Source organism: Sutcliffiella sp. NPDC057660 (assembly GCF_042800035.1).
Taxonomy (GTDB): domain Bacteria; phylum Bacillota; class Bacilli; order Bacillales; family Bacillaceae_I; genus Sutcliffiella_A.
The window spans coordinates 274,037-331,707 of record NZ_JBHVHV010000001.1; the positions used below are offsets into that span (position 1 = coordinate 274,037).

Consider the following 57,671-nt stretch of genomic DNA (forward strand, 5'->3'; position numbering starts at 1 on the left):
AATCTGTCAGCGATGAAAGATAGGGCGTTATTCCTAAGCTTATCGACATCAAAGAGCACAGTTGTTTCCTCATCGTCTTGGAAAATGTAAACCTCGATTTCTTCGAGTCTACGATAACAAAAAGCATTACGAGAAGCCCACTCGGAATGCCATTTGTCATATATTTCCTTGTTGTCTAAATAAACAAAGAGTTCAAACTGCTTTCATAGTCTTTGAACAGTTCCAATCCAGAATATTGGTGCAACAGTCTGTTCGGTATTATTTAATCTAATAAAATTGGATTGCACTTCTACAATCTGTACCGGTGCAGCAATAAGTCTGCCTCCCAGGTTAATGATGACATTTGAATTGCTTACAGACAATTCAACTAATACAGCCCTGAAATCTGTGCTAGTAATGTTTGGATTATTAACTGTTGCTGTATTCGAGTCAAATCCTGCTAATAACTGAAGTGGTAAATAGACATTAGTTAAAGCTACACCACCTGCAGTACCGTTTACAAGTATATAATCCGAGCCGACTTCTGTAACGGTTGCGTTAGTTATTGCAGGGTTCGGTGTACCCGTTACATAAATATCAATCGTAAATTGCCTTACAAATTGGATAAGTCTGCTCCGTAATGACTGCGTATTTACCACAGGCGTTGCCCCAGGACCTGCAGCATCATCAACGCTTGAAATAGGAAGCATTGGTACAATTGCGTTGATGGTGCCTGCCTGATTTGTTACTCTGATAAAATTACTCCCTATTTCTACAATTGCTACATTATCAAAAGTTGACCCCTGGGCAGCATTTACTCCAGCTATCCAAATGTCCACGGAGGTTTGATTGGCTAATTGTATAAACCTCGCTCTAAGTTGCTCACTGCCAATTGGCATTTGATTTCCCCCCTTCTTGTCTTATTTTCTTACACTTATAATTTATTAATTTGACAATGATATTGTATGGGTATTTTTAAAATTGAAGAAGGAGTTTAATAGGCATATACACATTTTTTGAAAAAAAAGGCGAATTACCTTTCACTAATGATTCTTTTTAATATCTTAGTATTACCTGGTTTTTCAGGTAATCACTTAAGAAAGGAGGAGAATCATATGGGTTATTATGAACAGTTTCGTGGGGCTTGTGTAACAGGTGGGGACTCCACCTGCAAAAAGCCGAAAAGAGATAAATGCGAAGGCTGCGTATGTGAATTCTTTCATGAATTAAATGATACAACCACATTTTGTAACACCAATAGTCTGTCACAATTTGCTATAGTTCTAAAAGGCAATGGGCCTTTAGCTTTGGGGGGGGGATACAAATCCAACATTATTCCGATTTGTAAATTTCAAACCTAAAAGCTGCTGTGTTGTATTATCTTATGAAGTTACACCAGCGACAGGCGGTACCGCTACTAGAAACCTGATTATTGACTGTAATGATATTTCAGGGATTACTTGCGTAAACGATGGTGATTTAGGAACTGGTAATGCAATTTGATTCCGAAATTCACTCTATTACCACATAAAGTGATCTACTCAATAAATAGCTCTAATGCTGTAGAGAAAATCTCGGCAGCAAATTTTGTTCTCCATCAATACTTGCTACAACTGCATTATTTTTCAACCGAAAGATTAAATGGAGAGGATTTGGGAGTATAAGAACCTTTTCCTTTTGATGCGCCTAATTATAAGGAGATTTAATGGAATAAGAAATTAATGAAATTTCGCTGTAATAAAACAAAAGACTCGCCAAATTTGACGAGTCTTTTGGAAGCAGCGGGACGGCTCTCTGCTTCCCCCGTACTATTACAGCACCCTATCAATGATCTCTTCGAACTTATCGCTAACCGACCTTCTGTCCTGTAATATCTGTTCGTTTTTGAACGTCACGCTTCCTCTATTCTTGTCCAAATTAAATCTGTCAGCGATGGAGGACAAGGCGTTTTTCCTAAGCTTATCGACATCAAAGAGCACCGTTGTTTCCTCATCGTCTTGGAAAATGTAAACCTCGATTTCTTCGAGTCTTTTGAAATATTTGCCGAATGTCGGGACAAATTCGTACTGTTGGCCAAATACCTTATCCGACTTCAGGTTTAATGGCAGCCTCTGACTTTCCATCTGGCGAAATTTCAAGCCAAGCACCCGAAGTGCGTCAAGGACTTTTTCGTGGACCTCCGTAGGCTCAATGTTGATGAAATCCTTGTCTTTTGGATCGATCGCATTCTTCACATCTGCCTCTGTAGCAATCCACACAGGCGGAATGTTTTTACCGGTCTTTGGGTCCTGCATCGTAATCGGGGTATCCAAAGGAATGCGGAAGGAAAACGGGATTTCCTTTCTTCCGCCTGATTGAATGGTAAAAGGATCATTAAGCCTATGCGTATGTATGACCGTGTTCGTCAGGCGGCCGCTTCCTTCATGCCCATATAAAGTCATCAGCTTTAAGTTGATGGCATCAATCTTCTGATCGGTACTCCCACCATAAATATCCACAATCCCGTCCAGCACTTCACCCTGCATAAAAGAATTCTTCTTCAGCTTTGTATCCACCTTGGCAGACCCGATTCCTACACTTGCAACTAGTTTTGTAAATAGTGACATAATATCCTCCTTAAAGGCTTTTAATGGTTATACGGGTAGAAGGCCAGGAAAGTTCCCTTTAACAGATTGGTAATAAATGGGGTTACCATCGAATTAATTGGCACTCCGTTGTGTTTCAAGAAAACTACTAATCGTTACAACTCACTACAATTAAATGGGGCTCCAAGCAAGCATCACCAATGGGACAAGGAACCTGTCCCCTCTATCCCTCAAACCGGTGAATAACCGCCGTAGCCGCACCAACCGATTGAGAGAAAGCTTCCTCATTAAAATAGATCTGCGTCTGGAAGTAGGGTATCTTCAAGGCATTATGATTCAGGTAATCCCTGATAGAGGATTGAAATACTTCATATTTGTTGAAATGGCTGTCTATCACAATCTTCCCAGGGTTAATCAGGTTAAGGATGCTTATAAGGGAGATGCCCAATAGCGTTCCGTAATGCTGAAGCTGCAGTTCTGTCACTCTCTCCCTTTCATCCTCGGACATGACACTAAGTGTGGACTGCCATTCGCTGAATACCTTCCTGCTTATCATTTTTTCGAGGCACCCCTTTTGCCCACAGCCGCATAAAGGCCCATTGGGGTCAACGCTAATATGGCCAATCTCGCCGGATGTAAAGCTTTCGCCATTCCAGATGCTCCCGTCGATGATGAACGCCCCGCCTATCCCGTCACCAATCCTTATGTAGAAAAAGCTGCTGGCAGCGATGTCCTCGTCATAAACACTTGAACAAAGCGAGGCCATTTTTACATTATTTTGAATCACCAGCGGTATTTGAATAAAGGCAGTCAACTTATCTAATATGTTTACGTTTTTCCATTGAAGATTGGTAGATTCATAGACGATTCCTGCTTGTGAATTCACAATGCCCGGTACCCCGATGCCGATACCCAGTACATCGGAAAACTCCTCGAGCAGGCTGCCTACAATGCTGATTATCTCCTCACAGACAGCTGTTATATCCTTGCCTTCCACTTCGATAAAACCGCTTTTCAGCACATCCAGATAATAATTGGTCACCACATATTCGATTCCATCATGGTGGATGACAAGTCCGATTGCCTGATATGCATTTGCATTCAATTCAATTAAAATCTTTGGGCGGCCGGCTGTTTGCAGGTCCTTCACTCCGACTTCGCGGATGATGCCCTCATTTATGTACTGATCCACGATAATGGACACGGTATTTTTACTTACCCCCATCCATTTCGCGAGATCTTTTCGGGAGGTTTGCTTATATTTGCGTAAAAGCGATAGAATTTTCTTTTGATTTTGTTCTCGTAATATACCGGGTCCTTTGATCAACATTGGTTGAATCCTCATTTCTACTTTCTGCCGTTTCCTACCATTATATCAAGCAAAGGTTTATAATTTCTTGATTTTGTGTTTAAAACGAGAAATAAACTGCTGGTTCCATTCATCTCCCCCAGTTGAGTTGCCGCTCTTCCAGATTGGGGGCTGAATGTCTTGCTTGACCAATAATGCAATAGCCTCCATCGAGATGGAATTCAGGATATAGGCATTTACAAAGGTCGACATTGCGCCTACCTTTTGTTCGAGATTCTCCATTTCTATTACCGCATCTCCCACTTCGACTTTGGAATCGATTGCGATATCCACTATGTCGTGCAAATTCATTTTGGAAGGATGCCTTGCAGGATGTTCCGCAGGAGTCGAATTGGCATGCTTCACCGACGATACCCCGATGGTCTGCACACCCAAACTTTTCCCTTCCAAGGCGGCATCAATGGTTGCAGCGTTAATCCCATATGCATTAACAATGATCAACAGGTCGCCAGCCTCCAGACCGTAATCCTGGATGACTACCTTCCCATAGCCCGGAGTACGCTCAATCGCCATCGAACGAAGGGCTCCGCCACTAAGCAAGGTCCCTTCATCAAGGATGGCACTGACATGCATCAAGCCCCCCGCCCGAAAGAACAATTCCTGTGAACCAAGATTGGAATGTCCTCCCGGTCCATACACATACACAATCTTGTCTTCCTTTATATGATCCGCCACAGCCTTTGCAGCCTGATTGATCCCTTCACTCTCCGTCGCGATGATTTGTTCCAGATAGCTCTTTATCTGTTCAAAATATTCAAGTGCATACTTCATCATACAACACTCCATTCATTGGTTTGTGGGGACAGGTCCCTCGTCCCACTAAAGTGGGACACGGGACCTGTCCCCAAACTTCATTGTCCCGACCAGCTCCAAGCGCCCGTTTTCTTTGTGGTAGAAGATGAGGTCTGCCTGCGCTCCTACCTGCAGGCCGTCCTTTTGCGGGAGGTTCATAAGCTTTGCTGGCAGGATGGAGGCTTTGTCGATTGCTTTTTCCAAGGTTGTGATGCCCATGGATGTCAGGGTGTTGACTCCCCAGAGGATGCTTTGGGCGGAGCCCGCCAGCAGCTTCGGTTCATCCTTCAGGTGAAGCTTTCCTTTTTCCGTTAAGGTCACGCCCCCTCCAACCGCTGTTGTGTAATCGCCTGGGGGTAGCCCGGCCAATGCCACGCTGTCACTGACGATCAGCATCCCGTCCCCCTTCACCTTCTCTATCACCTTCAATACCGAAGACGGCAAATGGAATCCATCACAGATGACGGTTGCGGCGAGGGACTCCTCCGCGAGCTGATCCCATAGATAGTTTGGATGTCTCGGCAGCATCACATGGGCTCCGTTGCCGAGGTGTGTCGATAGCCTTGCACCAGCCTTTACTGCTTCCCCGATCTGTTTTGACGTGGCTGCTGTGTGGCCAATGGAAACCAAAACATTGTGAGCTACTGCTTTCTCGATAAAATCCGAAGCATTGGCCCATTCAGGGGATAAGGTAATGATTTTGATCAATCCATGGACCGAGTCATTCAATGTTTGGAAAAACCCCCAGTCAGGAGGCTGAATATTCCATAGGTCATGGGCACCCCTTGGACCATCCTCCGCCGATAGGAAAGGACCCTCCAAGTGGATCCCCGGAATCATGCTCTGCACCAGCTCATCCTGCTCCCGTGCTTGTGAAATGGTCGTAATGAGCGTCGTGATATTATTAAACGAGTTCGTGATAATCGTAGGAAAGAAAGAGGTCACGCCTTCCTCAGCCAAAAACAGACACGCTTTTTTCACCTCATCCAAGGTAAGCTCCACGCTATTAAAATCGATGCCCATATACCCATTCACCTGAAGATCCACTAATCCGGGGGCAATATAAACCTGAGGCTCCTCCCCCGTGGACGGTTCGATAGATTGAATGACGCCATCTTCAATGGCGATCCTTACTGCCTTATTTTCCTTATAGTGAATCCCTTCTACCGTAAAACGATCATCTCTCATCCTTTTCATCTCCATAGGAATCCCCGTCCAGGTACAGGAATGCATGATCATGCGTCCTTAAAATGGTAGCAGGACAGGCCGTACCGATCGGACCATGGAGGGTTTCCCGGACAGCCTCTGTTTTTGTCTTGCCGGGAACAACACAATACATGGATTTGGCAGACATCAAGGCCGGGATCGTTAACGTCAACGCATATAGCGGCACCTCTTCCAAACCTTTGAAACAGCCATCATTCACTTGCTGCTGCCTGCATGCTTCCTCCAGCTCCACCTTTTTGATGATCGCTTCATCCTGAAAATCAGCAACCGGAGGATCATTGAAGGCAATATGGCCATTTTCCCCGATTCCAAGACACACAATATCAATCGGCCTCTCCTGGAATAATCGGGTGTACCGCTCCACTTCCTCCCCATTTGTACTGTTGATGAGGTGAATCTGCTTGAATGGGACTTTTTCAAACAACTTTTCTTTTAAAAAGTTCTGGAAAAGCTGTGGCGCCTCCTCATGAAGTCCGATATATTCGTCCATATGAAAGGCAGTGATCCTCTCCCACTCTATCCTGTTGTCCTGTGTCAGATAATGCAGGACCTCATTCTGCGAAGGCGCTGCGGCAAATACCATCCGGATCTCGCTCTGTTCCCTTTGAAGCTTTACAATCTGCTCTGCGACATCCGCGGCTGCAGCCCTGCCCATGCTATCCCGATCTTCAAAAACATAATATGTCAGCTTCTCTTTCTGTCCTTCACTGATCGCTTTAACCGTCATTTCCATCACCTACTAAACTATTTTTTATTGCCTGTCGTATCCTTACTTCTATACCCTCCTGAAAAGGGGCGGGCAACCCGAAATAATAGATGAAGCCTTCCGACTCATAGCCGCCCTTCTGGATCTGCTCGGCAGTTGGGATATACCCAATCATTCCATTGCTATACCCAAGTGCAAGCGACCCGGGACACAGTTCCTTCACATACTCCCCATAAGACTGGACCATCTCGCCATTGAAGCAGACGAGGCTCAACTCTTTTCCAAGCTGCAAAACCTGCAGCTCCAGCTTGATAAGCCTATGCGGCGGCCAATTCTTCTTCACATGCTCCTTCCATATTTCCAGCACTCCCTCTTCCATCTCTCTTGCTGCAGGATAACCCTCCTGGAAGAAAAGGGGTACACTCATCACCTTTGCTTCCAGAAAAGTCATCTCAAGACTCTCTCCCTCCTGTTCCTTCATAGCGTCAAGAACAGACGTTGCAAGCTTTGCACCCAGCTCTTCCATATCAGACGTAGTTCCTCTATAAAACTCTTTTTTCTTTATCAAAGCGGGCCGTACCTCACCAGAGCAGCCCTGCAGAAAGCCGATTACTGCATTCCCGTATTGATTTTGGATAAGGGAGCAGCACCTGCCCGGGAACTCGGATGAGACGACATTGGCATCCGTTGCAGTCGGATGGCACGCGTAATGTATCAGGATTCCCTTTACTTCACTGTTTTCTTTTTGAAAAGAAATGATGGAAACTGCATGATCCACAAATGCCTCGGGATTGGGCTCCATGACTATTTTCTCGCCCTTTGGAGTACGCCGGTTCACCCCTATTTCACAGCTTGTATTTCTGCGGGTGGCAGTGACCAGCTCCTTATCATTCTTAGCAGCTCCTACACTTTCGATGATCACCGCTTCCAATGAGTCAAGGTAGTGCGGATCCGCATCACCAAGAAGGCTAGTAAAAGCAAAGCTTGTTTGCGGACCGGAATGATTGTGTGTGGCGTGAAAGCAGATTCTCTCAGGATTTATGTGGAATTTTTCGGATAAGGCCCTTCTCCACTTTTGCACGAGTTCGGTATCCCACCAGATCACATCCCCTATGAGGATAACGGAAGCCTGTGCCTCGATTTCGAAGTAGAATGTTTTCAAATATAGAGGAGAATGGACTTCCCTTGCCTTCCCTTTTCGATGGGCGAACCCTGCCAGCTGCACCGGCAGGGTTGGGGTAATATCCATTTGATGGGTTCCTAGCAATAATGGCATGTCGCATTCTCCTTTTATTTGTGGTAATGTTGGCCGTCCGTGGATTTCCGCTGTTGTCGCAAGGTTCGCCGGGGAGGGACGGGAGTATCCCCCGGCTTTTAGCTTCAATCCGTTTATGATGAGCTTTTTAGCACCGTCTGATGATCGAAACGCTCTTCGTCACTCCTATGACGGGCTTTTTACTCATAATCCTCGATCAAAATGCTCTTCATCACACTTATGACGGGCTTTTTACTCCTAATCCTCGATCAAAATGCTCTTCATCACTCCTATGACGGGCTTTTTACTCCAAATCCTCGGTCAAAATACTCTTCATCACTACTATGACGGGCTTTTTACTCCAAATCCTTGGTCAAAATGCTCTTCATCACTCCTATGACGGGCTTTTTACTCCAAATCCTTGGTCAAAATGCTCTTCATCACTCCAACGACGAGCGTTTTACTCCGAATCTCCATTCCACTCATCTCTTTCACTTGAACAGTTTCATAATCAAAATAAAATTCCGGATCACATGAAAAGGATCCTTCACCGGTAGCGCAACCACCTTATTCAAAGGCTCTCTATCGCGGCTCCTGATTTGAATCCATTCTCCGATTTGTTTATCGGGATTAGGAAAAGTGCGGAACGTATAGTCAGCCACTTTCCTGTACCATTCCATGAATGCCTCGTCCTTGGTACGCTCATGAAGCAGCAGTAAAGTATAGAGCGCTTCGGAATGCGGCCACCAGAGCTTGGTGTCCCAGGTATCACGGATGAGGACACAGTAGGGTTCCTCATCATCTACCCGGCCAGATGGCTTGCCACCATCCTTATCGACAAAGCGCAACAGTCCGCCATATTCCTCGTCCCACCCACTTTTAAGCGCCTTTATTGCGGCCTTGGAAAGTGTTCCGAGGACCTCCTCCCGCTCGCTTTCCTTCCATTCTTTTAAACTATGAATATGAAACCAGACTGCCTCGAGCGTATGGCCGGGATTCAGATGCTCTTCCAAAAGGGAGCCGCCACTTTCGCCATTTTCCCGTTTCAGCTCGATGCATCTGCCATCATCAGCAATGAATTGATCCAGGATATATCGGCTCAGCTCACCCGATTTTCTTACATCAGGGTCCTCAATGGAAAAAGAGAACCTTCCTGCCGTTTCCTCGATTTCCTGCGCCACATTCAATAGGATCATAGGTAACGAATGCGATAAAAATCCTTCTGGAATGGGATATGGCTCTGTCTTCACCCTTCCATCCCTAACTCTACTATTTATCGTCCCATACACCGATAAAGCCAGGTGAAAAGCCTCGGCGTCATGGAAAACCTCTGCATATTTGTTCACCCCTAGAACGAAGAAGCAATCGGCATAGATACTGATATCCGCCTGCCCCTCCAGCTTCTTTCCGTCCTCGGTGACTGCATAAAGGACATGTTTTTCATCGGTCAATGTATGCTTTTTCAAAAAGGCGTACGTTTTGTCCGCCATGCTCTTTAATGCTGCTGAATCGAAGGGCAATCGCCCCTCTGCAGTCAGTTGGTACAGCTCGGAGCAGAGCCAAAGGAAACGCCCCTGTGACCACGTATACTTATCCCTACTGACGAGCTGTGAACCGTCGTTTGTATAGCAGGTGAAAACACCGCCGTGATTGTGATCGAAGGATTTCTCCCAAAAGGGCCAGAAGTTCTCCACGATCTCCTTACGGTAAAATTTGATTACTTCATTCATTGAATTCTCCTCATTTATAATGCTGTATTGATGTTTTTGGAATCACTCGCAAGATCTTCGTCACTTTTGCTGATAGCTTCAAGCATATCCTCCACATCCGGCGAGACCGCTTTGTTGTTCAAGAAGCCCATTCCGATATAGACAAGTGCGGAGGAGAATACCGGCGTGCCAAGTTCCACGTATAACGGCCAATCCACCCAGTATTTTGTGACGGCAAACATGATAAAGCCTGCAATGATAGATGAAAAGGCAGCAGCCGAACCGCTTCGCTTGAAGGCAGGCAACAGTCCAAGCAGCATCGGAATGGAGACAGGTCCGACAAGCGCTGCGAACCAGGAAATCAATAGACCGAGTACTCCGCCGAAATTATCCGAATAGATGGCGATAATAAGAGTTGAGAATGTAAAGATAAATGTCGTGATACGGGCAATTTTCAGGGTCGCTTTTTGACCAAGCCCTTTGAATTTCCGGGACATGACTGGTAGTATATCTCTGGTGATTACGGATGAAATGGTATTGGCGTCTGAGGATGTCATCGACATGGTTGCGGCGAATAGTGATGCTACTACAAGGCCAACTAAACCGGCTGGCAGAAGTTCCTGTGTCAAAAGGGCATACGATTTGGTTGGATCTTCAAGATTCGGCAGGATCAGCGGCGCTGCCCACATCGGGAAGAAGAGAATCAATGGGAACAGAAGATAAAGCCAACCTGAGAATAGTGCTGATTTCTTTGCTTCTTTCCCGGATGGAGAAGCGATGTATCTTGCTGCAAGGTTCCAGGTACCACCGTTGTAGCTCAGGAAAACAATAAAGACGAAAACCAACACATAACCTATCGAATATGGTTCATTGAACGGCTGGCTGTTCGCTGGGGGAAGCTTATCCCAGATTCCGAAAATGGAACTGACCCCGCCCATTTTGGTCAAGACAATAAAGAACATGACAAATGCGGCAACCACCTGAATGACAAATTGAGCAAAGTCTGTCCAAAGGTCGGCCCAGATACCACCTATCGTGATATAAACCAAGGAAACCAATCCTGACAACAAGATTCCGTACATGATTGGAACCCCTGTAAACACGTTAAGCAGAATTCCGATGGCAGCCCATTTGGCCCCGACGTCAAACAGTTTCAATAGCACCCCGCTCCAGGCAATCAATTGCTGCGTCGGCACATTGTAACGCATCGCCAGGTATTCGGTCGGAGATTCAATATCCAATTTCGTCCTAAGCTTCGACCAGCGCGGCGCCATAATGTAAGCGCCTACAATTACAGATACGAATATCGGCAACGCCCACCATACATACAAACTGAATCCATGCGTATAGGCAAGCCCTGCATAGGCCACAAATACAGCCCCACTATAACCGCCTACATGATGGGATATCCCACCCAGCCACCAAGGAAGCTTTCCTCCTGCAACAAAATAATCCTTTGAGCCTTGTACCTTTTTGTAAGTGGTGAAACCAATCACGATCATCAATAAGAAAAATGCAATAATGACTCCCCAATCCAAACCACTCATCTTCGTACTCCCCCTCTTTTCATCTTAAATACTAAAAACATACTGCAAAACTATCTAAAATTTCAGCCTGAATTCATCACCTCCACCATTTAGTAATAATATATGACTAATATAATGAAAAAATAACACAAGTTGTCTAGTTTGTAAAATTGAATTTAGAATTTTATTAAAAATCTGACTCTTCATTTTAGAGGTGAGGGAGAAGCAGAGGACGGTTCTCTGCTTCCAATAAATATCGTAGAAAACCATTTTATGAAAGAATTTTAAACAAACGTTTGATTAAACCGAAGATCAAATCCTTTTAAATAGGGATTAAGTAAGCTGGTTTATAAATCGACATAGATACGGTTTGTTTTTATATTATTCCAGAAAAAAAGAGCTAAGGGACGGTTGCCTTACCGTCCCCGCTAATCCTTGGTCATTTGTATTCTGTTCCGGTAAAGGTGATGGGTCTTACAAGGGTGATGGAACTTCCCTGCTGTTGGGTGAACGAGACCTGGACGGTCAATACATAGGTAACCCGTTCTTCACAGGATGAATAGTCATCGTCTACATGCAAGACGCTGATTTGGTCATTGATTGCGGCAAATGCTTGGGATTCTAGGTTGAGGGCGGCTGTTTCATAGATGGTTTCTCCAAGGTTCAATGCAATGAATGGTGCGGTGAATTTCCTTATCCGGACTATAACGGTGGAGTTCAGTGCGTTATTGGTCGTAAAGTGCATGATTGCCTGCAGGAGCACTTTCGAATCCTCGGCAATGTTAGTTCCTGTGATGGCAGCTACGATGGTTTCGATATTGATATCCAGGTTTAAGCTGCCTGTATTAAAAATATTGGGATCCGCAACAAAATACTCAAAGTCCGCAAGTTTCCTGATATCCCTCTCCTTACAAGCCAACTTTGATTTTTTGATGCTTTTCGCCGAACAGCTACTTGATCTTCTTGAGGTATTCTTTTCAATATATAATCCCATTCTCATGGTCCTCCTTTTCATAGGTTGTCATATAATATGTAGAATCGCGGAGATTGTATAAGCATTTGTCCCTATTGAAGCGCCGGACGGTTCTCTGCTTCTTTTTCATAAAAAAAAGGCACAACTAGATTGACCCACTAGTTGTGCCTTTTCTCGCGCAAAGCTTACGATTCCCCCCTTTAAGAACCGTTCACTCTTCTTCCTTCCCACGCTTCAGTTGATCCCCATAAACGCATCCTTTTTAATATTACGTTTTAAGATGCCATTACTTTTCAAATGGCTGGTAATGGATTCTACCATTGACTTCGAACCTGCAATAAAATATTTTGCGTTATTATTGTTGGAGGTAATAAATTTATCCATTTCTTGATATAATTCATCCCTTGATGCAAGGTAAGTGACGTCCATTGAGGTTTGCTTATCAAATTCATCTTTATATATATATGATTTTCCACTATCCAGATAGAGTAGCCTAACTTGTTTTTCGATTCTGTTACCTTCTGCTTCCATATGCTTTACAATTGCTCGAAAAGGAGTAATACCAATGCCACCTGCAATGAAGAGCGCGGGACTGTTATCATTAGGATAAAAGGATCCTACAGGACCATTCATCCTGATTTTCATCCCTTCTTCTAATTCCAGCAAAGCTTTTTTAAATTCGCTCGGCTTATCACTGATTGCTGTTGTGATTTTCACCACATTCTCAGCGGGAGTGGATGCGACAGTTAATGGACGTGTAGCTTTTTTTATCTTCCTGTGGGTTATCGTGAATAGACCATGCTGCCCTGCATGCCAAGTTAGATCTTTTTCTTTTTCGAAAAGAAAGGTATAGACACCATCAGTTTCTTTATACCTTTTTAAGAATGAAAGATCACTTTTTTTAAGTATTGCGAATGTATCTTTTAAGAAACTCATTTCACTATCCCCTTACTATTTTGTTGGTTGGTGTTATTCTTCCTCCAACACGTTTTTCAGTTCATCAATCATCATAGCCCATCCATATTTCGCACCATTGAACGCTTGATTCTTCGCTTCGAACCCTGAATGTTCAAGATGCAGGTGGGTTGTTTCCCCCTCTTGTTTAAGTGTCCATGTGACAATAGTATCTATCGGCCCCCCCACCCATGTGTAGGATAGTTTGTGAGGCTTGTTAACTATCAGTACTTCACTGTCCACAATCAGCCCTATTGCTTCATTTCGGAACTGACATTTGTATCCTACAATCGGTCTGAAGTTATTCTCCATGACCCATTGGGCTAACGTGTCCGAATGTGTCAATGCGTCCCAAACCTTATCAATGGGACTCTTAAATTGAAAATCTAATGATAAATCCGTCATTTACTATTCCTCCAAAATTTTTTTAAGTAAACTCGCTCTTTCATTCCAGAACTCCTCATAAAAAGATAACCAATCCTTAACTTCCTTTAAGGGAGCTGCATTTAGTCTATACCTTGTTTCTCTGCCTATTTTACGATTAGTTACTAAGTCGGCTTCCTTGAGGATGGCAAGATGCTTCGAAACAGCAGTACGTCCCATTTCAAAATGAGGAGTCAGTTCGTAAAGAGGCAATTCATCCGAGTCTGCCAACAGACGTAGTAATTTGCGTCTTGTCGGATCTGCAATGGCTATATAAACGTCACGCTCCTGGTAAGCATGGTTCAAAAATCCTTCCTCCCTTCCACTTTACTTATTAGACACCATTTAGTGTCATAATTATACGACACTAAATGGTGTCTAGTCAAGAGGAACTAATGGGATGGTGGTTTATGAAAACCGTGACACCAACCCATTTATTGGGTTGACAGGTTCTTCTTTCGACTAGGTGAGTATAATGCAGTATAAGTTATCCTAAACCGAAAGGAAGTAAAGAGAATATGTATGCTAACGTAAATGCACCACCTAATATGGTGGCAGGAATAAATGCACCACCAAACATACCAGTTCCAGCACCACAAATGGTAGCAGGTGTAATGGAGGCCCCTGTTATGCCTATGCCTCATTATGCTGCCCCTGCTTATGGATATGGCTGCCATGCTCCATGCCATGGTAACACCTTTTTATTAATTGTTGTGTTGTTTATCTTACTGATCATTGTAGGGTGTAGTTTCCCTAAGTGTTAATTGGTTTGCGGGGACAGGTTCCGTGTCCCGTTTGCACTTTAAATCGCTAAATAATTTGATTCAAAAAAAGTAAAAAGGGTTCCATTTTAAAGTAAAAAAACTTTAAAACGGAACCCCTTTTGAGCATGAAGTCTAGGGAAGCAGAGAACCTCCCCCTTAATTCAAAGGAATCCTCTCCAACCCATCTATAACCAAATGATTGGAGACGTAATAAGCGTCTACCCAAATGGTTTCGGGAATTTCCTGGCCTGTGGGAATCTCCAGCTTCAACAGGGTATTCTTGTCTTCCATCCAGTCCAGATCCTCGATATAGTTATGCCAGTTTGTAGAGTACGCGAGGTATTGAGTGCCTTGCTCTCTCAATGACCAATGAAACTGTTTGATAATGGCATCATTAGCATGTGTACCTGTAATGGTGATGCTATACCGCTCGGAGTTATTTCCATCGGCTTCCAATATTTTTACGGTCAGGTAGTCTAGACTCGTACCGTTAATATCCAGGCCAATCCGTGCTTTTTCCACTTCCTCCATTTTGATGGGGATCTCAAGTGAAATAGGCTCTTGATAACTTGCATTCTGCAGCTCCAAAAACAGCTTTTCCCCTTCTCGCAACGGCCGGACTATTTCTTTGCTTCCTTCCTCCACAACGTACGGAAAGTACGCATTACGGGCATGCATGGCGCTTTCATCCATTACCATATCATCACCGTACAGAGTAGGAATGAGGGCATCCGCCTTGAGTACTTCCTCCCCGTCTTCATTCACTACCCGATATCCGGCATAGAGGTACGGGTACTCAATTGGATGATCTGCTTCTTTTCGCAATGCATCTACGTAATGTTCAATCCGATCCTTTTCCTCATCTGTAAAATCCACTTTCACTTCCAGAAGGCTGCTCGTGTCTGTTGCGGAAAAGTTCTTTACTTCCAACTCCATGACATCTTCAAAAACAACTGGATCATTGTGTGCATACTTCGTTTGTTCCTTGCTTCCATTTGAAAAGTCAACGGGAATATCAAGGTTCCATGATCCAAATACGCCGCCGATCCTGCTTGTCCGGAATTGAAGGATGAACTCATCCGGGATTTCCTCTACATCCAACCGGTCCACGTTGAAGTATATGGTCCCCTCTGTCTTCTCTTCATTGAGCGATATGATTGCGTGCGGGAGCGGATGGACTTCTTCGCCTATTTTCACAAAAATAAGCTCCGGTTTTGCAAGTAGCTGTTCTCCGGTTTCCGTATATTCTGGAACCAGCTCCTTCTCGCTTGATTGGATGGTAAAATGAAGCCCTGCAGAAAGGGGTGTAAGCTCTATTTCGGTCATCTCTATCCTAATTCCGGCATCCTCTGCCACATATGTGCCCGCGTCCCAAACGTTGTAGAAGGAACCGTGCTTCACATAGTTGCTTGCCAGGGTTTTCATGTGGGTAAGCTCTGGCAGGTAGGTCATGAATGTCAGAAAAGCGGCTACCATTGCTGTCAATGCGAGCGTCTGCTTCAATAGAGCCTTCTTCTTTTTCTTTTTTTCATACGGTTTGAATCGTGCCTTTACGCGGGTTTCCAGCTCATCTGAATCATCAAAAGGCCACGCCGTATTAAAAAAACTATGTAGAAAGGTAGCTGCATTTTTCCACATTTCTATCCTTTTCCTGCAGGTCGGACAAAATTCAAGGTGGTCCTCCACGCACGCTTTGTCTTTTTGATTTTCCACATAATCAATGAGGGTATCCATCGATAAACATTCTTTTGGAGTGTCTGTCATTTCCAGGAGAAGCGTATTCATTTCCCTTTTTGCTGATAACAGGATGTCAGTTACAGTACGTTGATCTTGCTGCAGGATCTTGGTGAGTGTTGAGATGGGGTAGTTCCAAACATGATGCAGGAGAAGTAATTGCTGGTCAGTGTGAGGGAGGTTATGAAAATACTCCTCAAAATCCAGCCCAATATCGTGATGACGAGCGCCGGCTGTACGAATCCTTTTTACTTGTAGAATGCAGGAGGTAAACGTTACCTTCATCAAATCCTCTATCGGCAATACAGCCTCTTCTGTTTCAATCGTGAGGTTCACATAAAGCTGTTCACAAGCAGAAGCAGCCAGCTCCAACCGCTCTTCCTCTTGGTATTCGAAAATGGCAGCAAGCTGAAGAACCGTTTCTTGATGCTTCCTAACAAACTCCAATACCATACTAGTTTTTATCTTTGTGATCTTCTTACTTCCGATGGCTTTTCACCTGCCCTAACAATAAATTCAGGATAATTATACCATTTATATTAGAATATGAGATTTAAATTTGTTGAAAAAAGAATCTAATTGATGAGATGTTGGTAGTAGACCCACATGGATATCATAGCGCTTGTAGCGTTATGCGATACGGACCTTACTGCCAAGGATATGAATATAAAAAAAATAAAGAAACCCATATAGCGCTACCCGATACGGACGGACGCTTACCACAGGCCCCAAAATGATGCCATATGGGCGTACCGCTTAACCTGACAAATCGCGTATCGCCTGGCAATATATAAAAAGAAGCAGAGAACCGGCCCCACGCATCCCCTTCTTTCACTTCTCAAACTAATTTCGCCTCATATACTTTATTAATAATGGGCGTCCGTTTGCGATCTACACTTACAATCAAGTGAGGGAGAGAATAATATGGCCATAAAACCGCCGGCGCTGCAAAGGGGTGACACGATTGGATTGGTTACGCCGGGCAGCCCTCTTGATGCCACGATTATTAATACGAGAATGCAATATTTGAGGGATATGGGGTTTAACATTGCTTTTGGCGCAAATCTGTACTCTTATGATGGAATTGTTGCGGCACCTGCGGAAAAAAGGGCCGAGGATGTAATGAGCATGTTCCGAAATCAGAGTGTCAAGATGATCCTCCCGTCACGGGGTGGGACTGGTGTCCAAACTATTCTTCCCTTTCTGGATTTTGATGTAATAAGGGCGAATCCTAAGATCATATCTGGCTATAGCGACATAACCATACTGCTGAACTGCTTGTTTCAGTTCAGTGATATCGTCACCTTCCACAGCTTGATGCTGATTGATTTCCGTAACGAAACGCCTGCCTATAATTTCAACCAGTTTTTTGAAGCGACCTCCACATTTACTTCGCCCCGGATCATCCGGAATCCACCGGATATGCCGCTGATAAGTGTCGTACCCGGAAATGTAACAGGTCCCATCATAGGGGGAAATATGACATCACTAGTCGGTACGCTCGGTACGCCATTTGAAATTGATACAAAAGGAAAAATTCTGTTCCTGGAAGAAACCCATTCCCCCACCAATATGATCTACCGGTACCTTGCCCAACTCTCCATGGCGGGTAAATTCAATGACTGCCTTGGCATCATCATGGGGCAATGTACGGAATGTCCCGTATCCTATAACACCACGTATGCCGACTTGATTAATCAAATGCTAGTACCCTTAGGTAAACCCCTGATGGTCAACCTAGCTACAGGTCATGGCAGATATAAGGCTGCGATTCCAATAGGTGCCTCCGTCAATTTGAATACAATTGATAATATCTTGACCGTGCTTGAGGCGACTGTTTCATAATGAGGATAGCATGAAGTAGACGGTGCCTGACCCCTATCGAGTTATAGCGATAGGGGTCAGGCACCTTTTTATATGTTCTCTACTAATAAAATAGAGTAGAAAAATTATATTTAGCTCTGCTTTAAACAAACGTTTGATTAAATCGAGAGTTGAATCCTATGAAATCGGCATTTATTAAGTGAATTTTCAAATTGACATGAATACGCTTTGTGTTTTTGTTTTTTCAGAATAATATATGGATTGTGGCTTGTTTCCTTGCTCCCAATACTACCTTGCACAGCGGGACAAGGGACCTGTTCCCATTCCTATGGTCTTCTTTCCCCCATTGGTATATAATGTTACTTACTTCAAAAATTTTCTAGTAGAGGACGTTGAGGCAGTTGACACGCAGCGGTTCAAGAAAGGCGAAATCTATGAAAAAGTGGAAAAAGGTAACGCTTAGTGTTTTGGCAGTTTTGTTATTATTGGTTGGAGGGGTCTTTGGATATTTTCTGTACACGGTCAATAAGGCTTTGTCTACGATGCACGAACCGATAGATCGCGATTTTTCTGAAAAGCGGGATGGAAAAGTGCAGTTGAGCAAAAAAGAGCCCTTTTCAATTCTGTTGATCGGTATTGATAAAGAAAGTGGAAGTATAGAAAAAGGCCGGTCTGATACGATGATCGTATTAACGGTCAATCCGGCAACGGAGTCGATGAAAATGGTCAGCATCCCCCGTGACACGAGGACAGAGATCATCGGTCGCGGGATGATGGATAAGATCAACCATGCCCATGCATTTGGCGGTGTGGAGATGAGCATTCCTACTGTAGAGAACTTCCTTGATATTCCGATTGATCATTATGTGAAGATTAATATGGAGGGGTTCAAGGAGATTGTCGATTCTGTCGGAGGTGTGGAAGTGAGCAACAATTTCGCTTTCACGGAAAATGGAAAGACATTCAGTGAAGGAACTATTTCACTTGATGGCGATTCTGCCCTTACTTATGTCCGGATGCGCAAGCAGGATCCCCGCGGCGACTTTGGACGGGCAGATCGTCAGAAGCAGGTAGTCCAAGCTGTCATCAATAAAGGTGCCTCCCTCGAAGGCTTCACTAAACTGGATAACCTGCTTGGTGCTATCGGTGAGAATGTGAAAACAGACCTGGATTCCAGTGAAATGTTGACCATCCAAAAGAACTACGCGAAAGCTCGCCATGACATGGAGACTGTTCAAATCACCGGTTCAGGTGCTACGATAGATGGCATCTACTATTTCCAAGTACCTGAAGAAGAACGCCTTCGAGTTTCGTCGATATTAAAGGAGCATTTGGGTATAGATTAATCATCGTTCTATGATAGATGCAAAAAGAAGCCTTGTGAAGAATATATATATCTTCTACAGGGCTTTTTATATGACCTATGGGATTAGGTAACATGCGGAAAAAGCATCTTCACCTGCCTAATTGAAGTGCAGGCGATACGCTTGGACCAATGAACCATTGACTCATTGGACACAACATAAAGGTCAAATAAAAACATCCAGGCGATATGCCCCTTGCAAATATCCCATTAAAGCTTCATATTGATAGATAGGAGGTGCGATATGCGAAACGATATACAACCTAATGAACGGGCTTACTCCACCAAGGAAGTGGCAGAAGAGGTGGGAATTGCGACCCCCACGGTAAGGAAATACGGACAAATTCTAGAGCGCAACGGCTATGAGTTTCTAAAGGATGGAGACAGGCGAATCTTTGTTGAAACCGATATAACAGCGCTTGTAGCGTTACGCGATACGGATAAGCCGCTTGATAGCACTGCAAGGGATATTGTCCTTCAACAAAAAGAAAGATTAGAAGACATGATTGAAACAGATATAGCGCTACCCGATACGGATGAAGCTTTACCACAAGACCCAAATCAGTTAAAAGAGGTCTTCAGGTACCTGGTCAATGAACTTGCAGCGACACGCGAAATGAATGTCCAGCTAAAAAACGATATGACACATATCATCACAACTGTTGCCCAGCTTCAGCAGGATCATCATGTGATAAGCTCAAGTATCGGAAACGCATCCCAACGGACCAATACCAAAATCGAAAAATTATCTGAGCAGCAAAAAGCCCACTACGAAAGCTTACTAGAACAAGAGAAACAAAGAACGGAACTCTTGCAGGAAGAGATACAAAAAATGCGGGATGAGCAGCAAAAAGAGTGGACATCACAAAATGATTTTAATAAGCGATTAGAAGAAGAGCTACAAAAACGAAATGGGAATTGGAACTGGCTGATTTCTCTTTTCAAGAAATAAATGTTAAGTAAGAGTAGTGCTGAACATAGTTAAGGTCGTGTATCGCCTGGCGATATAGATCAGTTTTCAAGCCCTATCAATTCTGTTATTAAGTTGTTTAATACATATAGAACATTAGCACTTACTCTTACTATTTTATACTGAACGGATATCATATATCGTTACCGGATATGCCGATATATCGCTTGAAGAGTCTCTCCTGTGATGTGAAAAGCTCCTTATTCCACTTTCAAATTTCAACAATTTCCTGAGAAATATCTACAAAATCCGCGTAGGTATCGACAAAAAAAGGTCATGGGATCAGCTTCCTAGACCCACCGGATATGTTATCTGACCGGGAAACACCTACGATGGTTGTGTCACAGAACTTTGGTTGCTCCGTGTATAATGCGAACAAGCTGACGTTAACCTTCTCCTTGCTTTTATTTACTATTAATCTACTAGAATAGTAAACCCAGCCTGCTCATTCTGATCAATGAGCAGGCTGGGTTTTATGTCTTTAAGGATCTCAGTGTTTTCCTATGACCCTATCACTGTACCACGGGACCTGTCCCCAATTGCACGAGTCCCTTCAGTTCCTCCACATATGGCATGGCAGGTGCTGTGCCGTGCTTGGTAACGGAGAGAGCCGCTACTGCATTTGCTTTTCTGCAGGCTATCTCTACGGGCTCTCCTTCTGCGATGAAGTGGGCAAAGCCGCCGTTGAAGGCGTCTCCTGCTCCGGTTGTGTCGATGGCTTGGACTTGATAGCCTGATATGATTTTACCGGCGCTTTCTCCTTGTTGTAAAAGGTAACAGCCTTGTTTGCCGAGCGTAATGATAACTGTATCGATTCCTTTTTCTAACAGTATTTCAGCTGCTTTTCTTGCTGAGTCTTCGTCTGTCACTTCCACACCTGTCAAAAGGCCGGCTTCGGTTTCGTTAGGAGTTATATAGTTCACCTTTGCCAGGAGTTCATCTGATATCTCCTGGTACGGAGCCGGGTTTAGAATGACAGATTTTGAAAGCTTTTGTGCCAGATTGATGGTGGTGCTTATGGCATCCATCGAGGTTTCAAGCTGGACCAGAATAATATCCGCTTCATGAAAGGCCGCTTCGGCTTTTAATACTTCCTCTTCTGTAATGGTCCCGCAGGCTCCAAGAGATACGACGATCATATTTTCTCCCGAGTCATCCACTGCAATAAGTGCTGCTCCGGTAGATTCGTTTTCCACTTGGTAGATGAAGCCTGAATCAATGCCTTCCTTTTTAAAATTATGGATGGCATCATCGCCGAATAAGTCTTTGCCAACCTTTGTGACCATGGTAACGTTAGCTCCCATGCGCGCAGCCGCCACAGCCTGGTTTCCTCCTTTACCGCCAGGACCCATCCTGAATGGGCCACCCAGCACCGTTTCTCCCGGTTTAGGCATGTGGGGTGTTCTTGCTGTTAAGTCTACGACATAGCTTCCCACTACTACGATTTTTGACAAAGTGATCACCTACCGAGTTTTAATTTCGTCTACGTTTTCTTCTGTTACCAATGTGTTCTCAAGTGTAATCATGTCGTCCACTTCTTCATCGTTTAGAATCTTGATGGCTGTATGGATGGCTTCTCTTCCCAGGAAGAATGGCGGCTCTGCGATTGTCGCTTCCAATTTCTTTTCGCGGATTGCATCTAAAGCCGGGTCGATGGCATCTGTACCGATGACAATGATTTCGTCCAATCTGCCAGCAGCCTCGATTGCCGATAAGGCACCCATCACCATTTCGTCATTTGCTGCATATACCGCATCAATTTCCGGATTGGCTTGTAGAATGTCCTCCATTACTTTCAGTGCCTCACCGCGGTCAAAGTTTGCCGATTGGCTTGCAACAATCTCTATTCCGTCAAAGCCCTTCAGGTGGTCGTTGAAACCTTGGCTTCTGTCACGTCCAACGTTTGTTCCTAAAATACCTTGAATTTCCACGACTTTACCCTTTCCTTTCAATATTTCTGACAGGAATGTTCCAGCAATATTACCGGATTTGAGTGCGTCAAATCCAATATGGGAGACTACTTCTCCACCGGCAGCCTGACGGTCAACCGTGATAACCGGCACGTTCTGCTCATTGGCGATAAGGACGATCTGCGCTGCTGCATCACTGTCTACTGGGTTTAAGATTAATAAATCTGGATTTTTCTGCAGAATATTTTCCACATCAGACAGCTGTTTGGACGGGTCTCCCTGCGAATCCGTAATAATCAATTCGATTCCTTCCTCTTTGGCAGTCTCCTCCGCTCCCTCTTTCAAGTCCACAAAGAATGGGTTGTTCAATGTATTCATTGCCAAGCCTACTTTCAATTCACCTTCCCCATCTGAATTGGAAGCATTTCCACACGCTGCAAGTATCATACCAAAGACTAGAGTCATACATAGGATCATCAATTTTTTCATAAGAATTTCCCCCTTCAAATTACTGTTTTTGTAGTTTCGCCAGTTTACTATCAATAAGCACCGCAGCCAAGATGACCAATCCTTTTGCAATATCCTGATAGAAAGGTGATACATTCGCCAAGTTTAGGATGTTGTCCAGTACACCCATAATCAAGGCGCCTATCAAGGTTCCGGTCACTCCCCCTTTTCCTCCGGTTAATCTTGTGCCGCCAATGATAACGGCAGCGATGGCATCCAATTCCATCATTGATCCTGCATTAGGCTGTGCAGACATCAATCTGGATGTATAGATAAGAGCAGAAATAGATGCAAAGAAACCTGTAAGGGCATAGACACCTATTTTGACTCGGTCTACATTAATTCCGGCTAATCTCGCCGCTTCTTCATTTCCTCCAACTGCATAGATGTTACGTCCGAAAGTGGTATGCTTCAACACCCAGTACATGATGGCAAAAATGGTGAGCATCAGGATGACTGGAAAAGGGATGCCAAGAATTTTTCCGCTTCCCAAGTAGCGATACCCGGCATCGGAAATGACGATTGGATTCCCCTGGGTGTAGACGAGCGTCATTCCCCTTGCGATTACCATCACTGCTAGAGTTGCTATAAAAGCAGGCACTTTTCCCTTTGAAACAATCAGTCCATTGATCGATCCCATTACCAGACCGGCAATCAAGCAAATGACAATGGCTAGAGGAAATGGCATTCCGGCGGTAATGACCCCAGCCGCGATAGCCCCTGTCAAGGCTAGGACAGACCCGACAGATAGATCAATACCTGCGGTTAAAATGACGATGGTCATTCCGACTGCGATAATTGCTACAATCGAAACTTGTCTTAGTACATTGAAGAGATTGTTCACCGTAAAGAAAGCATCTGATACAAAGCTTGCAATCAGCAATAAAACTAGAAATATAATAAAAACCCGATATTTATCCAATAACAATGCTGTACGTATCCAATTACTATTTTCCTTGGCATTGGACAAGTTACTCACCACCCGTTGCATATTCGAAGATTTTCTCCTGTGTTGCATCTTGAATGTCCATTTCACCTGACAGCTTTCCTTCGTTCATGACGATGATCCGATGGGACATTCCAAGCAGTTCAGGCATTTCTGAGGATATAAGAATGATCGATATTCCTTTTGTTGAGAGTTCGTGGATGATTTTATAGATTTCAAATTTTGCACCAATGTCAATGCCCCTTGTTGGTTCATTTAAAATGAGGATTTTCGGATCCATCTGGAGCCACTTGCCAAGCACCACCTTTTGCTGGTTCCCCCCGCTTAGCTGCCTTACTTCAGATTCAGGACTTGGGGTCTTTATTTGTAAGTCTGACACCCATCGGTCTACAATCTTTTTCATGGTTCCTTTTTTCAATACACCAAATTGTGAAATCCTTCGGTAGCTTGGTATCAGTATATTTTCCGCAACTGATAGGTCGAGAACAAGCCCTTCATCCTTTCGGTCATCGGTTACAAGGGCTATGCCTGCATCAATGGCACTTTTCGGTGAATCTACCTTTTCACCCAACATCCTTACCTCTCCGCCAGAATGCTTTATGAGTCCGAATAACGCTTTGGATAATTCCGTTTTACCTGATCCAAGCAGTCCTGCGACACCTAAAATTTCGCCTTTTTTAACAGTAAAAGAGATGTTATGTAAACGCTTACTCACGCTCAATTCGTTCACCTTTAAAACCACATCAGCCTGAGGTGGCACTCGTTCTGGATACATGTTTGTCAGGTCCCGCCCTACGAGCATCCTAACAATCTGATCCTTTGTCAGATTCTTCACCTCGTCCTGGCCGATGTATTGCCCATCCCGCATGACAACCGCCCGATCTGCGACTCTCATCACTTCATCGAGTCTGTGTGTGATAAAAATGATTCCCAAGCCTTCTGTCCGAAGCTCCTCCATGAGGGAAAGCAGCTTTTGAGTATCTTCATTATTTAAGGTCGCGGTAGGTTCATCCATAATCAGGACTTTTGACTCGAATGATAGAGCTTTGGCTATCTCGATTAATTGCCGTTCTGCAATGGAGCATGCACTGACGAGTCGATCGGGTGGTAGGTGTGCCAGCCCGACCCTTTTTAATAGATTTGCAGTTTCATCATGCATCGCTTTCCAATTGATGATTCCCAACCTGGAGGTGATCTGTTTGCCGAGAAAGATATTTTCAGCAACTGAAAGGTCTTTGAGCAGGTTAAATTCTTGGTGAATGATGCTGATTTTTAGCTGCTGGGATTCTTTCGGGCTGCCGATCACGACCTCTTCGCCATCGATGAATATTTTTCCTGATGATGGCAGATGGACACCTGCAAGTATTTTCATCAAGGTGGATTTTCCTGCTCCATTCTCCCCAAGCAGCGCCACTATCTCCCCTTTTTTCACTTCCAGGTTGATACCGTGCAATACCTCTATTCGATTAAACGATTTTTTGATGCCCTCCATTTTTAATAGGCTCATTGAATGCACCACCTTTTGATATGCTTTTGACTAATATACGACTCCTCCTACGAGAATGACGTTGGCATAAGGAGTGAATTCACCGGATCTGATCAGCCCTCTCGTAAGCTTCGTTTCTTCTTTGAATTCCACGTGTGGAATATATTCGACTTCAATAGTTTGAAAACGTTTCAATATTTCCTGCTCCATCTCAGGGCTCTTTTCCTTGATTTCCTCAGCCATGATAACCTTCTCTACAGAGAATTCGTCAAGTACAGTATCGAGTAGTTCCAAAAAAGGAACCATGCCTTCTTTTAGGGCCAAATCCACGCGGGTATTGACTTCCTCCGGTATCGGAAGTCCTGCGTCTGTCACGACCAGCCGCTCCATATGGCCGGTTTCAGCTATCAATTTATTTAATTGCGGATGCAGTATTCCATTTCTTTTCATCATACTTCCCTCCAAAATGTAAACGTTTAGATTTTCAGTCAAATTTTTTAGTTGAACTTTTGACAGGATTCTCGCACGATTAAATATGGGGATAAAATGTGCTGTCTCTTCAAGGAGCCGGGTTCCTGGCTATTCTTCATTCTGTCATGCAGCAGTTGAAAGGCGATCTCCCCCAGGTTGCGCATATGCCTGGAGACCATGGTCAAGTTCGGCTTGATAAAAGTGGCAATTTCGATATCATCAAACCCGACAAATGCGACCTCTTCACCAATCTTCCAATTTAGTTGCTGCAGTGCTTTCACGGCACCAATGCTCATCAGGTTGTTGCAGGAGAAAATAGCTGTTGGACGCTTGCCGGCTTTATAAAACTTCTTGGCACTTGTAAATCCGCTGCTTTCCCTGAAGTCACCTTCTCCGATCCATTCTTGTAAAATCGGTAAGCCATATTCTTTCATTGCTCTTTCATAGCCGCGATAGCGTTCAAGTCCCGGAGTCGTATCCTGTGGCCCTCTGATAATGGCGATTTCTGTATGCCCTTTACCTATAAGGTGCTTGACAGCTTCGTAGGCGCCTTCCCGATTGCCGGTCAAGACCGTATCCACTTCATAGTTATGTATCTGCCTATCGACAGCGACAATTGGAATACCTGCTTTAATCACCGGATCCAACTGATTCCCGTTTTCGTCTGCCGTAGTCACAACAAGTCCGTCCACACCTCGTTCAATATAATGTTGCAATATCTCACTCTCTATCATTTTTGACTCATTGGAGCTACTGAGGAGGGTGAAATAGTTCTGATTGAGGGCTGCTTTTTGCAGTCCTGCAATTACTTCAGAGAAAAATGGATTAGTAAAATCCGGAATAATCACGCCAATCGTCTTCGTTTCCTTCCGTACCATGCTTCTAGCAATCGCATTTCTCACATAATTCAACTCATTAATTGCGCGTACGATCCGTTCCTCTGTTGCTTGCCGCACGCCACCTTGCCTATTGACCACCCTTGAAACAGTGGCCACCGAGACATTCGCTGCCCTTGCTACATCCTCTATTGTCGGTTTCTTCTTCATGTCTCATCACCCAAATGTAAACGTTTAGATTTTGTTATAAAAAAATGAAGCGCTTTCACATTTCCTAATTATTAAAATATCACTCTTCTTATTTTCTAGCAAGAAAATTTTGAATAATCAACAAATAAATTTTGAAATTTCATCCTTCATGAAATAATGCTGAAGCAGCGGAAACGTTTCCTGTGCTTCAGCATTTTTAGTCTAGAGTTATTAAGCCAAATATTTTTCGTACAAGAGCTTTCCTCTTGGCTTGGCTTAAACTGCGTGGGACACGGAACCTGTCCCCTATCGTGCAATGCTAAACAACCGCGATGCAGGATGTGCACCTTTAGTAATCAAGTCTTTTATAATGGTTGCTCCAAGCATACTATAAACTGTTCCGTTTCCGCCAAAGCCTAAACAGTAATATTCACCAAGGCGATTTGGATGTTCCCCGATATACGGCAAGCCATCGTGTGATTCACCGAATGTCGCGCACCAGGCATGCGAAAGTTTTGGCGAGAGATCAGGAAAGTGCTCTTTGATTTTTTGAAGGATGCGCTCTCCTCGTTCCTCAATCAATCCCTCGTTTAACGGCGCTTCTGCTTTATCTTCATCCAGGCCACCAGCTACGATTTTTCCGTCCGTTGTCGTTCTCATGTAAAGATAGGGACGTTTCGTTTCCCAGATCATCCACTCTTTGTACCACGTTCTTAAAGAAGGAACCGGTTCGGTTACGATGGCATAGGAACGGTTTAGGTCTGCTCCCATCTGAGCAGCCAGAAAGTCATTTTCATAGCCAGTCGCAAAGATAATATAACGCGCTGAAACGGTGCCTTTTTCAGATTCGCATGTAAACCCATGAACAGTTTTGGTTTTGTTGAGTAGCGGAGTTTGGGCATAAATCCTAACTCCTGCGGCTGCAGCATCCTTTAACAATATCTGCACAAATTTATAGGGATTCACATCTGCATCTCCGCCTGTTAGGAGTGCGGCAGGTTTGGTAAAAGGAAACCTGGAAGAGATGTCCGATGGTTCCAAGTATTCAACGGGAAAATCGTTCTTCTTTAACGCCTCATATTCACGGGCAAGCTTTGCCACGTCTTCCTTGGAGCTCACATAGTAGAGGCTTTTCTGCGGCCTGAACTCCGGATCCTCTGAAAGCTCAGATGCGATCTTCGTTAAATCCTTCATTGTATCCTGACAGAGCTTGTAAAAATAAACCGCATCCTGCTCCCCTTTTTGTTCCATCAGTTTGTGAAGCATCTTGTCACTGGAGAACTGCAGTAGCCCTGTATTCGCAGAGGAACTGCCGGATCCGGGATGCCTTCTATCTATTAATACGACATCCAATTCTGTTTCTTTGCTCAATACATGGGCGCACAGAGCGCCAGCCATCCCACCGCCAACGATCAATACATCGCATGTGATGTCTTCTTCTAGTTCTGGGAATTGAGTGATATTTGTATAGGTTTCAGGCCAATATAGGTGACCATTGTGTAAATTCATATGTACTCCTCCTCGTCTTCCATATATTCCCCTGAAAGTCGTGGAGGAAACGCAGGATAGAAAATATTTATCAAGGAGTAAAGCACCCCTTAATGGAAGCAGAGAACCGTCCCCTTGCTTCTCAATAATAATGTTAACAAATAGTGATTTCTGGTAATATTACCTATATATCCTTTTTACACCATGTGACAGGAGAGGAGAAAATATAATGATGCCACTGTTACCTAACGGCTCTATTATTCTTTTAAAAGGGGAAACAAAAAGGCTGATGATCTACGGCCGCAAGCAAAAGCTTGAGAGCAGCGACCATGTATATGATTACCTCGGATGCCTTTATCCCGAAGGTTACATAGACCCGGCACATTCATATGTTTTCAATCATGATGATATTCAGAGCGTTGTATTTCAAGGGTATAAGGACGAAGAGGAAACACTCTTTTCCACAGAGGTCCTAAGCTAAATACCATTTCCTGCATCGAGGTAACGCATCAGGGTACAAGCCCCATAACTTCCATTAAATGAGGGATGTCCATTGTCATCAGCAATTTTTTTGAATTTCACGGTAACTCGTCAGAACAATGCCCAGCTTCGGACATATGCTGCGAAGGCTTCCTCGGTGAAAGCCGGCGCAATAAGCACGCTTTCATCATTGGATGGCAGGATTATCTCAAGAGGGGGTATGAATGCCAGAATCCATACTGTATCAAGGAAGCTATCAGACTTGGAAAGACAGTTGGAGCAGCTTAATAGATTTGTAGAGTTCTCTTTGGAAAACTATCAGAAGACAGAAACGATGCTTGTTCGTAAATCCAGTGACGGGCAAGCGCTATATGCAAAACGCCCCGCTTCCTTAGGGCTTAGGAGCAATCTGGATATCTTTGAAGGGATTGGCGCCGGGGCCAGGCTATCTGCGAGCGAATATCAGGTGCGAGGATTTAAATTCATCTCTGAGCACTGGAGGACTGCAGTCGGCCTTCTCGGTGCTGCATGGGCAATCACAGGGGCAATGGGAAAAAGCGGTTCGCAAGCGAAGGATGATATTTCGAGCAAATTTTCCAATGGCCTTAATAGTTCCATCCGTTTTCTCAGCGGCAAGTGGAATGATGCCCAGAAGCTTAGTGGTGCAGCTTGGAATTCAGCTGCCGATAAAGTAGATGGTGTGAAAAACAGTGCGGAAGCAACCATAAAGAGCACCGCAGACTCTATCAACCGGAAATGGGACAACACGGTTGATTCAGCAGTTGCCAAGTGGGATAGCACGGTGGATCAGGCTAAGCAAAAACGGGATGTCATGATAGCGGGATTTAATTTTGTCAAAGAGAACAAACGCGATATATTCAATCACACCATTGAATCGGCATTTTATAAGAGCATGGATATCGCTCCGGGAGGAGACAAGGTTTTAAAAGCCTTTGAACATCTCCACTATGACCATAGGGATGCAATGAACAGCCCCCACCCGTCCTACAAAGAGGTACTAAAGGAAAGGTCGGAATGGACGCAGCTTCCTGAAGATATGTCGGTGTATCATGACAATGGCGTGGGAAAACCGGAATTGAAATTTATCCACCCCGATGGCAGAGAGGCGGTTTTCGATGGGGATACCTTCGAGCCTGTTACGGATGCCAAATATAAAGGCACCTATAATTATATCAACACGTCCCTCCCGCCTGGGGAGTTCCCGAAAGACCTTGATGGTGTGATGGAGTGGATCGAGTTCAGTAAGAACGGTCTTGGGCATGTGGTGACAGATGTCATCCCGTACCATCTTGTTGGGGAGAAAAATGAAAAAGATCAGAAAAGATTTGAATAGTATAGGGGTGTATCCATGTTAAAGCAGTCGTCCATCATGTTCATCATCGGAGTACTAGCTGTTATCCTCTCAGGGTGCCAAACAGCCTCCATCACAGACCTGATCCATCAGGAAACGGATAAAGTGGAGATAACCGAAGAAGAGCTTCAAAAAACGGAATATGAGAAGTTCAAGGCCGGGGAGGTCCTGTTTCTGCCATATACGCGACATATCGGCTCCAGTGGCGAAGGGGAAGAAAAGTATACGGTGATGCTATCGGCCTATCAGCCAATCGGTTCAGACGCGGAGGCGGTCATCAACACGATTACAGTCTTTGGTTCCGAGGATGTTACCTTCGATAAAATTGATAAGCAGGAGTTCTCCATCCCATTGGACTTTTCAGAAGATGAGGAATATCCAGGTGTCCTGAGGAGCAATATCGTACTGATGGAACAATTGAATGATAATAATATGAATCTTAAGGAAGAGAGTGTCATCACCATAGTGTTGAATGTAAGCGTGATGTCAGGGGGCGAAACCGTCACAAAGGACATAACTTTTGAATTCGATACCGAAATTCGTGAATATGTTGTGCAAAGATAATCGTCACTATTTTAGGGGGGAGCCATGAAAACCTTAGATGTCACACTGTCCGCAGCGGAAATTCAGTTCCTCGGCGAACTGCTGCAAATAGAGCTGATCGTAGGAATGAAGGATTCACACGAGCACTTATCCCAGGAAGAAAGGGAAACCTCCTTTCGTGAAGCCAGGGATGCACTTATCCGGAAACAGATCCTATTTGAGCGGGGTACCTATGAAATCGAAAGAAGCCATGCCGTTTTAATAGATGCCATGCGGCCCCAGTTCACCTACTGCAGGGTACAGCACATTGCTGAAGGAAAGCAGAGCGTCATCCATTACCATTTCACTCCCATTCTCGCTATCAAGCGGACAGAATTGCCCAACAGCAATTTGCATAGAATCCAATTGGTAGGGACGCCTGCGGAAGCACTGGAAGAAATAAAGCTCAGTTTTTCCATGCCACAAGTTGATACCGCGGATACTCCTTTAAGCTTCACCTTGGAGGAGGAAGACTTCAAAAGACTGACTGGCCCTGATAAATATGCAGCTCTTGATGAAATAAATCCTTCATTTGGAGATGAAGCAATCGTGAGCCTTGAAGCATTCACCGCAAGCATCACCACTCCCCTGACTGCCGGGCAGGTAGAAAGGATTGTCTGGGATGAGAAGGAATCAAAATGGCATGATCAGATTCTTCACTTTATTATAGGTAAGGCGGAGTTGTGGAGGGTCATCCCTATCATGGGTGAGCGCGTACAGATGAAAATAACCAAAATCGGAAAAAGTGATTTGGAACAATCGATAGATGAGTTAGGCCTTTTTTCTTCAGTAACAAGTGGGGCTAACTGATCCCTGCTTTCTTTTAGGGGCCAGACCCTCAAGCTTTTTACAGGCTGAGGGTCTGGCCCCTACTTTTTTGAAATAAATAGATATGGTAGAAAATATTACAATCATGGGATTACACCCAGCAATTTGATAGAAGATTGTTATCCCTGTAACCCCTCTAATATCTCGCTGTCATCTCCACCTGTTAGTATGGGACAGGTCAGATTACATAGAATGGGGATGATAGTTTGAAACGATTAGTAGCAGGATTAGCATTAGCCGGTGTTGTGGCGTTCAATCCGGTGACAGGTCATGCAGCTTTGGGAGATCAGACGCTCGAACCTGGAATGAGGCATTCAGATGTACAGGAACTACAACAACTATTAGATGAAAAAGGTTATTTCGGATATAGCGAAACAACTACATATTATGGAGAATATACAACAGATGCCGTGAAAAAGTTTCAAGCTGATGAAGGAATCAGGGTAAATGGAATTGCCGGAGAGAAAACACTCGAAGCATTGGGTGTCGAATATAATGGTTCAAATATCGTCGAAGTGGCGAAGAAATATGAGGGTACACCTTATCAGTGGGGTGGAGAAACACCAGAAGAAGGCTTCGACTGCAGCGGATACTTAAACTATATTTTTGATGAAGCAGAAAACAAAGACCTTCCGCGAACGGTAAAAGAGATTCATGCAGAAGGAACAAAAGTAGAGTCACCAGCCGTCGGAGACATCGTATTCTTTGATGTGGAAGGAAACGGACCAAGCCATGCAGGCCTTTACATCGGCAGTAATGAGTTCATCCACGCATCATCAACAGAAGGTGTAAAAGTAAGTGAACTTGGCAGCTCCTATTGGAAGGATAAGTATATTGGGGCGAAAAGTTACTGATGGTTTTCTTATTATCTATAATTCTAGGAGAAGTAGCGGGCTGTCCCGCTACTTCTTCTTTTATCATATGGTCATATTGTAAAATAAATCTAATGTTGAGCTTTTTCATAGGTTCCGAGGGCAAAAATCCTTCATCGACGTCATGATGAGTATTTCCTTAGAATTCGAGTTGCAAAAAGCTCGTCATCACAGTTATGATGAGCTTTTCCATAGGTTTTCGAGGGCAAAAACCCCTTCATCGACGTTATGATGAGCTTTTTCATAGGTTTCCGAAGTCAAAAAGCCCTTCATTGACGTTATGATGAGCTTTTTCGTAGGTTTCCGAAGTCAAAAAGCCCTTCATTGACGTTATGATGAGCTTTTCCAAAGGTTTTGAGTTGCAAAAATTCCCCAAAACAATGAAAGAGTTTACGTGCTGTGCTGGGTCACCTTATGGCACAACGGACCTGTCCCCCTAGTCCCTACTAAACAAGTCCCTAGTATATACCTTCTCCTCTACATCCAATAACTCTTCTGTCATCCGATTTGCCACAATGACATCTGCCGTCCGCTTAATGCTCTCCAGATCCTGCACTACCCTGCACTGGTCAAACCACTCTCTATCCAAGGTAGGCTCGTACACTACCACTTCCACACCCTTCGCCCTCAAGCGTCTGATAATACCAAGAATCGCCGAGTCCCTGAAATTATCTGAGTCGGATTTCATGGTGAGACGGTATATTCCGACGATTGTCGGCTCGCGTTTCGCAATCATCCCGGCTATGTGGTCTTTTCTTGTTTCATTGGCAGCTACGATGGCGGTCATGATGTTGTTTGGTATGTTCTTGTAGTTGGCGAGGAGCTGTTTCGTATCTTTGGGAAGGCAGTAGCCTCCATAGCCGAAGGAGGGGTTGTTGTAATGGGTTCCGATTCTTGGGTCAAGGCCGACTCCTTCGATGATCTGGCCAGCATCAAGTCCCCTTACTTCCGCATAGGAGTCGAGCTCGTTAAAGAAGGACACTCTCATGGCCAAGTAGGTATTGGCAAATAGTTTAATAGCCTCGGCTTCGTTGGAGTTGGTAAACAGGGTATCTATAGGCTCTTTCATGGCGCCCTCCACCATCAGATCAGCAAACACCCTGGCCCTTTCCGACTGTTCCCCCACCACTATCCGGGATGGATACAGATTATCATGCAGCGCCTTTCCTTCCCGGAGAAATTCCGGAGAAAAAATGATATTATCCGTCCCAAACCTCACGCGTACCGACTCCGTATACCCGACCGGCACCGTTGATTTGATAACCATCAAGGCGGAATGATTGATAGATGCTACCGACTCGATCGCCGCCTCCACCGATTTGGTATTAAAACAGTTCCTCTCAGGATCATAATTCGTGGGTGTAGAAATGATTACGATCTCGGCATCCCTATATGCCAAATCACTATCCGTCGTTGCAGTGAGACTTAGATTTCTTGTAGCCAGGAATTCCTCGATATCATGATCCTGAAAAGGAGACTTTCCATCATTGATCAGATCGACCTTGTCCTGGACGATATCCAATATGACCACTTCATGGTGTTGCGCCAACAATACGGCATTCGCCAAACCGACATATCCTGCCCCTGCAACTGCTATCTTCATGACCAATCCCCCCGATATCATCAGATAAGGTTTCTCTACCTATATCTAATATATCAGCGATGGTTGGTTCGTAATTTTAAGATTTTGTAAATCTATGAGCGGTCCATTCTATCGGCTTAGTTTTTGAAGTAAAGATATCCCGCATTATTAATGGGGATGTTTCAATCTCTTCCTTTTACAAGAAAAGGAATGTCTGCGCCTCCATTCTCATAGGCTTAGAGTAAAAGAAGGGAGCTGGTCTCAATGCTTGAGTGGAGTGCTGTTATTGCAGCCGTCGCGTTTACCATTCTCGTCATCTATTTGATTATGACATTAAGAAAAGTAATGACAACACTTGCTGAAACGGAACAAACGCTGTCTGACGCACGGACAGCCGTGAACGGAATAACAGAGGAAGCAAAGGATTTAATTCATACAGCCAACCAAATTTCTGATGATGTAAAAGGAAAAATGAAAGCCGTTGACCCTTTAATTGAGTCCGCTCATGATGTAGGGGATATGATACACAATGTTACAAGTGAGATAAAGAGAACCGCTATGCAAAAGAGAAAGACAAAAACCATTCATATGCAGGAAAGCAAACCAGTCCAAATTAAATTGAAGTAGGAATTGAAGTAGGGACTGGTCCCTTGTCCCATTTTTCAGCGAAGTTCTAGGGATAGGTCCGTTTCTCCATTTTTCAGCTACTAAGAATAAGATTTTTAAAGAGTTTCATCAATTTTCGAATGGGGAATCGTCAATTAGTCGTGGTAGCTGGGGAATATTGGGGAAGTTGGTGCGGAAATGAGATGAGTTCGTGCCAAACACACCAAAGTTCATGCCAAGCCCCTCTTTCTGTGGTCTAGCACCTCGTTCTCCATTGAAGATATTAATAATTATCCCCTTTTATTTCGAGTGATTCTTCAAATAAACAAAGAGAACGATTAAGCTATGGGAACAACGGGACGGTTCTCTGCTTCCGCTCAACTTCGGATGTTTGATACCAGCACAATACAAGTAAGGAACGGATCTTATTCTATCAGGAGAAAGATCTGTTTCTTTTCTTTGTTTTCTATTATCTATCAGACATTGAATGAACGGCCGCTTGTAACGACAGGTCCATTGGATAAAATGGGACAACTGACCTGTCCCCCTGGATTTAATAAAGGTAGCCTAACAAATCTAATTCTCCATTATCCCACTTTACATTTCCCAACTCCTTGATCATAAGTTCATTGATAACTTCAGTTCCTACACCTAAAGTACGCTGGTTTTCATTATCTATTTTAAGCCATGTACATTGGTTCTCTACGGATCTGTATCCATTTTTCAGATACAAGTTCTGATTATCTGCAAACAAAAGCAAAAAATCTATTAATTTATTTTCACTGAATTTCTCTATTTCTGAAAGTAACAAAGAGCCTAATCCATTTGAACGGTACTCCTTTGTGACACATAAATCAATTACTCCGAGAACTCTTAGATTCATTACTCTATAATCCAGTCCCACTTGAGCAACAAGTTTATCTTCATCATTAAATGCGAGGTATCTAAAATGAGGCAATTGCTTAAAATAAATTCTTTCCTTTGGATAATCGTCTTCAAAACACTCTAACAGTAACTCTTGGATATTTTTTCTTAATGTATCATCAATTTCATAATCATATACTCTTTTTATCTTCAAATTTTCTTCTCCTGTCCTACATTTCTTATGATTCAGTTATTAATATGCGAGAATGATCCATATACTGCAAACGCTTCCTTTAATTGAAGAAAATCGGTAACCATAATTAATATCATCCTCTTTAGTTTCCCTTGCTGAAACTGTGCATTATTATTCTGAACTGTTTATGTTATTTCCACATTTGTTGCAATGTATTGATACAATGACTTCGCAGCATTTAGATTGCTTTCGTCATTAATAACTTCTATATCCTGGGGAGCTTGCTGTTTTAGCGTTGAAAGCACCGAGAACCGTCCGCGATGCTTCGGAAGCTACTATTGGAAGGACAGTGGTGAAAAGTTACTGAGGGACTTTCTTATTACCTATAATTATAGAAGAAGTAGCGGGCGGTCCCGCTACTTCTTCTTTTTTTTGGGTGCATATCTAACATGTACCCTGCAATCAGAGCAATCATCCAGAACTGTCCTATTGCTTCAAGCACTACTTTAAAATGTTTTGATATCTTGATTTTCTAGTTGATTTAAAGAGTTACGGTTCATAACGTATGTACCGCATAAAATATCATGCAACGCCTGCTTGCGTTCGGTGAATCCCGCCATGATGTATCCTAAGAATAATAATAAGGCAGATAGTATCCGACCAAAAAATCTTCCGGTAGCTCTTCCAAATGAAATCCTTTGCTGGTGCTGATCCACTACTATAATACCTAATGTCATCTTACCCAATGTCGCTCTTTTACTTGATGATTCAGATAAAGCATAATATAACCACGGTATTACAACATAAATGGGAACTCCCAAGGAGCCTAAAATCAATTCCTTAGTAGACTGTTCCACACCAATGCTATTCAGTAATAACTCAAAACCAGCCCAAATAATAAAGAATAAAAAGTATCCCCCGAAAAGAACCATGTAGTCAATCATATAGGCTAAAAAGCGTTTCCAGAATCCTGCATGCATATTGAATCCCTCCTTTCATTATTTCTAATTGACATGTCGTTTTCAACCCTCCTCCAAAATCCCATTATATTCCTCTGGATTTACACTTTTAAAATACCCCTGTATAAATATACCAAACCCATATCTACTCCATGAATCTATTATTTTATTTGGTGCCAAATGTCTATATTTTTCAATGAATTCACTTGGACTTTTTGCTTACAAAATAATGATTAGTGGCGCCTTTTTATTCTTAATAAAACCATTAACCCATCTTCCCGTTTTTTCTATTTGGAAAGCGTGGTGAAAATGATTTGAACTTGAATTTGGAATAGGCCAACAGCAAAAACTCAGGCCATGTCAGTGCAATGGCATATTGGATGACAAAGCTCAAAAAGAGTGCGAAAAACACTTCCCCAATCGAGAACACATCAGGCATATCGATTGCAGCTTTTACTAATAAGCCCCCAAATAATAATAGGCCGAATAAAAACGGCAATCCCAAGTAGTTTTTGAAAGTGCTGAAACTATATAACCCTTTTTCATTTCTTTTAAAATAACCCTTTCGCACACTAGAGAATCCATGGATAACAGATAATATAAGGTTGAGCAAGCCCCCAGCCATTAAAACGAGCCCAACCGTCTGGATATATGATGGGGCCATCCGGTCCTGATGCAGTAGAAAAAAGGGCAGATACATTTCAAAGGACATCTTGAATGAAACAAATAAAAGGAATAACACTTGAACCTTTTGATATTTATATGCTATTTTTTTACTGGAATAAAAGAAAGTCCCTAATGCCTGAATGACCAAGAGTATAAAAAGCATTTCGGTGAATAACTGCCATTTCCCATTTGCCAGGTATGGACTTGTTAATGCCTGAAAACTGAAGCCCACTATGACGGCACTATAGATAAACGTCCCCCAAAAGAATACCGATATACCATCAGGACTTAGCCTGTCAACCGCTGTCATTTTTATCTGATATAAATCCTCTTCCTTTATGTGCTTTTGCATGTTCTACTCCTAACTCAACTGCAGTTTTCGGAAAAAACTAAAAACTTTGCCAGACATTACAATCGATAAAATTCGAGGAGTCCCTGTGCCCAGAACTACCTCCCGAAAAGAGGACATGGAAGCAGAGAACCGTTCCCCCCCGCTTCTCTATTTATGATTCATATTAATTACTAAGCCTTCTTGTTCTAACCTTAATTTATTTCTCACCAAAGCCTCGATTAGCTTATGCCATAAGCTATAACTATCGTCATTTAACAGTGTTGTTAGTTTATTGGCGTACTCAGAAGAAAATGGCATACCATATTCAAGGTAATTATTATACGTATGCTCGTCCATAAATAAAGGCATCAGGTTCGAGAAATAATTTTTACGCAGATGTTCAAATATTAATATCCCGCCGTAATCTATATCTCCCCAGTGATAGACCTTAACAGAATGGTCTGATTTATGTATAAAATCCTTTAATTTATATAGTAACTTACGTAGAGCATGGTGAGGATATCCACCTGTATAAATGGTTAGAATCTGATCAGTGTTTGCAATATTACTAGAACTTAATGTATCTAATACTATCTTCCCATTTAGAAATTCGTGATAAGCAGTTAAATTTTCAATAAAGAGGATTGCCTTAGCATTTATTTCTTTGATATCTAACTTTTTAATTGTTTCAAATGAAAGCCCCATCCCCCCTGGTAACTCAGCAACATTTACAGTTAAATTTCTGCTACTAAATATTAAAGGACCTGATATTAAAGTTATTTGGGGGTTTTCCACGATACCTATTGAGTCCAGATACTCGATATCCGTATCCAATTCTATATTACCGAAACGTTTATATATAGAAACCAATCTACTCTGTACGTGTTTTTCTATATGCTTAGTATCATTAAATAACCGATGACTAAGGACTCTTTTCATTGTTCCTTCATCCATTGTCGGAAGAAAAAGAAGAGTTTTGACTAAATCCTCATAACCTTTTGGATTATCTATTTCTAAACCTGATGTTTGATTCTTCGATAACGCTTCATTATAGTAATTCCAGAAGTTCCTTACCCATTCCCAGGGATGCTCCGATAATGGGGTAAGGATTGATTGGATATCTTTCAACTTCTGTTCTTTTGGAGTAATTCCCGCAATTTCATATGCAAGATCGATGGCTTCATAATTAAGATATACTTTTTCTATCTCTTCGCCTTCTTTATATTTGGGCCACTTGACTTCAATAATCTTTTTCTCTTGAAGTTCAGAGATCGCTTGATGAATCCATTCCCTTTTCCTATAGTTCATTTCATCAAAGTAATCTTTAGAAAGTGAATTATTTAGTTTCCTTATAGCAATCTGTGGTCGCTGCAAGCTTACTTCCCCTGTTTTAAACGTCTTACTTGTTTCATACTTCTTCAGAAGCAAAGAGAGAAGCGTGCTCTTGTATCCCTCGACTTTCTCTTGTTCCTTGGTCAATTGCTTCACTATCACTCACCTCTCTTTCTATCATATCCGTAAAGCATTCATAGCCTTCTCTATGTACAATGATGACCGTTGAAACTTCTGTTGCCATATTTGAAAGCTTTTCGTCCGGTACGGCAGCTATTAATTGAAAGTTCATATTTTTAATTAAACGTAGGCTCGTCTGAATTCTTTCTTCGTCCATTTTATTAAACGCTTCATCAAAAACAACCAGGCGCATCGTTTTATCTGAGCTATATAGCTGATTAAATGATGATAAGATTGCTATATAAAATGGTGTCTGCGTTTCTCCACCAGACTTTTCTTTTAAAACTTGAGAAAATCTTATTCTACTATTTCCATTTGTAATAATAATATCGAAGTCTAAGTAACGACGGTAATCAGAGAATTCTTCTTGATCTCCAGCCTCTCCTTTAATTAAGACCTCAAACAAATCATGCAAAGATTGGTCTTTTGCGTCATCTGGTATATCAAATAACGAACCTTTTTCAACGACTTGAGGATCCATAATAATTTCATAAAATCTTTTATACTTTTCACTTGGTTTAAATTCAAACTGATAGCTCTCTTGATGAAAAGGAAATCTTTTAAGTGCATCATTTAGTTGTTGAAATTGCCTTTTTGCACCTTCAATTGCTTCTTTCATCTTATAGATAAAGTGAGATTTAAACTCTTCTTCAGATTGCTTAAGAGCTTCATTTAGCTTTTCTTGATAGGAATCAATGTCTATATCGATTTGCTCTAAAAGCATTTGATACTCATCATTGTGCGGAGCTTCTTCTTCTCCATTAAAATTATGCTTAACATTATAATCATGTCTATCATTTCTTAATTTTACGAACCGATTTTCTGACTGCGTAATATTTCCTTTTTTATTTCCAATCCAGTTTTCGATTTTTTGTTCTATTGAAACATCTTGTTTTTCAGCTTCTCTTAATCTTTCTGTAGCCAAATTAAACATTTCTGTTGAGTACTCATTCTCCCAATCAGCGAGGCATTGCTCTAAGACTCGAAGATCATCCTGATATTGTTTTAAAGACTGTTTCATAGAGGTAACGTTATTATTTTTCCTTTCAACATAGCCAATTAATTCTCTAACCTTCTTCTCTAATTCAGCTTCACGATTCTTCCAATAATTAAAATCTGCTTTTAACTGTTTTATTCCACTAAGATCTAATTGAGATAACTCTATGTTAAACTTTTCAAGACTCTCTTGTAATATATTAATCAATTTTGGTAGTTCTAAAGAATCGCTTAAACGTGAGTAGTAGCTTCTTTTTTCAGTAAGCCTCTGCTCCCAAATACTAAATAATTTGCTTAAGGATTCTACCTGTAGGATTTCTGTATCAGTTTGAAGAAGCTCTTTTCTCTTTAACTCTAACTGCCTAGGTATAGCCTTAGAACCTATATAAGGAATTTGATATCTTTCTTTCTTCATTTGTCTAGCTACTAAGTTTTGATAAAGCATACAACTATTTGTTATAGCTGCTTGATGTTGACTTAACTCTTTTTCTGAACTTGCTTTCATAACTCTACCTAACAAATGTTCAATTCTTGCTTGAATTACGGTATTGGTTGTTTCTAACTCTTCACCCAGTGATCCTTGCTTTAGATTACCTAGATATTTACGCTCTTTTTGTGTATTTACTAATCCTACTCCCTCTATATTGTGTTTCCATTTTTCAGTTTCGTATATAGAAAGGGCTTGTTCAAAATAATCAGGCTCTACCAATAGGTCAAACTTCTGTGTATGTAGGTACCCCTCAATTGCATTACGCCATTCCTCATTTAAAACTTCCATCTCCTCACAGAAAACCCATACTTTTGATTTTCCGTTTAATTGGCGTTCTAACAATTCTTTTAACTTACTAATTGAGGGAGGATAGGTTATCTTCTTGTTGCCTAAACCTGTAATTTCTTTAAATAATATAGACCTTTTCTCTTTTAACTCTTTTATCTTCTTGTCCGTATCACTTTTTGCAATAACGAAGCGATTATACAGTTTTGACAGTTCTTCTCCACAAATGTTTAACTTTTGCTGAAAGTCTAATGTTGTTTTGACAGATGCAGACTCTAACATCTCAATTATTGAATCTATTAATTCAATACCTTCATGCAAGTTGCTTTGCTCTTCTATCTCCCATTTCCAGTATTCGCTATCTGATATGGTAATGAGCTTTTCAATCATATCTTTTTCTTGATATAAATTTTTGATAACTTCTACTAATTGTCCTCTTTTATTTTCTAACTCTCCTGTCGTTACTTGAATTTTATTATGTAGTTCTTCTTCTCTCTTTTTCTCTTGATTGTTCTGCCATTTTTGGAATGAATCAAAGCTTTTATTTTTTGCCTCTTTATGTTGCTCCTCAGCAAGAATCTTTTCATTAGTTAACTGAGTTATTAGTTCTTGTACTTTTTGCAAATTACTATCTAATCTTTCAATTTCTTCATGTTGTTTATCATATTTTAATCTTCTAATTACATATTCCTGTTGCTCTATAGTATCTAATAATTTCTTATATTGAAAAAAATGCTCTTTTACTTTATTTAACTTGATCTTCCTGGCGCTTAAATCTTCTAGTTCCCGCAAATATCTTTGGTGAACTTCAAAGTTCTCTTTCATTATATCCAATTGTAATTCTTTCTTATCCAATATGTAGTCGTACACAAAGTTCCTCACATTATGTATTGGCTTGAAGGACAATGCCTTTGAAAAAGAAGAGAAAAAGCGATGGTTCACTTGACCCATTTTATGTAATAGAGCCTTTTGATAACCATCTTTTGTTCTTTCCATTACAGAACGATTCTTTAGACTGTTTACATAACGGTGGAATTCATCACGATTTTTCAATTGGCCCGTTTCTTTCAAGTACTCAATGTCATTCAACTGACAATTATTAATAATAAAATATTCTTGATCAGTTAAATCATCTCGATAAACATCGATAACTACACCCACCACAAAATAATCATATTTTTTCTCATCAAAAAATTCTGCCATAAGATAAGTGGTAAAGTCACCTTCTCGGATGTATTTTTGATCATCACTACCTACCTTCCCTCTCAAATAACTTATCAGAGAGCGCTTTGCATCATCGTGGGCAGAGGAATTAAAGCGTATCATTTTCAAATTGGCAATAAATAATACCTGTAAGGCGTCAATAATAGTTGATTTACCTGCAGCATTTTTTCCTGTTATCATTGTTTGACGTCCAAAAGGAATCTCTTCATCTTTAAAATAATGCCAATTAATCAGCTTCAGTTTCTTCATCCATTTCATTTCCATCCTCCTCTCCAGTTCCCATTTCATAACGCAATATCTTTTGATTTAATAATTGAATAGATTCGCCCTCAATTATATGTAACCAGCTATGGAACATACGAAATCTGCAATCATCTGTGTGCCAGTCTGAATCTAATGGCTCCAATAATTGATAGCTAGTGCATAAACGGATATAATCACCTACTTTTGACTTTGTGAAGCCTGATAAACGAAAAGTCTCGTATTTTACCCTTATTTCATATAAAGTTGTGACTGGAAATTCTGATAATGAAAGCCCTTCTCTTTTCTCCTGATAGATAATTCTAAGCACCAGTAGCCATATACTTTCTTCTCGACTAAGCCTTTTTCGATGAATCCCCAGTGGAGAAGATACAAAAATTGTTTCATGCCTATCATCCATAACAAAATCCCATCCTAGAAACTGAAAGAACTCTTCCAATTTCTGCTTGTGACGATTTGCTAAAAAATACGAGGCGCGATCTAACTCCTTAACAAGAAAGTTGGTAGAAATTAATTTATTTATAACATCTTGCAACTCTTTTTGCTCCTTCTCACTTACGCTTGTGAACATGTTTAACACCTCTCCCTCTTTGGCTATTGCGTATCACATTACGGTCATCAAAACGGTATTCGCCAATATGCAAGATACGTTTGTCTTTTTTACGCACCAGTCGATACTCCGAGTGTTGGTCATATCCATATAAGTACACATAAGGTAAATAAATATACTCTTCAACTGTTTTGGGTACTAGCTCACTCATTCCCATTTCCTCACGATCTCCTAAACGTTCCAAAACAAACGCATTTATTTTTTGCTTGGTAATGGAATTTTCTAGTTTTTTAATATTATTTTCTCTGATTTTCTTTTTTACTTCCTCAGAGATAGGGACTACCATGTGCGGTTGCGCTTGATGAGCAGCCTTCTTCTTACGCGGAGTAAGCAATGATGTTTCTGATAAATTATCTACATTATGTAGTCGAAAAACATTACTTAAAAATTCATCCCAATAATCTTGTGTGTTTTCATAACTTTCTAAGACGGTAGCAATTTGCTGGTCCAGCCCTTGATTATGTTGTGTTAAATACCTAGCACGGTCATAGGACGACTTAATGTATTGATGATGCCTAATATCAATTTGTTCATATAATTCATCTAGACTGTCATAGGTTTCCTCAATGAATTGTAGGGATTGCCTAATTTTAAGCTCCGCTTCATCTTCGTTTTTATATAGCTCAGATTTCATAGCATCCTCTATTGCTATGTTTAGCAAGTCTGGGTTTAACGACCACTTTTGCACCGTTTCTAATATCTTACTCCTATACCTCGCAACATGATCAGACGTTTTTAATCGATGATAGCTTTTATCTACAATTTTTTTCATATACACATCAAAATGATGATCTAAAACTTCTTGAAGAGACTGTTTACTTATCACTTGTTCCATATGATTTTTCATATTGTTAATTAGCAAACGTAACTCTTCTAATAACTGCTCTGTAATCCGCTCCGCTTCGATAATAGCAATACTCGGTTGCCTTTCCATCCCATCGTTACTTAACAGCTGATATGTACTTAACGCATAGCTTTGGTATTCTATCGTTCTTACCTGGCAAAGATCATGGAGAACACTCAGCATACGAATTGAATAATGCGGTAATATGATATACTGCTTAAAGTTATTCCTGGTTTCCACATCAATCCATTTTAGATATAGTAGTTTTCTTAATAATGCATTCGCTTTAGCTCGATGCATATTTTCTATTTCATTAGAGTTTATATTGCTATCTTCTTCTAACTCGAATTGAACTCCAGATTCCTCTTTAACCTCTATCAGCTCATGCAACAAATCCCTCATGATATCGTAGTCAATTCCGATACGGTTAATCTTGTATTGTTCATATAATTCTAGAATTGCTTCAGCATAGATTTCCTTATTACCTCCTGTAAACAAGGTGAAAAATCGTTCTGGTAACACATCAAAAAGTTTCATTTTTCTAGTCCCCATACTCCTAATAATAGTTAAATTATACCATAAAATTTTATAAACATAGTTTACGTGTTTATTGAAAAAGCCACAATTTAAAATGATGAGCATATCTTAAATTTTTCAACTTGAAGGTGCATTAGATTAGAGCGATAGCAAATAGAAAAAGTAAGCTTTGACTGGGATATATGCCACTCAAAGTCTGCTGTTTTACCTTTGGAACTAACGGGAACCGTCCCTGATGCTTTACCTATTTTTTAACGCTAGTAATTTTTCACTATAAAATTTACTTAATTATGATATTATTTAAATAAATCCCTAATTTACGAAATCTCTTACATAATAAGATTAGTGAATTAATATAACAAAAATTTCAATAATATTACTAAAAGGGGAAGAAAATGAAGACAAATAGAGAGAGTATAGAAGAAAAAGATTCAAGGATTGCACATCTAGAAAGACAATTAATAGAATTGCAGGAAGCACAACAACAAGGCGCTGCAACAACTGCGTTAGATCTTAATGCAAGGCCCTTGCCTCTCCCTAAAGGGGTATTTAAGATTTTCTTAAAAGCTAGTATGTTAAAGATTATTTTGGGCACCTTTGTACTTTTAGTTATCATTTTAGGAGGAATCTGGATTTTTACTGGCGGTACCTTTAAAAATGAGTCTGTCACTTACGTTGAACAAGTTCAAGAGCTTGCTACATTAGCAACTGCTGAAGCTCATATGAAAGTTGTTTTACACGAAGAAGACAATAAAATTTTCGGGAAAGATATCTCCATGAATCTGCCAGGAACAAAGCGCGAACTAATAATTATCGTACCCTCGACGGTTATTGCTGGTGTCGACTTGAAAGGGATTACTTCTGAGGACATGGTTATTAATGAAGATACAAGAGAAATAGATATTACCCTTCCTCATGCGAAGCTCATTCAGGATCCATCTCTGCAGATGGATAAAATACAAACTTATGTGGATGGTGGGCTCTTCCGAGATAATGTTGATTGGGATGAGGGATTTGACCTAGCCAGTAAGGCTCAAGACCAAACTCGTCAAGATGCGGTCTCTATTGGTTTACTTGATACTGCAGAAAAACATGCGGAAAAAGTGTTAAAAGAGTTTTTTAAGAATATTGATTATACGGTAAATATCAGATTTAACTGATGGAAGAATAAAGAGCAGGCAATAAGCTGGTTGTCCACCACTTATTGTCTGCTTATAATTATTGTTGCAGATTTTTCACCGCGCTCCCCCGAATTAACCATTCATTTCAATGATGACGGCATCCTTATCCGGCTTGTTTATATTTGATTCCTCAATGAATAATTTCCTTGCAACATTTCCTATTGTATTAGTAGATACTGCATCCACAGTACCACCAATTACTCCCCCTGCAATGGGCACCATTTTACCTAGATTGATGATTCCTTTTTCCCCAAACTTAGTTAACAAGCGAAAACCAACCGCTTGATTGATTTTTTTAATAACTTCTCCTGGAATCTTCTTTATGCCACTAATTGCTAACTTCTTCCCAATTTGTATACCGGAATTCTTCAGGACATCTTTCGCTCCATTACCGACTAGACAAGCATATACAAAAGTTTTGACTTCATCAGACTTAAGATCGTGACCACCCATATGTGCAATTGCTGCCACCATTCGTATTTGCACTAATATTACACTTGTAATGTTTGCCGGTATTGCTACAGGCATAACGATTAGTCCTCCTAGTCCAGATAAATAACCACTTGTGGCACTCTTGGTGTTTTGCCATCTGATTAAGCTGTTCGCGTTTTCTACCAGTGTTCCGTTCTTGCTTAAATAATTTTCAGCTAACTCGATAGCATTATCCATTCCAGGTATACCACCATTTACTGCTTTATCGTAAGACCAGTCTAGGGCTTTCATAATCGCATCGTGGGTTAATGATTTCTTTTTTTTCTCATTTCCATTCCTCACTTTTATGTAATTAATCTTTATTATTAATATACCTTAATGATTAGCAAAAAGAATAATATTTTCCAATAAATTGATATTATTGTATATTAGTCCCTATTCTAGGTGCGTTGTAAAAGTAGACCGTTAAAATCATGTTGAAAAGTCTATGGAGATGGATGATTCCATAACTAGAAACGCTACTTTATTCTTCTTAGGCAATTAAAAATCCGCGTTAGTGAATACACGAAAACACAGAAAAGGCATAACTAGATGGAACACTAGTAATGCCTTTTCTCGCACAAAACTTTCGATTGATCCCTGTATGAACCGTCCCCGATGATGATGCTTCACCCCTAAAAATACAAAACCAAACGTTTTAATCTACAAAAATCGGGGAGTCACTGTGCCCAGAACTAAAGGGAACCAGCGGGACGATTCTCTGTTTCAGAGACCTGCTCCTTGTATAAACCCATTTAAAGAATGTCTTACAAATGCATAGAACACTTCCTTTAATATTTCCCCCGCTCGCGTTGTTCCGTATTAATAAAAATCGGAATCGTTGGGCAATAATCATGGGACAACAGACCTGTCCCCAACCCAAAAGGTAATACTTGTAAGTTGTCTGCATATTTTATAGAATAGAAATATATCTATTACATACCTTTTATTATGAGAGATTTTGGGTAATCCTTATTCTAAGGGGGTGTAACGATGAAGAAGGAGGATGAACAAGCTATGCCTATACAAACTCCAACGATTGAAACGGAAGAGGAGCTTTCATTTGAGGAGCAACTTAAACTGTTATCTAAATCCATCGGGAACATCAGTATTCAAGATTCAGATCAAATCTGCCGGGAAGTAAGAGGAAAAGAATAATGACTATTCACTACCTAGAAGATTATTGCATCCCCGGAAAGGATTATTCTGAGGATGCTTTTTTCTTGGATACCAATTATCTCATTGCCTTTATTACTTCTTCTCATCCACACCATCTCTCCACTGTTATACATACCCTTTATTTACTTCAGCAAAAGGCAAAACTATATATCAGTGAAACGGTTCTATCTGAGGCGGTTGACGTTTTAGCACGGGGGATATATACAGAGGAACAATTCCTGCTATGGATAAATAGTGAAGATCATGACCATTGGCTGAATGAGCATAGAGGTACCCAGAAGGAATATAACGACAAGAAAGACGAAATTCGTAGTACTTTTATTCCAAATATCGTGAAAAATCATGAAAGTCCAGAACTCCTAAAATACTATAACGGAAAATCTACTGAACAATTGGAAGGCTTGATTCAGTCAAGATTCTTCAAGCTCTCCAACACTACATTTACTGTGCTTGAAACCGGCATGCATTTCGCCAAGTCTGTACCCCTACAGTCTAATGATGCCTTTATCGCTGCTTCTGCTGCATATCATTCTGCTAGTCTATTAACTTTTGATAATGATATTAAGAAGGTCACGATAACCGACCCTAGAAACGGGCATGAAGTGAAACTCTTTACTTTGAAGATGACTAATAATTACTTATTTAACAAGCGTTCACATAGTCTTATGAACACACTTGATACAAGTCTTAAAAATGTGATCGAACAAGCTGTTGGTGGGCCTACTCAATTTGTAAAGATATTTGGAAAATCTTAAGGTCAGAAAAACAGTGGAAAGCAGCAGGAATTGAAATAATGATTAAGTATGGATCGTGTTTTTTCAGCTATAGAAACAAGCCAGAATTGTCCCAACGATTCTAAAAAAGCAGGGTTCAAACGGATGATACCCGTTTGAACCCTGCTGGGATGAAAGATATTAAAATAGTGAAACCAGCCTGCTAATTTTTAGATGAGTAGGCTGGTTTCTTGGTTTTAGAGGTGGAGGAAGCAGGGAGAACCGTCCCCGATGCTCCTGTCCCCAGTCAATCTTGCTCCATAATAATCTCCAGATGCCTTGCTGTATCGACTGCTAATGAACATGGATCAATGGCATATGGGCTAAGCTCTGCCGTTAGTGTGTCCTTATAACCTATTTCCACTAGTGCTACGTAAACTTTTTTCCAGTTAACGTCGCCGGCTAACAACGGAACAAATCCTTTAATATTCCCTATTGCTGTACGGAAATCTTTCACATGTACTTTCTTGATTCGGTCACCTAGTATTCGAATCCATTGTTCTGGATAGCCAAACTGCAGGACATTTCCGACATCAAAATAGGCTCCGACATTTTCGGATTCCAATTCATCAATGTACCTTGCCATTTCAAGTGGCGATAATAAGAATTTATTCCATACATTTTCGATACCGATACAAACATCATGTTTTTTTGCGAGTGGAATGACTTTCCTAAGCTCCTCCTGACTGCGTTCATAGCAATCCGTATAAGAAATATCTTCACTTACTATCCCGGGGACGACAAGGATGGTATCAATTCCCATTGTAGCTGCTAATTCAATTTGTTTTTCTACAATTCCTCTTCCTTGTTCTCTTACTTTTGCACTCGGATCGACAAGAGAGTTCTCCCATAATAGACCTGTGGAAATACTTCTTAATTGCAGCTGGTAGGAAGAAGCAATTTCCACAATCCTTTTGGCCTCTTCTATAGTGGTATTCATCGTTAAACCAATACTATCTTCAGGATTTATGTTCAGCTCAACAGCATCAAATCCAGCATCACGGCTGTATTCAAATACTTTTTCCAGCGGCGTTCCTTCCGGGTAGCACCATTGGTTAATTCCTTTTAACATATACTCTTCCCCCTTTTTTTCTTTTAAAAAAGGAGACCATGTTAGGTCCCCTTGTAAATTAAGCAATCGCAATTGGTTCATTCTTTTCAGCGGACTGATAGGCTGCAATAGCTACTTCAAGTGCTTTTAAGCCATCTTCCCCAGTGATCGATGGGCTTTTCCCTTCTCGAACACTAGTGATGAAATCTGCGACTAGATCATCGTTCATGTTGTCGCCCCAGTAATCCCATTGCGCTCCATTTTTGCTATAAACATCTACCTTTTGGGCAAAGGCATCCACAGTTAATGTGCCATTTGTAGCTACTATTTCTAAGGTGACATCGCCCCATGTTGGATAGTTGGCATTACGCGACCAGCTACAATCGAGTGTTGCAAAGACATTATTATCAAATTCCATCGTAAGAATTCCGCAATCATCAATATCATAGTCAGATGTTAGATTGCCGATTTCAGCATATACCTCTTTTACCTCCGCTCCCAAGTACCAGCGAATGATGTCTACCACATGAACTGTGTGATCTATAACTGCTCCACCGCCAGATTTCGATCGATCTACAAACCAGTCACCAGGATTTGTCCCCCGGTTTGTTCCTTTAATCGCAATGATATTTCCAAGCTCGCCACTTTCGATTATTTTCTTTGCCTTTATGACTGGCGTACTGAAGCGAACCGGAAATGCTGTTTGTAATAGGACGTTGTTTTCTTTACATACGGCAATCATCTCTTTCGCAGCTTCGGTAGTGGCTGCAATTGGCTTTTCACATAGGACATGCTTTCCTTTTTTAGCGGCAGCGATGACATGCTGATGGTGATTACTATTTTCAGAAGTGATGACGACGGCTTCGATAGGCTGGTCCAGTAACGCTTCATAGTCTATATAGTGCTTGGTGTTAAATTGAGCAGCTACCTTCTCTCCTCGTTCCTTATCCTCGTCCGCGATCCCAACAAGCTCCACTCCATCCAGCTGAGTTAATGCGTTCGCATATGCATATGCGTGACCGTGAGCAAAACTTATAATTCCGACTTTCATTGGATAGCCTCCTTCACTTTATGATCATTTAGGACAATTGCTTTTCCTGTTTCAATGGATTCTAAAGCAGCCATCGATATTTCCATCGCTTTATAAGCATCCTCTGCCGTGACAATCGGTTCCGCACCGTTATGGATACATTGGATAAAGTGTTTCAGCTCCATTAAATAAGGGCTATCTTTGAGCGGACTTTCTGGAACCATCACTCCTCCAGCGACCCCGCTTTGTTTTCGACTTGCTATTACGGGGGCGATTTTCGAACTATCAAATTCAATAATGCCTTCTTTTCCTGCAAATTCAAATTTTGTAGAGAAGTTTTGATGAGCCCATGTTCCCTCTACATGTGCAATCACACCACTTTTAAAGCGCAAGGTAACTAATGCATACTCCGTTTTCGAGATTACCCGCCCTTTACTGCTTTTTGCATACACTCGCTCCACTTCACCAAAGCACCATCTCAAATAATCAAAATCATGAATAAGTAAGTCCAATACTAAACCACCACTAGTATTAAAGTCCGCGTACCAGTCATTAGAAGCATTCGGAAAAGCTCCGCCTCTCGTAGTTCGGATAACAGCCGGGCTTCCTATTTTATCCGTTTCCAATAGCTTTTTGGCTTTTACGTATTCCGGGAAGAAACGCACAACATGTCCGACGAACAGCTTTACTCCTTTGTTTTTACAATACGTAATCATCTCTCTGGCATCGGATAATGTTCTGGCTAGGGGCTTTTCACAGATCACATGCTTGCCGTCATCCGCCGCTTTCATGAGATATTCTTTGTGAAGCGGTGTAGGTATGCAGATGGATACGGCATCAATAGCCTCTAGACCTTCTACTGCTTCTTCATACGTATGAAATGCCTTTGTTCCTACTTTTTCCGCTAACTGGGATGCCCTTGCAAAGTCAGCATCCACAATTCCTACTAAATTGACATTATCTAATTTCCCGTAAGCATCCGCATGAACACCACCCATAGTTCCCGCACCAATAACTAGTGTATTTATCACATTCAACTCTCCTTTTCGTTTTGCTTATTTGACATGACTAAGTGCAAGTTCCTCTTCAGTCGCTTCATTTGTGAAAAATAGACCGGAAGCTCCCATTACCCCTCCCTTTTTTCCTAAAGTCGTCATTTCAATAGCAACATCCTTTGCCATATGGAAAATCCCGTATCCCCTTACCGCTTCCTTGATAGAGGGTAAAATAAATGGCGACATATTCATTACCCCACCACCAAAGACAATTACTTCTGTATTGAATAAATGGATTAAATTGTTAACCCCTGTTCCGAGAAATCCCCCTACTTCCTTTAATAGATTTATAGAAAAAACATCTCCCTCTTCGGCTGCTATCGCAATCTGTTGATTGGTAATTTCAAGCCCCTCATTCAGCAGTTTTTGTAAAGCGCTCTTTTCCCCAGCTAATAATCGTTGGGACGCAGTATTTACAATCGCAGTTCCTGAAGCATATCTTTCTAAACATCCTCGGTTGCCACATTTGCAGAGGACGCCTTGATGCATAATAGACGTATGGCCAAATTCTCCTGCACTATCGTGTATACCGGTCACTAAACTTCCATTACTTATAATCCCTGCACCAATTCCTGTACTTACAGTAATATATATGAGGTTTTCCTTGCCTCTTCCTGCCCCCCAGATCCATTCGGCAATCGCTGCAGCATTCGCATCGTTACATAATTTAACCGGAAGATGATAGTGCTGTTCGAGTAAAGAACCAATTGGGAAGTTTTCTAATCCCAAATTGTTGGCAAATTTAATGATATTTTTTTTCGAGTCAATAATGCCGGCAGAAGCTATCCCTATGCCTTTTATTCGATTTCTATCAACCTTGTCGTTTTCTAGCAATCTATTAATCGTGTTAAGAATAGACATGGATACGTCTTCCTTGCTTTGCTTAGAAGTTTCACTTTCTATTTCCCTGATTGTTTCGCCGTCCCTGGAGATAAGAGCTGCCAGTATTTTGGTACCTCCTAAATCCAATCCGATTGCTACATCCTGTAGAGTGGCCATTTCATTCCTCCTAAGAAAAACCTTGAAAAATTTATCTTCTAACCCCCTGTAACGCAATTCCTGTAATAAGATGCTTTTGTAAAAAGATAAACATGATGAGCATGGGAATCGTTGACAGGACAGCTCCAGCCATTAGTAGTGGATAATTGGTGGAGTATTGCCCTTGAAACGCCGCAATTCCTACGGATAACACTCTCATATTCTCTGAATTGGTCATAACAAGCGGCCATAGGAAATCATTCCATGAGGCAAGAATGGTAAATATCCCTAATGCCATCAGTGCCGGTGTCGCATTTGGCAGAATGATTCTCCAGTAGATACCAAAGAAAGAACAACCATCCATCATTGCCGCTTCGTCCAGTTCCTTTGGAATTCCCATGAAAAATTGTCTGAGCAGGAAGACTCCAAAGGCACTAAACATCCCTGGAACGATCAATGCATAGAAGGTGTCAATCCAACCAAGCTGGGTCATGATCGCGTAGTTTGGAATTAAGATGACTTGAGCCGGAACCATTAACACGGAAAGGATGGCGATGAAAATAATGTTCTTTCCTGGAAATCGCAAGCGCGCAAATGCAAATGCCGCTAGCGAACATAAAAACAATTGAACTAAGGTTCTTCCTAACGTTAATGCGATTGTGTTGTAGTAGTATTTTAAGAAATCAACACTGGCAAATACTTCCTTGTAATTTTCGAATTTCCAGTCATTAGGAAGGATGGATGGTGGTACTTGAACCGATTCCCCATATGTTTTAAGTGATGTGGAAACCATCCATAAAAATGGCACGACCATTAAAAAAGCACCGATGATGAGTAGCGCATGATTCCCTATTTTTATTTTCATCGTTCTAACACTCCTTTTTTAACCGTCATAGTGAACCCACTTTTTCTGAAAAGCAAATTGCATAATGGTGACGGCTAAAATTGCAAGGAACAGCAGGAAAGCTTGTGCAGAGGCCATTCCCATTTGTGAATATTTGAAGCCTGATTCGTACACGCCATAAACGATGGTTCTTAAAGGTTCGAGCAGGGCACTGCTGTCGCCAATCATGATGAAAATCAAGTCGAACACCTGTAGAGAACTAATCATTCCAGTTATAAATACGAAGAATAAAGTCGGCGTTATAAGTGGTAAGGTAATTTTGAAAAATTGTTTCATTTTCGTAGCTCCATCAATTTGGGCTGCCTCATAATAGGTTTTCGATATACCTTGTAGACCAGCAAGAAGTAGAATGACATTATTCCCTACGGTCATCCAAACATATACGAGAATGACAGATATTAAGGCAATATTCGGATTAAACAACCAGGAGGGCTGGGGAAGGCCAAAAAGCCCTAAGATATAGTTGATTAGTCCATACTCCGTATTGTAGAGCCACTTCCAAACCATCCCAACCGCTACGGGCATCGTTACAACCGGGAGAAAGTAAAGCGTTCGGTAGACAATCATCCCTTTTATTTTCTGATTAAGCATCAGGGAGATCAGCATTGCTATAGCAACGGACAGTGGGACAGATACTATCGTAAACACTGCCGTATTGATGATGGTCCGAATAAGGGTTGGTTCCTGAATTAATGCAAGGATATTTGCTAGGCCAACGTATTCCGGCGTACTAATTCCGTTCCAATTGGTAAACGATAGGCCGAACGATACGATTGCAGGAAACATGTAAAATACGAAAAGTCCCAGGACTGTGGGGGCGATAAATAAATAAGCCCAAAACGCTTCCTTTTGCCTTGGTGTCTTTTTACTTTCCACCACCACAGCTTTCCTTGTTTTAGGTGTAACTGCAGTATTCATGCCCTCATCTCCTTTCTGTTTGCTCTACAATAGTGAGGCCTAAACTTTTCATTTATTAATTAATCATTTTGTTCCTCTTCCAAAATCTTATCCATTTTTGTTCCTATCTTCTCCAATGCCTCATCTATTGTCTGTTGTCCTAAAAATGCGCGTTGGATCTCGGCTGTCTCTACATCTTGCCACTCTGCAGTACGCTCTGATACGGGATAGGCAACTCCGGTATCTTGAGCATCAATAAATATTTGTAAATCCAGAGAGGGCAGAGATTCTTTCCATACATCACTCAGACCTTTTATAGCCGGAATGGAGAATCCTGATTCTGCGATAACTCTGTTTCCGTCTTCGTTTGCCAAGCTTTTAATTAATTCCCATGCCAGATCTTGCTCTTTGGTTTTTTCATTCATTGCCCACCCAATCCCATGTACGATCGATGCCTCTTTCTTCCCTTTTGGCAGTGGTGCAACTCCCAATTCCTCTCCTAATTCTCCTTCTAGTTCTGCCGCACTTACGGAGATTCTTGGTAACATCGCCACTTTACCAGACATAAACATCTGTTCAGGTTTTGTTTCTATTTGGGTTTGCGTTGATGGGGAGATCCCTTTATCAATTAAGTTCTGGATAAAGTTAAATGCCTCTTTCGCTTCTGGCGTGTTGAACCCGGACTTTGTTTTGTCATCACTTATAATGTATCCCCCGGCTTGATGCATTAAATTATAGTAGCCGGACTGACTTTGTACGGTATGTGCCACATACCCATAAACACCATTTTCAGGATCTGTTAACTTCATTCCGACTTCTTCAATATCTTCCCATGTCCATGATTCATTCGGATATTCCAATCCCGCGTCATCAAATAGTTTCTTATTGTAGTAAAGACCAACCGCATCTACGAAGTACGGTGCTGCATACAAGTCACCTTCCAATGAGTAAAGGTCCACGACTGCAGGAAAATAAATGTCTTTTGAAAAATCACTATCATCCTCAATAAACGGTTCTAAATTTTTTATTAAACCTTGGGTAGAATACTGATAAAAATTAGGTCCGTTCATCCAGAAGACATCTGGCCCACTTCCCCCGCCGATACTTGTTTTTAGTTTTGTCCAATAGTCAGCCCATGGTGTGTACGTTACATTCACTTTGACGTCCGGGTGCTTCTCATTAAATGCTTTTATGGAGGCGTTTACTGCTTCTTTTGTATTCTCATCCCATAAAGCAACTTCAATTGTCTGCTTCCCTCCAGTGCTGGAGCTACAAGCGGCTAATAATACAAGCATTAATACTAAAACATTAAAACAAATCAACTTTTTCATCATTTTTCCCCCTCGTATTAGTTGATCAGACCATTAATCTTTTATTACGTTACGATTTTTAATTCTCGAATGATCATCTTAGGTGTCTGCACGAAATATTTTTTAAATATTCCGACTTCTTCACACAGATTCTCACCTCCTTAAAGTCATAATCTGTCATTTGTCGATCTCCTAATTTATTTGAAACTTAAACTTCCAGTGAAGTAATACCGCCGCTGCACCTAATAGCTGGAACTCGGAGCCAAGTGAGGTACTATGAATATTCACTTCTTTTTTCAGCACCGTTATCACTTTCTGGGTGACTTGTTCATTAAGACTCTTTAAAAATAGCGGATTATCCTGGATAATATCTCCACTTAGAATAATTACCTCCGGATTGAAAAAATGCATAGTATTCGTAATGGCAATAGCCAGATTATGGACAACATCCTCCAAAATTTCCAGTGCCAATTCATCGCCTTTGTTCACTGCTTGGACAAAGATGTTCGGTTTAATTTTATTTAGATCGTTAGAAACCATATCTTTAATATTTGTATCTCGGCCCTTGGTCATAATTGCGGAGACAATTTTTGAGTATATCGCCGGCCAGTTTACATAGTTTTCCAGACACCCCTTGTTTCCACATTCACATCTTATTCCACCCGGAACAACAGAAGTGTGACCGATTTCTCCAGAGCTACCGCGATATCCCCGATAAATGGAGCCATTCACCATCAATCCAGAACCAACACCGTCACCTATTGTGATATAGATGAGATCGTTAAATTTACTAAATAAACCGAAATAGTTTTCCGCTAACACATAAGCATTGGCATCATTATCTACAAAAGTAGGCAAATTAGTTTTTTCTTCCATTAATTGTTTTAAGGGAATATCATATAGATTCAGTTTGGAGTTGTAGGTAATCACACCTTTTTCAGCATCGACAATACCTGGTGTGATAATAGAAATCCCTTGGCAATTAACTATATCCAATTTGTTTGATAGAAATAGCTCTACCTTATCTAAAATGAGTTGAATGATATCATACCCCTGGTATTGGTTAGTTGGATGTACTTCTTTTCTTATAATCTTTCCTTCAAGGTTCATGTCTGCGATTTTTATATAGGAGTTAGTAATCGAAACCCCTATAATCGAATGTGCACTTGGATTGAACCGAAGTAACACTGGCTTTCTTCCACCATTTGAATTGCCTACACCATCCTCATAGACAAGGCCTTCATTAATTAATTCTGCAACCGCAGAAGTAACGGTCGTAGGACTGACAAATATTATTTTGGCAATTTCACTTCTTGAAATCGGCCCATTCTTTCGAATCGTATCCAAAATAATGGAGCGATTTAATTCTTGAATTAATCTCAAATCCCCTGTTCTTTTCCTTTGCATCATTACACGGCCTCTTTTCTCTTACCAAACTTACTTTCTCCACTGCCTTTATTAAGTTTGCTTGATAACAATTATTTTACTAAATTTCATTTAGTTTCTATGCCATTTAATAGCTTTATAGAGCTTTCTTCGAAAATAAACGTAAAAACTACTAAATGCAATTGCATTGTTAAGTATTGTTACAAGAAATTTTGCACTTTCTTTCTCTAGTGACCTTAATAAGTATGTTAAATGATAGATTTTATTTTGTAAACGCTTTCTTTGTAAAAAGATTTATTTTTTAGAAAATTATAATTTTTATTACTCTTATGGTATAAAAAGATAATCTGAGGCCTCCTTGGGTCACGTCATCAATCTGCTAGAACCCACTATCTTTGTAAAGAAAAAACACGGGGCTATTTACAAAAGCACGCTTTATCAGTTTTATATACTGAAGAAGCATAGGAACCCTCCCTATGCTTCCCCTTTCAAACGGCAAAATTCGGGGAGTCACTGTGACTGAATTAAGTGCTTACAATATAAAGACGTTTACGTGTAAGGAAATTATTCGGCCTAGTTAAAAAAATTCCACTCTATTGGTAAACTATGTTAAAGTTTCTATTATACTAATTATCTGACTTTGATATCGGCTGTTCGTGTTCGTACTTATTACATAAGAGATGGATATTTTATATGCAAAAAGAATAAAGGAGGTAAAGTCCAATGGTAAGAGCTTAGCAGGAGGAAATCTATCATTCATGAAAAGCATGTAGATTTTCTCAACCCTCAACTGATGAAAAATAATGTAAGAGGAGAAATGACATGCTTTAAAATAAATTCATCTATCTATTATCTATCAAACAACGATGATAAAGAAAGACCTACTTTAGGATTGATCTGTGGGGAGAATTATAGTCTCGTAGTAGATGCCGGCAATTCCGTTCAACATGCACAGGAGTTTTTGAAAGAGATCGAGGCTTTGAACGTCCCTCCGGTCAAATATTTGGTGGTTACCCATGGACACTGGGACCATTTTTTAGGATTGAATGAATTTGGGGCTACCATTATAGTGAATAGCCGTACAAATCAAGTGATCAATGACTGGCAAGGCTATTCATTTGATGACGACTCTCTTCAACAGTATGTGGACGCTGGAATGATGACTTCCAAGTGTATGGAAGTGATCAAAGAGGAAATGCCGGGGAGGGAATCTTTCAGGTTAAAGTCCTCTGACATCATTTTCGAGAGATCACTCACCATTGATTTGGGGAACAAGATCTGTGTGCTTGAGGCAATAAGGTCTACCCATAGTGATGATTCAACTATTATCTACGTTCCTGACGATAAAGTCCTTTTCTTGGGTGACAGCGCTTATG

At 41.4% G+C, this 57,671-nt stretch carries 54 protein-coding genes (1 of these 54 cut by a window edge); 15 read left to right on the top strand and 39 right to left on the bottom strand.

Features of this window, described 5'->3' with window-relative positions; genetic code table 11:
* Positions 1–203: 203 nt before the first annotated feature.
* On the bottom strand, positions 204–878 hold the full coding sequence (locus tag ACFVAD_RS01185; protein WP_386635103.1) for a hypothetical protein: 675 nt from the start codon (positions 876–878) through the stop codon (positions 204–206).
* Positions 879–1,094: 216 nt separating this feature from the next.
* On the opposite strand from ACFVAD_RS01185, the gene ACFVAD_RS01190 reads away from it, so the two are divergent.
* Positions 1,095–1,340 carry a hypothetical protein gene (locus tag ACFVAD_RS01190; RefSeq protein ID WP_386635106.1) on the top strand — a complete coding sequence of 82 codons (246 nt, stop codon included), beginning with the start codon at positions 1,095–1,097 and terminating at the stop codon, positions 1,338–1,340.
* Positions 1,341–1,790: 450 nt separating this feature from the next.
* Here the strand turns inward: ACFVAD_RS01190 and ACFVAD_RS01195 are convergent, their stop codons facing one another.
* The 12 genes from ACFVAD_RS01195 to ACFVAD_RS01250 form a co-directional block, all read right to left on the bottom strand.
* Positions 1,791–2,585: a sporulation protein gene (locus tag ACFVAD_RS01195; protein ID WP_386635108.1), complete on the bottom strand. Its 795-nt coding sequence runs from the start codon at positions 2,583–2,585 to the stop codon at positions 1,791–1,793.
* Positions 2,586–2,787: 202 nt separating this feature from the next.
* The gene (locus ACFVAD_RS01200) at positions 2,788–3,894 is read right to left on the bottom strand and encodes an ROK family transcriptional regulator (RefSeq protein ID WP_386635111.1); all 1,107 of its coding nucleotides are present in this window, start codon (positions 3,892–3,894) and stop codon (positions 2,788–2,790) included.
* A 57-nt stretch (positions 3,895–3,951) separates the two neighbouring features.
* Positions 3,952–4,707, bottom strand: a complete 756-nt coding sequence (locus tag ACFVAD_RS01205; protein WP_386635113.1) for a sugar isomerase domain-containing protein — start codon at positions 4,705–4,707, stop codon at positions 3,952–3,954.
* Between the two features lie 45 nt (positions 4,708–4,752).
* Positions 4,753–5,913: an N-acetylglucosamine-6-phosphate deacetylase gene (locus ACFVAD_RS01210; protein WP_386635116.1), complete on the bottom strand. Its 1,161-nt coding sequence runs from the start codon at positions 5,911–5,913 to the stop codon at positions 4,753–4,755.
* Entirely contained in the window at positions 5,903–6,679 is a 777-nt protein-coding gene (locus ACFVAD_RS01215; protein ID WP_386635118.1) for a glucosamine-6-phosphate deaminase, read from the bottom strand. The genes ACFVAD_RS01210 and ACFVAD_RS01215 overlap by 11 nt, the downstream gene beginning before the upstream one ends.
* Positions 6,669–7,934 carry a neutral/alkaline non-lysosomal ceramidase N-terminal domain-containing protein gene (locus ACFVAD_RS01220; protein ID WP_386635121.1) on the bottom strand — a complete coding sequence of 422 codons (1,266 nt, stop codon included), beginning with the start codon at positions 7,932–7,934 and terminating at the stop codon, positions 6,669–6,671. The genes ACFVAD_RS01215 and ACFVAD_RS01220 overlap by 11 nt, the downstream gene beginning before the upstream one ends.
* A gap of 470 nt (positions 7,935–8,404) precedes the next feature.
* On the bottom strand, positions 8,405–9,643 hold the full coding sequence (locus tag ACFVAD_RS01225; protein WP_386635123.1) for an AGE family epimerase/isomerase: 1,239 nt from the start codon (positions 9,641–9,643) through the stop codon (positions 8,405–8,407).
* A gap of 14 nt (positions 9,644–9,657) precedes the next feature.
* The gene (locus tag ACFVAD_RS01230) at positions 9,658–11,169 is read right to left on the bottom strand and encodes a sodium:solute symporter family protein (protein WP_386635125.1); all 1,512 of its coding nucleotides are present in this window, start codon (positions 11,167–11,169) and stop codon (positions 9,658–9,660) included.
* A 418-nt stretch (positions 11,170–11,587) separates the two neighbouring features.
* Positions 11,588–12,142 carry a hypothetical protein gene (locus ACFVAD_RS01235; RefSeq protein WP_386635128.1) on the bottom strand — a complete coding sequence of 185 codons (555 nt, stop codon included), beginning with the start codon at positions 12,140–12,142 and terminating at the stop codon, positions 11,588–11,590.
* Between the two features lie 213 nt (positions 12,143–12,355).
* Complete coding sequence (locus tag ACFVAD_RS01240; protein ID WP_386635131.1) at positions 12,356–13,057, bottom strand: FAD-dependent oxidoreductase; 702 nt, start codon at positions 13,055–13,057, stop codon at positions 12,356–12,358.
* Positions 13,058–13,090: 33 nt separating this feature from the next.
* On the bottom strand, positions 13,091–13,480 hold the full coding sequence (locus ACFVAD_RS01245; protein WP_386635134.1) for an SRPBCC family protein: 390 nt from the start codon (positions 13,478–13,480) through the stop codon (positions 13,091–13,093).
* 3 nt (positions 13,481–13,483) lie between these two features.
* Positions 13,484–13,804: an ArsR/SmtB family transcription factor gene (locus tag ACFVAD_RS01250; protein ID WP_386635137.1), complete on the bottom strand. Its 321-nt coding sequence runs from the start codon at positions 13,802–13,804 to the stop codon at positions 13,484–13,486.
* Positions 13,805–14,016: 212 nt separating this feature from the next.
* Here ACFVAD_RS01250 and ACFVAD_RS01255 point away from each other — a divergent pair, with 212 nt between their 5' ends.
* Positions 14,017–14,262 (top strand): YjcZ family sporulation protein, encoded by a 246-nt coding sequence (locus ACFVAD_RS01255; RefSeq protein WP_386635140.1) that lies wholly within the window; start codon positions 14,017–14,019, stop codon positions 14,260–14,262.
* A gap of 156 nt (positions 14,263–14,418) precedes the next feature.
* Here the strand turns inward: ACFVAD_RS01255 and ACFVAD_RS01260 are convergent, their stop codons facing one another.
* Positions 14,419–16,449, bottom strand: a complete 2,031-nt coding sequence (locus ACFVAD_RS01260; RefSeq protein ID WP_386635142.1) for an anti-sigma factor family protein — start codon at positions 16,447–16,449, stop codon at positions 14,419–14,421.
* 471 nt (positions 16,450–16,920) lie between these two features.
* On the opposite strand from ACFVAD_RS01260, the gene ACFVAD_RS01265 reads away from it, so the two are divergent.
* The 3 genes from ACFVAD_RS01265 to ACFVAD_RS01275 all read left to right on the top strand — a co-directional run bounded on the left by ACFVAD_RS01265 (position 16,921) and on the right by ACFVAD_RS01275 (position 20,135).
* Complete coding sequence (locus ACFVAD_RS01265) at positions 16,921–17,841, top strand: S66 peptidase family protein (protein WP_386635145.1); 921 nt, start codon at positions 16,921–16,923, stop codon at positions 17,839–17,841.
* Between the two features lie 413 nt (positions 17,842–18,254).
* Positions 18,255–19,166, top strand: coding sequence for an LCP family glycopolymer transferase (locus ACFVAD_RS01270; protein WP_386635148.1), 912 nt, complete (start codon positions 18,255–18,257; stop codon positions 19,164–19,166).
* Between the two features lie 261 nt (positions 19,167–19,427).
* Positions 19,428–20,135 (top strand): MerR family transcriptional regulator, encoded by a 708-nt coding sequence (locus ACFVAD_RS01275; RefSeq protein WP_386635151.1) that lies wholly within the window; start codon positions 19,428–19,430, stop codon positions 20,133–20,135.
* A gap of 530 nt (positions 20,136–20,665) precedes the next feature.
* Here ACFVAD_RS01275 and rbsK read toward each other — a convergent pair.
* The 7 genes from rbsK to ACFVAD_RS01310 form a co-directional block, all read right to left on the bottom strand.
* Entirely contained in the window at positions 20,666–21,607 is a 942-nt protein-coding gene (rbsK, locus tag ACFVAD_RS01280; RefSeq protein WP_386635154.1) for a ribokinase, read from the bottom strand.
* Between the two features lie 9 nt (positions 21,608–21,616).
* A complete protein-coding gene (locus ACFVAD_RS01285) occupies positions 21,617–22,552 on the bottom strand; it encodes a substrate-binding domain-containing protein (protein WP_386635157.1) in 936 nt (311 codons plus the stop codon).
* 19 nt (positions 22,553–22,571) lie between these two features.
* Positions 22,572–23,540 (bottom strand): ABC transporter permease subunit, encoded by a 969-nt coding sequence (locus ACFVAD_RS01290; protein WP_386635160.1) that lies wholly within the window; start codon positions 23,538–23,540, stop codon positions 22,572–22,574.
* 1 nt (position 23,541) lies between these two features.
* A complete protein-coding gene (locus ACFVAD_RS01295) occupies positions 23,542–25,023 on the bottom strand; it encodes a sugar ABC transporter ATP-binding protein (RefSeq protein ID WP_386635164.1) in 1,482 nt (493 codons plus the stop codon).
* 30 nt (positions 25,024–25,053) lie between these two features.
* Positions 25,054–25,455 (bottom strand): D-ribose pyranase, encoded by a 402-nt coding sequence (gene rbsD, locus ACFVAD_RS01300; protein ID WP_386635166.1) that lies wholly within the window; start codon positions 25,453–25,455, stop codon positions 25,054–25,056.
* A 44-nt stretch (positions 25,456–25,499) separates the two neighbouring features.
* Positions 25,500–26,519 (bottom strand): LacI family DNA-binding transcriptional regulator, encoded by a 1,020-nt coding sequence (locus tag ACFVAD_RS01305; RefSeq protein ID WP_386635168.1) that lies wholly within the window; start codon positions 26,517–26,519, stop codon positions 25,500–25,502.
* Between the two features lie 285 nt (positions 26,520–26,804).
* Complete coding sequence (locus ACFVAD_RS01310) at positions 26,805–28,007, bottom strand: NAD(P)/FAD-dependent oxidoreductase (RefSeq protein WP_386635171.1); 1,203 nt, start codon at positions 28,005–28,007, stop codon at positions 26,805–26,807.
* Positions 28,008–28,215: 208 nt separating this feature from the next.
* Between ACFVAD_RS01310 and ACFVAD_RS01315 the strand changes: the two genes are divergently transcribed.
* The 5 genes from ACFVAD_RS01315 to ACFVAD_RS01335 all read left to right on the top strand — a co-directional run bounded on the left by ACFVAD_RS01315 (position 28,216) and on the right by ACFVAD_RS01335 (position 32,102).
* The gene (locus tag ACFVAD_RS01315; RefSeq protein ID WP_386635175.1) at positions 28,216–28,467 is read left to right on the top strand and encodes a DUF4176 domain-containing protein; all 252 of its coding nucleotides are present in this window, start codon (positions 28,216–28,218) and stop codon (positions 28,465–28,467) included.
* A gap of 72 nt (positions 28,468–28,539) precedes the next feature.
* Complete coding sequence (locus ACFVAD_RS01320) at positions 28,540–29,820, top strand: hypothetical protein (RefSeq protein WP_386635178.1); 1,281 nt, start codon at positions 28,540–28,542, stop codon at positions 29,818–29,820.
* 15 nt (positions 29,821–29,835) lie between these two features.
* Positions 29,836–30,402, top strand: a complete 567-nt coding sequence (locus ACFVAD_RS01325) for a hypothetical protein (protein WP_386635181.1) — start codon at positions 29,836–29,838, stop codon at positions 30,400–30,402.
* Positions 30,403–30,426: 24 nt separating this feature from the next.
* A complete protein-coding gene (locus ACFVAD_RS01330) occupies positions 30,427–31,230 on the top strand; it encodes a hypothetical protein (protein WP_386635184.1) in 804 nt (267 codons plus the stop codon).
* 224 nt (positions 31,231–31,454) lie between these two features.
* On the top strand, positions 31,455–32,102 hold the full coding sequence (locus tag ACFVAD_RS01335; RefSeq protein WP_386635188.1) for a C40 family peptidase: 648 nt from the start codon (positions 31,455–31,457) through the stop codon (positions 32,100–32,102).
* Positions 32,103–32,556: 454 nt separating this feature from the next.
* On the opposite strand, the gene ACFVAD_RS01340 is transcribed toward ACFVAD_RS01335, so the two are convergent.
* Positions 32,557–33,723, bottom strand: a complete 1,167-nt coding sequence (locus tag ACFVAD_RS01340) for a nucleotide sugar dehydrogenase (protein WP_386635191.1) — start codon at positions 33,721–33,723, stop codon at positions 32,557–32,559.
* Between the two features lie 243 nt (positions 33,724–33,966).
* Between ACFVAD_RS01340 and ACFVAD_RS01345 the strand changes: the two genes are divergently transcribed.
* Entirely contained in the window at positions 33,967–34,329 is a 363-nt protein-coding gene (locus ACFVAD_RS01345; RefSeq protein ID WP_386635194.1) for a DUF948 domain-containing protein, read from the top strand.
* 532 nt (positions 34,330–34,861) lie between these two features.
* On the opposite strand, the gene ACFVAD_RS01350 is transcribed toward ACFVAD_RS01345, so the two are convergent.
* The 8 genes from ACFVAD_RS01350 to ACFVAD_RS01385 all read right to left on the bottom strand — a co-directional run bounded on the left by ACFVAD_RS01350 (position 34,862) and on the right by ACFVAD_RS01385 (position 44,080).
* Positions 34,862–35,386: a GNAT family N-acetyltransferase gene (locus ACFVAD_RS01350; RefSeq protein ID WP_386635196.1), complete on the bottom strand. Its 525-nt coding sequence runs from the start codon at positions 35,384–35,386 to the stop codon at positions 34,862–34,864.
* A gap of 485 nt (positions 35,387–35,871) precedes the next feature.
* Complete coding sequence (locus ACFVAD_RS01355; protein ID WP_386635198.1) at positions 35,872–36,345, bottom strand: RDD family protein; 474 nt, start codon at positions 36,343–36,345, stop codon at positions 35,872–35,874.
* 42 nt (positions 36,346–36,387) lie between these two features.
* Entirely contained in the window at positions 36,388–36,522 is a 135-nt protein-coding gene (locus ACFVAD_RS01360) for a GAD-like domain-containing protein (RefSeq protein WP_386635375.1), read from the bottom strand.
* A gap of 67 nt (positions 36,523–36,589) precedes the next feature.
* Positions 36,590–37,342, bottom strand: a complete 753-nt coding sequence (locus ACFVAD_RS01365) for a hypothetical protein (protein ID WP_386635201.1) — start codon at positions 37,340–37,342, stop codon at positions 36,590–36,592.
* A 147-nt stretch (positions 37,343–37,489) separates the two neighbouring features.
* Entirely contained in the window at positions 37,490–38,695 is a 1,206-nt protein-coding gene (locus ACFVAD_RS01370) for a Wadjet anti-phage system protein JetD domain-containing protein (protein WP_386635203.1), read from the bottom strand.
* A 34-nt stretch (positions 38,696–38,729) separates the two neighbouring features.
* The gene (locus tag ACFVAD_RS01375; RefSeq protein ID WP_386635206.1) at positions 38,730–42,086 is read right to left on the bottom strand and encodes an ATP-binding protein; all 3,357 of its coding nucleotides are present in this window, start codon (positions 42,084–42,086) and stop codon (positions 38,730–38,732) included.
* A complete protein-coding gene (locus ACFVAD_RS01380; RefSeq protein ID WP_386635209.1) occupies positions 42,055–42,660 on the bottom strand; it encodes a DUF4194 domain-containing protein in 606 nt (201 codons plus the stop codon). Before ACFVAD_RS01380 ends, ACFVAD_RS01375 begins: the two co-directional genes overlap by 32 nt.
* Positions 42,641–44,080, bottom strand: coding sequence for a Wadjet anti-phage system protein JetA family protein (locus tag ACFVAD_RS01385; RefSeq protein ID WP_386635211.1), 1,440 nt, complete (start codon positions 44,078–44,080; stop codon positions 42,641–42,643). Before ACFVAD_RS01385 ends, ACFVAD_RS01380 begins: the two co-directional genes overlap by 20 nt.
* 395 nt (positions 44,081–44,475) lie before the next feature.
* Here ACFVAD_RS01385 and ACFVAD_RS01390 point away from each other — a divergent pair, with 395 nt between their 5' ends.
* Positions 44,476–45,240, top strand: a complete 765-nt coding sequence (locus tag ACFVAD_RS01390) for a DUF4230 domain-containing protein (RefSeq protein ID WP_386635214.1) — start codon at positions 44,476–44,478, stop codon at positions 45,238–45,240.
* A 93-nt stretch (positions 45,241–45,333) separates the two neighbouring features.
* On the opposite strand, the gene ACFVAD_RS01395 is transcribed toward ACFVAD_RS01390, so the two are convergent.
* Positions 45,334–45,930 carry an EcsC family protein gene (locus ACFVAD_RS01395; RefSeq protein ID WP_386635217.1) on the bottom strand — a complete coding sequence of 199 codons (597 nt, stop codon included), beginning with the start codon at positions 45,928–45,930 and terminating at the stop codon, positions 45,334–45,336.
* A gap of 795 nt (positions 45,931–46,725) precedes the next feature.
* Between ACFVAD_RS01395 and ACFVAD_RS01400 the strand changes: the two genes are divergently transcribed.
* Both ACFVAD_RS01400 and ACFVAD_RS01405 read left to right on the top strand, forming a co-directional pair.
* Complete coding sequence (locus tag ACFVAD_RS01400) at positions 46,726–46,890, top strand: hypothetical protein (RefSeq protein ID WP_386635219.1); 165 nt, start codon at positions 46,726–46,728, stop codon at positions 46,888–46,890.
* Positions 46,890–47,666 (top strand): PIN domain-containing protein, encoded by a 777-nt coding sequence (locus ACFVAD_RS01405; protein ID WP_386635222.1) that lies wholly within the window; start codon positions 46,890–46,892, stop codon positions 47,664–47,666. The genes ACFVAD_RS01400 and ACFVAD_RS01405 overlap by 1 nt, the downstream gene beginning before the upstream one ends.
* A 265-nt stretch (positions 47,667–47,931) precedes the next feature.
* On the opposite strand, the gene ACFVAD_RS01410 is transcribed toward ACFVAD_RS01405, so the two are convergent.
* The 8 genes from ACFVAD_RS01410 to ACFVAD_RS01445 all read right to left on the bottom strand — a co-directional run bounded on the left by ACFVAD_RS01410 (position 47,932) and on the right by ACFVAD_RS01445 (position 56,319).
* On the bottom strand, positions 47,932–48,756 hold the full coding sequence (locus ACFVAD_RS01410) for a sugar phosphate isomerase/epimerase family protein (protein ID WP_386635224.1): 825 nt from the start codon (positions 48,754–48,756) through the stop codon (positions 47,932–47,934).
* Between the two features lie 58 nt (positions 48,757–48,814).
* The gene (locus tag ACFVAD_RS01415; protein WP_386635227.1) at positions 48,815–49,786 is read right to left on the bottom strand and encodes a Gfo/Idh/MocA family protein; all 972 of its coding nucleotides are present in this window, start codon (positions 49,784–49,786) and stop codon (positions 48,815–48,817) included.
* Positions 49,783–50,796, bottom strand: coding sequence for a Gfo/Idh/MocA family protein (locus tag ACFVAD_RS01420; protein ID WP_386635230.1), 1,014 nt, complete (start codon positions 50,794–50,796; stop codon positions 49,783–49,785). Before ACFVAD_RS01420 ends, ACFVAD_RS01415 begins: the two co-directional genes overlap by 4 nt.
* A 24-nt stretch (positions 50,797–50,820) precedes the next feature.
* The gene (locus ACFVAD_RS01425) at positions 50,821–51,819 is read right to left on the bottom strand and encodes an ROK family protein (RefSeq protein WP_386635233.1); all 999 of its coding nucleotides are present in this window, start codon (positions 51,817–51,819) and stop codon (positions 50,821–50,823) included.
* A gap of 31 nt (positions 51,820–51,850) precedes the next feature.
* Entirely contained in the window at positions 51,851–52,663 is an 813-nt protein-coding gene (locus ACFVAD_RS01430) for a carbohydrate ABC transporter permease (RefSeq protein WP_386635236.1), read from the bottom strand.
* 18 nt (positions 52,664–52,681) lie between these two features.
* Entirely contained in the window at positions 52,682–53,620 is a 939-nt protein-coding gene (locus ACFVAD_RS01435) for a carbohydrate ABC transporter permease (RefSeq protein ID WP_386635238.1), read from the bottom strand.
* Positions 53,621–53,679: 59 nt separating this feature from the next.
* Positions 53,680–54,933, bottom strand: a complete 1,254-nt coding sequence (locus tag ACFVAD_RS01440) for an ABC transporter substrate-binding protein (RefSeq protein ID WP_386635241.1) — start codon at positions 54,931–54,933, stop codon at positions 53,680–53,682.
* A 168-nt stretch (positions 54,934–55,101) separates the two neighbouring features.
* Complete coding sequence (locus ACFVAD_RS01445; protein WP_386635244.1) at positions 55,102–56,319, bottom strand: ROK family transcriptional regulator; 1,218 nt, start codon at positions 56,317–56,319, stop codon at positions 55,102–55,104.
* A gap of 793 nt (positions 56,320–57,112) precedes the next feature.
* Here ACFVAD_RS01445 and ACFVAD_RS01450 point away from each other — a divergent pair.
* A protein-coding gene (locus ACFVAD_RS01450) for an MBL fold metallo-hydrolase (protein ID WP_386635247.1) crosses the window boundary here: on the top strand, positions 57,113–57,671 show its 5' portion. The gene runs 293 nt beyond the window's last position; the window shows 559 of its 852 coding nt (coding positions 1–559); it begins with the start codon at positions 57,113–57,115; its stop codon lies off the right edge, out of view.

What these genes read in the sequence shown, in the direction of transcription:
- ACFVAD_RS01185 (WP_386635103.1), bottom strand. Translation starts at nt 878, where the DNA reads ATGCCAATTGGCAGTGAGCAACTTAGAGCGAGGTTTATACAATTAGCC.
- ACFVAD_RS01190 (WP_386635106.1), top strand. Translation starts at nt 1,095, where the DNA reads ATGGGTTATTATGAACAGTTTCGTGGGGCTTGTGTAACAGGTGGGGAC.
- ACFVAD_RS01195 (WP_386635108.1), bottom strand. Translation starts at nt 2,585, where the DNA reads ATGTCACTATTTACAAAACTAGTTGCAAGTGTAGGAATCGGGTCTGCC.
- ACFVAD_RS01200 (WP_386635111.1), bottom strand. Translation starts at nt 3,894, where the DNA reads ATGTTGATCAAAGGACCCGGTATATTACGAGAACAAAATCAAAAGAAA.
- ACFVAD_RS01205 (WP_386635113.1), bottom strand. Translation starts at nt 4,707, where the DNA reads ATGATGAAGTATGCACTTGAATATTTTGAACAGATAAAGAGCTATCTG.
- ACFVAD_RS01210 (WP_386635116.1), bottom strand. Translation starts at nt 5,913, where the DNA reads ATGAGAGATGATCGTTTTACGGTAGAAGGGATTCACTATAAGGAAAAT.
- ACFVAD_RS01215 (WP_386635118.1), bottom strand. Translation starts at nt 6,679, where the DNA reads ATGACGGTTAAAGCGATCAGTGAAGGACAGAAAGAGAAGCTGACATAT.
- ACFVAD_RS01220 (WP_386635121.1), bottom strand. Translation starts at nt 7,934, where the DNA reads ATGCCATTATTGCTAGGAACCCATCAAATGGATATTACCCCAACCCTG.
- ACFVAD_RS01225 (WP_386635123.1), bottom strand. Translation starts at nt 9,643, where the DNA reads ATGAATGAAGTAATCAAATTTTACCGTAAGGAGATCGTGGAGAACTTC.
- ACFVAD_RS01230 (WP_386635125.1), bottom strand. Translation starts at nt 11,169, where the DNA reads ATGAGTGGTTTGGATTGGGGAGTCATTATTGCATTTTTCTTATTGATG.
- ACFVAD_RS01235 (WP_386635128.1), bottom strand. Translation starts at nt 12,142, where the DNA reads ATGGGATTATATATTGAAAAGAATACCTCAAGAAGATCAAGTAGCTGT.
- ACFVAD_RS01240 (WP_386635131.1), bottom strand. Translation starts at nt 13,057, where the DNA reads ATGAGTTTCTTAAAAGATACATTCGCAATACTTAAAAAAAGTGATCTT.
- ACFVAD_RS01245 (WP_386635134.1), bottom strand. Translation starts at nt 13,480, where the DNA reads ATGACGGATTTATCATTAGATTTTCAATTTAAGAGTCCCATTGATAAG.
- ACFVAD_RS01255 (WP_386635140.1), top strand. Translation starts at nt 14,017, where the DNA reads ATGTATGCTAACGTAAATGCACCACCTAATATGGTGGCAGGAATAAAT.
- ACFVAD_RS01260 (WP_386635142.1), bottom strand. Translation starts at nt 16,449, where the DNA reads ATGGTATTGGAGTTTGTTAGGAAGCATCAAGAAACGGTTCTTCAGCTT.
- ACFVAD_RS01265 (WP_386635145.1), top strand. Translation starts at nt 16,921, where the DNA reads ATGGCCATAAAACCGCCGGCGCTGCAAAGGGGTGACACGATTGGATTG.
- ACFVAD_RS01270 (WP_386635148.1), top strand. Translation starts at nt 18,255, where the DNA reads ATGAAAAAGTGGAAAAAGGTAACGCTTAGTGTTTTGGCAGTTTTGTTA.
- ACFVAD_RS01275 (WP_386635151.1), top strand. Translation starts at nt 19,428, where the DNA reads ATGCGAAACGATATACAACCTAATGAACGGGCTTACTCCACCAAGGAA.
- ACFVAD_RS01285 (WP_386635157.1), bottom strand. Translation starts at nt 22,552, where the DNA reads ATGAAAAAATTGATGATCCTATGTATGACTCTAGTCTTTGGTATGATA.
- ACFVAD_RS01295 (WP_386635164.1), bottom strand. Translation starts at nt 25,023, where the DNA reads ATGAGCCTATTAAAAATGGAGGGCATCAAAAAATCGTTTAATCGAATA.
- rbsD (WP_386635166.1), bottom strand. Translation starts at nt 25,455, where the DNA reads ATGATGAAAAGAAATGGAATACTGCATCCGCAATTAAATAAATTGATA.
- ACFVAD_RS01305 (WP_386635168.1), bottom strand. Translation starts at nt 26,519, where the DNA reads ATGAAGAAGAAACCGACAATAGAGGATGTAGCAAGGGCAGCGAATGTC.
- ACFVAD_RS01310 (WP_386635171.1), bottom strand. Translation starts at nt 28,007, where the DNA reads ATGAATTTACACAATGGTCACCTATATTGGCCTGAAACCTATACAAAT.
- ACFVAD_RS01315 (WP_386635175.1), top strand. Translation starts at nt 28,216, where the DNA reads ATGATGCCACTGTTACCTAACGGCTCTATTATTCTTTTAAAAGGGGAA.
- ACFVAD_RS01325 (WP_386635181.1), top strand. Translation starts at nt 29,836, where the DNA reads ATGTTAAAGCAGTCGTCCATCATGTTCATCATCGGAGTACTAGCTGTT.
- ACFVAD_RS01330 (WP_386635184.1), top strand. Translation starts at nt 30,427, where the DNA reads ATGAAAACCTTAGATGTCACACTGTCCGCAGCGGAAATTCAGTTCCTC.
- ACFVAD_RS01340 (WP_386635191.1), bottom strand. Translation starts at nt 33,723, where the DNA reads ATGAAGATAGCAGTTGCAGGGGCAGGATATGTCGGTTTGGCGAATGCC.
- ACFVAD_RS01345 (WP_386635194.1), top strand. Translation starts at nt 33,967, where the DNA reads ATGCTTGAGTGGAGTGCTGTTATTGCAGCCGTCGCGTTTACCATTCTC.
- ACFVAD_RS01355 (WP_386635198.1), bottom strand. Translation starts at nt 36,345, where the DNA reads ATGCATGCAGGATTCTGGAAACGCTTTTTAGCCTATATGATTGACTAC.
- ACFVAD_RS01365 (WP_386635201.1), bottom strand. Translation starts at nt 37,342, where the DNA reads ATGCAAAAGCACATAAAGGAAGAGGATTTATATCAGATAAAAATGACA.
- ACFVAD_RS01375 (WP_386635206.1), bottom strand. Translation starts at nt 42,086, where the DNA reads ATGAAATGGATGAAGAAACTGAAGCTGATTAATTGGCATTATTTTAAA.
- ACFVAD_RS01380 (WP_386635209.1), bottom strand. Translation starts at nt 42,660, where the DNA reads ATGTTCACAAGCGTAAGTGAGAAGGAGCAAAAAGAGTTGCAAGATGTT.
- ACFVAD_RS01385 (WP_386635211.1), bottom strand. Translation starts at nt 44,080, where the DNA reads ATGAAACTTTTTGATGTGTTACCAGAACGATTTTTCACCTTGTTTACA.
- ACFVAD_RS01390 (WP_386635214.1), top strand. Translation starts at nt 44,476, where the DNA reads ATGAAGACAAATAGAGAGAGTATAGAAGAAAAAGATTCAAGGATTGCA.
- ACFVAD_RS01395 (WP_386635217.1), bottom strand. Translation starts at nt 45,930, where the DNA reads ATGGATAATGCTATCGAGTTAGCTGAAAATTATTTAAGCAAGAACGGA.
- ACFVAD_RS01400 (WP_386635219.1), top strand. Translation starts at nt 46,726, where the DNA reads ATGAAGAAGGAGGATGAACAAGCTATGCCTATACAAACTCCAACGATT.
- ACFVAD_RS01405 (WP_386635222.1), top strand. Translation starts at nt 46,890, where the DNA reads ATGACTATTCACTACCTAGAAGATTATTGCATCCCCGGAAAGGATTAT.
- ACFVAD_RS01410 (WP_386635224.1), bottom strand. Translation starts at nt 48,756, where the DNA reads ATGTTAAAAGGAATTAACCAATGGTGCTACCCGGAAGGAACGCCGCTG.
- ACFVAD_RS01415 (WP_386635227.1), bottom strand. Translation starts at nt 49,786, where the DNA reads ATGAAAGTCGGAATTATAAGTTTTGCTCACGGTCACGCATATGCATAT.
- ACFVAD_RS01425 (WP_386635233.1), bottom strand. Translation starts at nt 51,819, where the DNA reads ATGGCCACTCTACAGGATGTAGCAATCGGATTGGATTTAGGAGGTACC.
- ACFVAD_RS01430 (WP_386635236.1), bottom strand. Translation starts at nt 52,663, where the DNA reads ATGAAAATAAAAATAGGGAATCATGCGCTACTCATCATCGGTGCTTTT.
- ACFVAD_RS01435 (WP_386635238.1), bottom strand. Translation starts at nt 53,620, where the DNA reads ATGAATACTGCAGTTACACCTAAAACAAGGAAAGCTGTGGTGGTGGAA.
- ACFVAD_RS01440 (WP_386635241.1), bottom strand. Translation starts at nt 54,933, where the DNA reads ATGATGAAAAAGTTGATTTGTTTTAATGTTTTAGTATTAATGCTTGTA.
- ACFVAD_RS01445 (WP_386635244.1), bottom strand. Translation starts at nt 56,319, where the DNA reads ATGATGCAAAGGAAAAGAACAGGGGATTTGAGATTAATTCAAGAATTA.